This is a genomic window from Curtobacterium sp. APC 4022, assembly GCF_030407555.1.
Classification (GTDB): Bacteria; Actinomycetota; Actinomycetes; order Actinomycetales; family Microbacteriaceae; genus Curtobacterium.
In genome coordinates this window covers 57,672-102,349 of record NZ_JASDDD010000008.1, presented here as the reverse complement: position 1 = coordinate 102,349, position 44,678 = coordinate 57,672, and the positions used below count along the sequence as shown (strand labels likewise).

The 44,678-nt window shown below is 70.5% G+C and carries 39 protein-coding genes (1 of these 39 only partly in view); 17 read left to right on the top strand and 22 right to left on the bottom strand.

All coding sequences use genetic code 11. The annotated features are described in order from the left end of the window. Window positions 1-486: 486 nt before the first annotated feature. Genes QL987_RS04725 through QL987_RS04710 form a run of 4 tightly spaced genes read left to right on the top strand, consistent with a single transcriptional unit; the run spans window position 487 to window position 5,620 of the window. The gene (locus QL987_RS04725; RefSeq protein ID WP_290156478.1) at window positions 487-930 is read left to right on the top strand and encodes a hypothetical protein; all 444 of its coding nucleotides are present in this window, start codon (window positions 487-489) and stop codon (window positions 928-930) included. 3 nt (window positions 931-933) lie between these two features. Beyond that, window positions 934-2,100: an HpcH/HpaI aldolase/citrate lyase family protein gene (locus QL987_RS04720; protein ID WP_221849507.1), complete on the top strand. Its 1,167-nt coding sequence runs from the start codon at window positions 934-936 to the stop codon at window positions 2,098-2,100. Next, entirely contained in the window at window positions 2,097-4,802 is a 2,706-nt protein-coding gene (locus tag QL987_RS04715; RefSeq protein WP_290156477.1) for a phosphoribosyltransferase domain-containing protein, read from the top strand. Before QL987_RS04720 ends, QL987_RS04715 begins: the two co-directional genes overlap by 4 nt. Further along, window positions 4,799-5,620 (top strand): HAD family hydrolase, encoded by an 822-nt coding sequence (locus QL987_RS04710; protein WP_290156476.1) that lies wholly within the window; start codon window positions 4,799-4,801, stop codon window positions 5,618-5,620. The genes QL987_RS04715 and QL987_RS04710 overlap by 4 nt, the downstream gene beginning before the upstream one ends. A gap of 70 nt (window positions 5,621-5,690) precedes the next feature. Here QL987_RS04710 and QL987_RS04705 read toward each other — a convergent pair whose 3' ends face one another. From QL987_RS04705 to glgA, 3 genes are all read right to left on the bottom strand, one after another. Next, entirely contained in the window at window positions 5,691-5,939 is a 249-nt protein-coding gene (locus tag QL987_RS04705) for a type B 50S ribosomal protein L31 (RefSeq protein ID WP_071275272.1), read from the bottom strand. A 118-nt stretch (window positions 5,940-6,057) separates the two neighbouring features. Next, the gene (locus QL987_RS04700) at window positions 6,058-6,840 is read right to left on the bottom strand and encodes an ABC transporter ATP-binding protein (RefSeq protein WP_290156475.1); all 783 of its coding nucleotides are present in this window, start codon (window positions 6,838-6,840) and stop codon (window positions 6,058-6,060) included. A 138-nt stretch (window positions 6,841-6,978) separates the two neighbouring features. Further along, the gene (gene glgA / locus QL987_RS04695) at window positions 6,979-8,175 is read right to left on the bottom strand and encodes a glycogen synthase (protein WP_290156474.1); all 1,197 of its coding nucleotides are present in this window, start codon (window positions 8,173-8,175) and stop codon (window positions 6,979-6,981) included. 47 nt (window positions 8,176-8,222) lie between these two features. Between glgA and glgC the strand changes: the two genes are divergently transcribed. Both glgC and serB read left to right on the top strand, forming a co-directional pair. Continuing rightward, window positions 8,223-9,464, top strand: coding sequence for a glucose-1-phosphate adenylyltransferase (gene glgC, locus QL987_RS04690; protein ID WP_253463186.1), 1,242 nt, complete (start codon window positions 8,223-8,225; stop codon window positions 9,462-9,464). Between the two features lie 79 nt (window positions 9,465-9,543). Then, window positions 9,544-10,182 (top strand): phosphoserine phosphatase SerB, encoded by a 639-nt coding sequence (gene serB / locus QL987_RS04685; protein ID WP_290156473.1) that lies wholly within the window; start codon window positions 9,544-9,546, stop codon window positions 10,180-10,182. Between the two features lie 162 nt (window positions 10,183-10,344). Here serB and fabG read toward each other — a convergent pair whose 3' ends face one another. Continuing rightward, on the bottom strand, window positions 10,345-11,058 hold the full coding sequence (gene fabG / locus QL987_RS04680) for a 3-oxoacyl-ACP reductase FabG (protein WP_253463190.1): 714 nt from the start codon (window positions 11,056-11,058) through the stop codon (window positions 10,345-10,347). A gap of 165 nt (window positions 11,059-11,223) precedes the next feature. On the opposite strand from fabG, the gene QL987_RS04675 reads away from it, so the two are divergent. The 3 genes from QL987_RS04675 to QL987_RS04665 are packed head-to-tail and all read left to right on the top strand — an operon-like array spanning window position 11,224 to window position 12,994. Beyond that, window positions 11,224-11,739 carry a DUF3099 domain-containing protein gene (locus tag QL987_RS04675; protein ID WP_290156472.1) on the top strand — a complete coding sequence of 172 codons (516 nt, stop codon included), beginning with the start codon at window positions 11,224-11,226 and terminating at the stop codon, window positions 11,737-11,739. Next, window positions 11,739-12,014 carry a hypothetical protein gene (locus QL987_RS04670; RefSeq protein ID WP_111073524.1) on the top strand — a complete coding sequence of 92 codons (276 nt, stop codon included), beginning with the start codon at window positions 11,739-11,741 and terminating at the stop codon, window positions 12,012-12,014. The genes QL987_RS04675 and QL987_RS04670 overlap by 1 nt, the downstream gene beginning before the upstream one ends. Further along, a complete protein-coding gene (locus tag QL987_RS04665; protein ID WP_290156471.1) occupies window positions 12,011-12,994 on the top strand; it encodes an SURF1 family protein in 984 nt (327 codons plus the stop codon). Before QL987_RS04670 ends, QL987_RS04665 begins: the two co-directional genes overlap by 4 nt. A gap of 90 nt (window positions 12,995-13,084) precedes the next feature. Here the strand turns inward: QL987_RS04665 and QL987_RS04660 are convergent, their stop codons facing one another. Further along, window positions 13,085-14,683, bottom strand: a complete 1,599-nt coding sequence (locus QL987_RS04660) for an ABC-F family ATP-binding cassette domain-containing protein (protein ID WP_290156470.1) — start codon at window positions 14,681-14,683, stop codon at window positions 13,085-13,087. Between the two features lie 116 nt (window positions 14,684-14,799). On the opposite strand from QL987_RS04660, the gene QL987_RS04655 reads away from it, so the two are divergent. Next, on the top strand, window positions 14,800-15,399 hold the full coding sequence (locus tag QL987_RS04655; protein ID WP_290156469.1) for a biotin transporter BioY: 600 nt from the start codon (window positions 14,800-14,802) through the stop codon (window positions 15,397-15,399). 404 nt (window positions 15,400-15,803) lie between these two features. Here QL987_RS04655 and QL987_RS04650 read toward each other — a convergent pair whose 3' ends face one another. The 5 genes from QL987_RS04650 to sufB all read right to left on the bottom strand — a co-directional run bounded on the left by QL987_RS04650 (window position 15,804) and on the right by sufB (window position 20,014). After that, a complete protein-coding gene (locus tag QL987_RS04650) occupies window positions 15,804-16,133 on the bottom strand; it encodes a metal-sulfur cluster assembly factor (RefSeq protein ID WP_111073528.1) in 330 nt (109 codons plus the stop codon). 2 nt (window positions 16,134-16,135) lie between these two features. Further along, complete coding sequence (sufC, locus tag QL987_RS04645; RefSeq protein ID WP_111073529.1) at window positions 16,136-16,909, bottom strand: Fe-S cluster assembly ATPase SufC; 774 nt, start codon at window positions 16,907-16,909, stop codon at window positions 16,136-16,138. A gap of 61 nt (window positions 16,910-16,970) precedes the next feature. After that, entirely contained in the window at window positions 16,971-17,300 is a 330-nt protein-coding gene (locus QL987_RS04640) for a non-heme iron oxygenase ferredoxin subunit (RefSeq protein ID WP_290156481.1), read from the bottom strand. Then, window positions 17,297-18,595, bottom strand: a complete 1,299-nt coding sequence (sufD, locus tag QL987_RS04635; RefSeq protein WP_290156468.1) for a Fe-S cluster assembly protein SufD — start codon at window positions 18,593-18,595, stop codon at window positions 17,297-17,299. The genes QL987_RS04640 and sufD overlap by 4 nt, the downstream gene beginning before the upstream one ends. Further along, window positions 18,596-20,014, bottom strand: a complete 1,419-nt coding sequence (gene sufB, locus QL987_RS04630) for a Fe-S cluster assembly protein SufB (protein ID WP_110902235.1) — start codon at window positions 20,012-20,014, stop codon at window positions 18,596-18,598. A 250-nt stretch (window positions 20,015-20,264) separates the two neighbouring features. On the opposite strand from sufB, the gene QL987_RS04625 reads away from it, so the two are divergent. Further along, window positions 20,265-21,230, top strand: coding sequence for a COX15/CtaA family protein (locus tag QL987_RS04625; RefSeq protein WP_111073532.1), 966 nt, complete (start codon window positions 20,265-20,267; stop codon window positions 21,228-21,230). Between the two features lie 361 nt (window positions 21,231-21,591). Here the strand turns inward: QL987_RS04625 and QL987_RS04620 are convergent, their stop codons facing one another. Continuing rightward, window positions 21,592-22,536, bottom strand: coding sequence for a heme o synthase (locus QL987_RS04620; protein ID WP_221849498.1), 945 nt, complete (start codon window positions 22,534-22,536; stop codon window positions 21,592-21,594). A 399-nt stretch (window positions 22,537-22,935) separates the two neighbouring features. On the opposite strand from QL987_RS04620, the gene tkt reads away from it, so the two are divergent. The 6 genes from tkt (at window position 22,936) to pgl (ending at window position 31,293) form a co-directional block, all read left to right on the top strand. Continuing rightward, a complete protein-coding gene (gene tkt, locus QL987_RS04615) occupies window positions 22,936-25,035 on the top strand; it encodes a transketolase (protein ID WP_221849497.1) in 2,100 nt (699 codons plus the stop codon). Window positions 25,036-25,191: 156 nt separating this feature from the next. Next, on the top strand, window positions 25,192-26,304 hold the full coding sequence (gene tal / locus QL987_RS04610; protein WP_253463198.1) for a transaldolase: 1,113 nt from the start codon (window positions 25,192-25,194) through the stop codon (window positions 26,302-26,304). Between the two features lie 2 nt (window positions 26,305-26,306). Further along, a complete protein-coding gene (locus QL987_RS04605) occupies window positions 26,307-27,911 on the top strand; it encodes a glucose-6-phosphate isomerase (protein WP_290156467.1) in 1,605 nt (534 codons plus the stop codon). 19 nt (window positions 27,912-27,930) lie between these two features. After that, on the top strand, window positions 27,931-29,469 hold the full coding sequence (gene zwf / locus QL987_RS04600) for a glucose-6-phosphate dehydrogenase (RefSeq protein ID WP_290156466.1): 1,539 nt from the start codon (window positions 27,931-27,933) through the stop codon (window positions 29,467-29,469). After that, window positions 29,466-30,410, top strand: coding sequence for a glucose-6-phosphate dehydrogenase assembly protein OpcA (locus QL987_RS04595; protein WP_221849493.1), 945 nt, complete (start codon window positions 29,466-29,468; stop codon window positions 30,408-30,410). Before zwf ends, QL987_RS04595 begins: the two co-directional genes overlap by 4 nt. A 112-nt stretch (window positions 30,411-30,522) precedes the next feature. Then, window positions 30,523-31,293 (top strand): 6-phosphogluconolactonase, encoded by a 771-nt coding sequence (gene pgl / locus QL987_RS04590; protein ID WP_111073539.1) that lies wholly within the window; start codon window positions 30,523-30,525, stop codon window positions 31,291-31,293. A gap of 183 nt (window positions 31,294-31,476) precedes the next feature. Here pgl and QL987_RS04585 read toward each other — a convergent pair whose 3' ends face one another. The 11 genes from QL987_RS04585 to uvrB form a co-directional block, all read right to left on the bottom strand. Then, entirely contained in the window at window positions 31,477-31,839 is a 363-nt protein-coding gene (locus QL987_RS04585) for an RNA polymerase-binding protein RbpA (RefSeq protein ID WP_111073540.1), read from the bottom strand. Window position 31,840: 1 nt separating this feature from the next. Next, window positions 31,841-32,092, bottom strand: coding sequence for a preprotein translocase subunit SecG (secG, locus tag QL987_RS04580; protein WP_110825023.1), 252 nt, complete (start codon window positions 32,090-32,092; stop codon window positions 31,841-31,843). 142 nt (window positions 32,093-32,234) lie between these two features. Next, a complete protein-coding gene (gene tpiA, locus QL987_RS04575; RefSeq protein ID WP_290156464.1) occupies window positions 32,235-33,023 on the bottom strand; it encodes a triose-phosphate isomerase in 789 nt (262 codons plus the stop codon). After that, entirely contained in the window at window positions 33,011-34,228 is a 1,218-nt protein-coding gene (locus QL987_RS04570; protein ID WP_290156461.1) for a phosphoglycerate kinase, read from the bottom strand. The genes tpiA and QL987_RS04570 overlap by 13 nt, the downstream gene beginning before the upstream one ends. Before the next feature lie 4 nt (window positions 34,229-34,232). Next, a complete protein-coding gene (gap, locus tag QL987_RS04565) occupies window positions 34,233-35,237 on the bottom strand; it encodes a type I glyceraldehyde-3-phosphate dehydrogenase (RefSeq protein ID WP_111073543.1) in 1,005 nt (334 codons plus the stop codon). A gap of 268 nt (window positions 35,238-35,505) precedes the next feature. Next, a complete protein-coding gene (gene whiA, locus QL987_RS04560) occupies window positions 35,506-36,486 on the bottom strand; it encodes a DNA-binding protein WhiA (protein ID WP_110902223.1) in 981 nt (326 codons plus the stop codon). Window positions 36,487-36,564: 78 nt separating this feature from the next. Next, window positions 36,565-37,452, bottom strand: a complete 888-nt coding sequence (rapZ, locus tag QL987_RS04555) for an RNase adapter RapZ (protein WP_111073544.1) — start codon at window positions 37,450-37,452, stop codon at window positions 36,565-36,567. Between the two features lie 151 nt (window positions 37,453-37,603). Next, window positions 37,604-39,733, bottom strand: coding sequence for an excinuclease ABC subunit UvrC (gene uvrC / locus QL987_RS04550; RefSeq protein WP_221849895.1), 2,130 nt, complete (start codon window positions 39,731-39,733; stop codon window positions 37,604-37,606). Beyond that, entirely contained in the window at window positions 39,734-42,742 is a 3,009-nt protein-coding gene (uvrA, locus tag QL987_RS04545) for an excinuclease ABC subunit UvrA (protein WP_253463200.1), read from the bottom strand. A gap of 48 nt (window positions 42,743-42,790) precedes the next feature. Continuing rightward, window positions 42,791-43,741, bottom strand: coding sequence for an SDR family NAD(P)-dependent oxidoreductase (locus QL987_RS04540; protein WP_290156459.1), 951 nt, complete (start codon window positions 43,739-43,741; stop codon window positions 42,791-42,793). Next, a protein-coding gene (gene uvrB, locus QL987_RS04535) for an excinuclease ABC subunit UvrB (RefSeq protein WP_111073547.1) crosses the window boundary here: on the bottom strand, window positions 43,731-44,678 show its final stretch. The gene runs 1,143 nt beyond the window's last position; only the last 948 of its 2,091 coding nucleotides appear in the window; the start codon falls outside the window, past its right edge; it ends in the stop codon at window positions 43,731-43,733. Before uvrB ends, QL987_RS04540 begins: the two co-directional genes overlap by 11 nt.

Below are 44,678 nucleotides of genomic sequence, written 5' to 3'. Positions count from 1 at the left end.
CGTCACCGGAGCGCTTGGCGCCGGCGACGGACGACTGCGACCGCTCGAGCATCCGCGACGAGAACCCGCCCGACCGCCGCCTCGTCAGGCACCACCGCCTCGTCCGGTCTCTCGATCGACCGCTCCGCTGCCCCCGTTGCGCCGCCCGCGGCATCGGCGCCCACAGCATCGGCGCCCGCAGCGTCGGCCCCGGCCGCGTCGCCACCGTCGAGTTCCGGTGGTGGACTGAGCCTGTCCTTCGGCCGCGCGCCGGCACAGCCGGCACAGCCGGCACCGCAAGCGCAGCCGACCCAGCAGACGTCACCGCCCCGATCCGCCGCGACGCCCCCGAGCGGGGCAGCCCGCCCAGCCGGTCCCGGGTCCACCGCGTCCACCCAGCCACGTCCCGACCGCATCGCACGTCGGCTGGCGGAACGGGCCTCCCGGATCCGCCCCTTCCCGGCACCCGATCCGCGCGACGTCCGCGTCCTCGGCCCCGAGGACCCGGTGGTCCGCATCGACCGCCGCCGCTCCGCCGTCGGCGCCCTGCGGGTCACCGGCTCGACCAGTGCCGCGTGGGAGTCCGTCGACCACGTGGTCGGCGCGGCGACCGCTGACGGTGCGACCGCCGGGCGCTCCGCGACGACCCGCGGCAACCGGCCCCTGGTCGGCTACGACGGTGCCGACGTCCTGGTGGCCCTGCGGCACGTCCGGCAGCTCCGCCGGGCGCTCGTGATGGGCCGCGGGTCGGACCGGCTCGTCATCGGGCTGCACGACGGCACCACCCTGGCGGTCGACGCCGGCGACGCCGACACGACCACGATCCTGGCGCTCTCCGTCATCGACGGCGAACTCGAGCTCCGCGCCGAGCCGTTCCCCAGGGCGACCCACGACGGCGACGTGTTCGCCGCGTTCGGGTTCGTCCTGTCCGCCCCGACCGTCGGAGTCTGATCCGTGCGCCACTTCGCCAACATCGCCGACCAGGAACCCCTGTTCCTCCGACCGCCCGAGGACGTGACGCGGGACAGCCCGCAGGACCTCCGCGCGGTGGCCCTCGGTGCCACCCTGTACACACCGGGCATCCGGCCGGACCTGGTGCGGGACGTCCGCCGCCAGACCGAACTCGGCGCCGGCTCGATCGTGCTGTGCCTGGAGGACTCCGTCGCCGACGACGACCTCCCCACGGCCGAGGCGAACGTCGAGACCGCGCTCCGCACCCTGACCGAGGAACTCGACCCGGCGACGCTGCCGCAGCTGTTCCTGCGCGTCCGGACGCCCGAGCACTTCGCCCGGCTGCTCGACCGCTTCGGCAGCCGCGCCCTCGACGTCCTGGCCGGCATCGTCCTGCCGAAGTTCGAGAACCCGGACGGTGCCGGGGCGCAGTGGTTCGAGGTGCTCGACGCCGCGAACGCAGGCCGTGCCGCCGGCGCCCGGCTGCTCGTGATGCCCATCCTCGAGTCCCCCGCGATCATGCACCGCGAGTCGCGCACCGAGGCCCTCGCCGACGTCCACGACCTGCTGCTGGAACGGCGGGACGACGTCCTGGCGGTCCGGATCGGGGCGACCGACCTGTCGAGCGTCTACGGCCTCCGGCGTCCCTCGCACCTGACCGTGTACGACGTGCAGGTGCTGGCGTCCGTGATCGGCGACGTCGTGAACGTCCTCGGCCGCGCCCGGGACGGCTTCGTCGTCGCCGGGCCGGTGTGGGAGCACTACCCGGACTCCGACCGGGTGTTCCGCACGCAGCTGCGCACCACGCCGTTCCAGGAGGCCGGGGACCTCCAGCTCCGCCGGCAGCTGCTCCTGGAGGGCTTCGACGGGCTGCTCCGCGAGGTCACCCTCGACCGCGCGAACGGGCTCACCGGCAAGACGGTCATCCACCCGCGCCACGTGCCGCTCGTGCACGCGATGTCGGTCGTCAGCGACGAGGAGTTCTCGGACGCCTCCGACGTGCTCGCGAACGCGACGGGTGGGGTCGCCGCTTCCCGGTACGGCAACAAGATGAACGAGATGAAACCGCACCACGCGTGGGCGGAGCGAACCATGCTCCGGGCCCGGGCGTTCGGTGTGGCCACCCCGGACGTGACCTACGTCGACCTGCTCGAGCGGAGCCAGCCGTGACCACGACCACCCCCACCGCAGGCCCGTCGGGGTCCGTCCTGCCGACGCCCGACGAGCTCGGCGTGGTGCTGACGGACGAGTCCACCGCCGGCGACGGGTCCACCGCTCCGGGTGTCCCGCTGGCGTCGCTCGTCCGGCTCGCACTCCGCCGGAACCCCCGCCGCGCGCACCTGCTCGTGTCCACCGTCCTCGCGAAGCACGTGCCGACCGTGCCCGCCGTCGCGCTCCTCGCCGGCGAGGCGCTGGGTGCCCGGGTCGCGGACGTCCTCGACGGCGGAGCGCGCCTCGACGCCGAGGCCGCCACGCGCCTCCGGGCGGTCCTCGACCTGCAGCAGGCCGACACGGCGACCGACTCGGGCAACGTCTCCGACGCCCTGCACCGGGCTGCCACGACGCTCCGCACCGACCTGGCCGCGGTCCGGCCGACCCTGCCGGACGTGCTCGTCCTCGGGTTCGCCGAGACCGCCACCGCCCTCGGTGCGACCGTCGCCGAGGCCCTCGGCGCCGGGTACCTGCACTCGACCCGCCACGACCCGCCCGGGGCGACGTCGGCCGCCGGCTTCGACGAGGCGCACTCGCACGCGACCGCACACCGCCTGCTCCCCGCCGAGGACGACTGGCTGCCGGCCGACGGCACGGTCGTCCTGGTCGACGACGAACTGAGCACCGGGGCCACGGCCCGCGCCACGATCCGCGCCCTGCACGCCGTCGCACCGCAGCGGCAGTGGGTCGTCGCCGCCCTCGTCGACCTCCGCTCCGACGAGGACGTCGCCGCGACCGAGGCCCTGGCCACCGAACTCGGCGCGCCCGTCGCGGTCGTCGCCCTCGGACGCGGTCGCGTCTCGCTGCCCGACGGCCTCACCGACACCGCAGCCGAACTCGTCGCCGCGGTCGCCGCGCCGCTCACCACGGCGCCCTCGGACGCGATGGCACCGGACCGCGAGCCGACGTCGGACGGGAGGCCCGTGCCGGCCCCGCCCCGTGCCTCCCGTCCCGGGACGGTCACCGTGGTCGCCGCACCGCCCACCGCCGTCGACCGCACCGGCACCCCGGCTGCGCGTGTCCGCACCCCGCGGACCGACGTCGAGGGCATCGCCGCCGACCTCGCCCGGGTCCTGACGAGCGAGGCGGGCGTCGTGCCGGACCGCGTCCTGGTGCTCGGCACCGAGGAGCACATGGCGACACCGCTCGCGATCGCGGACGCACTCCGCCGCCGGAGCACCGCGGACGTCCGCTCGTCGACGAGCACCCGCTCGCCCGTCGCCGCCTTCGACGACCCGGCGTGGCCGATCCGCTCCGGCATCCGGCACCGCTCCCACGACGCCACGGTGGACGGCCCGGGTGAGCGGTACGCGTACAACGTGCACGGCTTCGATGCGATCGTCGTCGTCCCCGAGCCGGGCACCGAGCAGGCCGCCCTCGAGGGGCCCGACGGTCTGCTCGACGTGCTCGCCGCCGTCACGCCGCGCGTGGTCCTCGTGGACAGCGAACTCGAAGCCGCCGGAGCGCCGGAGTCCGCCCCGCGCCCGCTGACGGGTCCGTCGTTCGGGTCGTACGAGCCGGACGAGGTGACCTGGCTCCTGCAGGACCTGGCCGATGCGGCTCTGGAAGCCGACACCGCCGACCGCGAGCGTGCGATCCAGCTCGAGGGCGCGAACTACGCCGAGTCGCTGCCCGTCGAGTACGTGCCGTCGGAGTCCTACGAGGAGCTGTACCGGGACGCCCTCGGACGCTCGGCGGACCGGATCGCCGAGGCGGTCGGCATCGTCACGGACCTGGTCCTCCGCGACCGGCCGAACGCGGTGCTCGTCTCCCTCGCCCGTGCCGGGACGCCCGTCGGGATCCTGATGCGTCGGTGGGCCGAGCAGCAGCGCGGTGTCCGCCTGCAGCACTACACCGCGAGCATCGTCCGCGGGGTGGGCATCGACGAGACCGCGCTCCGCTGGCTCGCGGCGCACCACGACGCGTCCCAGGTCGTCTTCGTCGACGGGTGGACGGGCAAGGGCGCCATCACGCGCGAGCTGACGGACGCACTCGACCGGTTCGCGGCCTCGGACGGGGTGCGCTTCGGCGACGAACTCGCGGTCCTCGCCGACCCGGCCGGGTGCACTCCGCTGCACGGCACCCGCGACGACTACCTCGTGCCGTCGGCCTGCCTCAACTCCACCGTGTCCGGGCTCGTGTCCCGCACGGTGTTCAACCGTGCGTGGACCCCGGAGGGCACGCTGCACGGGGCGAAGCAGTACCGCGAGCTCGGTCCCCGCGACCACTCGCGCTCGTTCGTCGCCACCATCTCCGAGCGGTTCGCCGCCGTCCGCCCCCGGGTCGACGCGGCCCTGGCGGCCGACGGTGGTCCGGAGTCACGTGCGGTCGACTGGCGCGGCATGCGGACGGTCGAGGCGATCGGCGCCGAGTACGGCATCACCGACCTGCACCTGGTGAAGCCCGGCGTCGGCGAGACCACCCGTGTGCTGCTGCGCCGTGTCCCGTGGCAGGTGCTGGTCCGGGACCCGGAAGACGTCGACATCGCGCACGTGGTCGCCCTGGCGCGCGAGCGTGGTGTGCCCGTCGTGACCCGACCCGACCTGTCCTACAGCTGCGTCGGGCTCATCCACCCGCTCGGCAGCCGGGTGTCGGACACGGGTACCGACCCGGCCGCGGACTCCGGCGACACCGCTGCGACGACCGGCGCGGGCGCATGAGCGCCCTCGTCGGGTTCGACCTCGACCGCACCGTCGTCTACTCTGCCGCCGCACTCATGCTCGAGGGTCCGGACGAGGCCGCACCCTCGCTCGTCGTCACCGAGGTGTACCAGGGCCTGCCGCTGTCCTTCATGACACGGACCGCCGAACGTGCACTGGCCGCACTGGCGGAGACGTCCGTCGTGGTCCCGGTGACCACCCGCACGGTCGCCCAGTTCCAGCGCATCCGGCTGCCGCTGCCGACGACCGGATGGGCCGTGACGACGAACGGCGCGGTCGTGCTGCACGACGGCGAGCCGGACGAGGCCTGGACCGCCACCCTCCGCGACGAGATGGCGGCGACGTCCGCTCCCCTGCCCGAGGTCGAGCACCGCCTGGCCGCCGCGCTGCCCGAGGGCTCGGTCCTCCGCACCCGCCGTGCCGAGGACCTCTTCGTCTACGCCATCGTCGAGCGGTCCGAGCTGCCGGACAGTGCCGTCGAGGCCTTCGCCGCCGAACTCGCCGAGCTCGGCTGGCGCGTGTCCGTGCAGGGCCGGAAGCTCTACGCCGTGCCCGTGCCGATCCGGAAGGAACGAGCCCTTGCGGCCGTCGCCGAGCGGGTCGGCGCCACCCGGACGATCGCCGCCGGGGACTCACTGCTCGACCGGGAGATGCTGGCCTGGGCGGACGTGGCGATCCGCCCGGCGCACGGCGAGCTGCACGCCGTCGGGTGGACAGCGGCGAACCTCGTCGTCACGCAGGCGAAGGGTGTCCTGGCGGGCGAGGAGCTCGTGCAGCTCGCCGCCGCCGCTGCCGCCGAGGTGCCGTCCCGGGCCTGATCGCAACACAGAACGGGCGGCCCTCCCGCAGGAGGACCGCCCGTTCGAACTCCCGGAGGAGCAGAGCTGCTTACTTGCTGAAGCCCTTGAAGCGCTGGTTGAACTTCTCGACGCGGCCGGCCGAGTCGAGGATGCGCTGCTTGCCCGTGTAGAACGGGTGCGAAGCGGACGAGATCTCGACGTCGATGACCGGGTAGGTCGCACCGTCGAGCTCGATGGTCTTGTCGCTGTTCGCGGTCGAACGCGTCAGGAACGTCTCACCGGAAGCCAGGTCGCGGAAGACGATGGCGCGGTACTCGGGGTGGGTTTCGGTCTTCATGGGGATTCCTCGGTGGATCGCGATGACGGAAGATGGGAAGTCGTGTGGCCTACGCCAGCGGACCACGTTACCAGACCACGGCCCGGATCGGGAGCGTCCGGAGCTGTGTCGCGGTGGATCAGACGGCGCGTGCGGTCCAGCGGCCGGCGTCCTGGGACACCGTGAGCTCGACGCCGAACGCGGCGGAGAGCGTCTCGGCGGTCAGGACCTCCGCGATCGGGCCGGCGGACTGCACGTGGCCGTCGGCGAGGACGAGCGCGTGCGTGAAGCCCGCGGGGATCTCCTCGACGTGGTGGGTGACGATGACGATCGCCGGCGAGTCCGAGCTCTGCGCGTAGCCGCCGAGGGTGCGCACCAGGCTCTCGCGGGCGCCGAGGTCCAGCGACGCGGCCGGCTCGTCCAGGAACAGCACCTCGGGGTCGGTCATCACCGCGCGGGCGATCTGGACCCGCTTCTGCTCGCCGTCGCTCAGCTCGCCGAAGCTGCGCTCGGTGAAGGCGCCGAGGCCCCACTCCTCGAGCACACGCTGGGCACGGCGGACGTCGAGTTCCTCGTACTCCTCGTTCCAGCGGCCGGTGACGGAGTACGCGGCGGTGAGGACGACGTCGATGACCTTCTCGGTCATCGGGATCCGACGGGCCAGGGCGGTCGACGCGAAGCCGATCCGGGGACGGAGCTCGAACAGGTCGGCACCGCCGAGTTCGGTCCCGAGGACCTCGACGTCACCGGACGTCGGGAACGTCTGCGCGCCCGCGACCTGGAGCAGCGTGGTCTTGCCGGCACCGTTCGCGCCGAGCACCACCCAGCGCTCGTCGTCCTGCACCTCCCACGAGATCCCGTCGAGGATGGTGGACCCGTCACGGACCACGGAGACGTCTGACAAGCGCACGACCGAGGGCATGTCGCCAGCCTACGCGAGCGCGGTCCGCTCCCCCGTCAGCGCCGCGCGTGCGGTGGACGACGGGTGACGGACGGGAGGCCCGGTGCCGGTCTCGGGGACCGGCACCGGGCCTCCAGGCCGTCGGCTCGCGGGACGCGGTCAGCGACCGGCGAGCACCTCGTCGTACACGGCGCGCGTCTTCGTGGCGATGGCGCCCCAGGTGAACTCGCTCTCGACGCGCAGGCGACCGGCGCGCCCCATCAGCTTGGCGAGCCCGAGGTCGGCGAGCACCTCGTTGAGGGTCGCGGCGAGGTCGGCGACGTAGCGGTCGGGATCGGTCGGCGTACCGGTGCCGTCGGTCGCCTGGTCGATCGGCACGATGCGGCCGGTCAGGCCGTCGGCGACGACCTCGGGGATGCCGCCGGTCTTCGTACCGACGACGGGGATGCCGCAGGCCATGGCCTCGAGGTTCACGATGCCGAGCGGCTCGTAGATCGACGGGCAGACGAACACGGTTGCGCTCGAGAGGACGTTGACGATCTCGCGGTGCTCGAGCATCCGGTCGATCCAGACGACGCCGTTGCGGCGGGTCCGCAGGTCCTCGACCAGCCCGGTGACCTCGGCGAGGATCTCGGGTGTGTCGGGGGCGCCGGCGCAGAGCACGACCTGGACGTCCTCGGGCAGGGACGCCACCGCGCGGAGCAGGTAAGGCAGCCCCTTCTGACGGGTGATGCGACCGACGAAGACCACGCTGGGGCGGTCCGGGTCGATGCCGAGCGCGCGGACGGCGTCGTCGTCGCGCTCGGGCTTCCAGTCGTCGATGTCGATGCCGTTGTAGACGACCTTCACGCGGGACGGGTCGATCGACGGGTACGAGCGGAGGATGTCCGCACGCATCGCCTTCGACACCGCGACGACGCCGTCGGCGTTGGTGAACGCCTCGCGCTCCATCCAGCTGGACAGGCGGTACCCGCCGCCGAGCTGCTCGGCCTTCCAGGGGCGGAGCGGCTCGAGGCTGTGGGCGGTGACGACGTGCGGGATGCCGTGGGTGAGCTGCGCCAGACGCCCGGCGGAGTTCGCGTACCAGGTGTGCGAGTGCACGAGGTCGGCACCCGCGACGTCGGCCGCGATCTGCACGTCGGTGCCGAGGGCCTGCAGCGCACCGTTCGCCTGCTCGAGGCCCGCGGGCGTGCGGTAGGCCCAGACACCCTGTTCGTCGCGGAAGCCACCGAAGGCCCGGACACGGACGTCGGTGTCCGTCCCGGACCGCAGCGCCGCGGTCAGCTGGGCAACGTGGACACCGGCTCCGCCGTAGACCTCCGGCGGATACTCCCTGGTCAGTAGATCGACTCGCACGCGTTCAAACTAACGGGTTCCCAGTGCTGACGCCTACTGTGAGCGGCATGGCAACGAAGAAGGTGTTCGGCATCGTGCTCGCTGGCGGCGAGGGCAAACGGCTCATGCCACTGACGGCGGACCGTGCGAAGCCCGCTGTGCCGTTCGGTGGGAACTTCCGCCTCGTGGACTTCGCGCTGTCGAACCTGGTCAACTCCGGGCTGCAGCGCATCGTCGTCCTGACGCAGTACAAGTCGCACTCACTGGACCGGCACGTCTCCCTGACCTGGCGCATGGAGGGGCTGCTCGGCTCCTACGTGGCCTCCGTCCCCGCTCAGCAGCGGCTCGGCAAGCGCTGGTTCGCCGGCTCGGCCGACGCGATCCTGCAGTCCCTGAACCTGATGCGTGACGAGCGGCCCGACATCGTCGTCGTGGTCGGTGCGGACCACGTGTACCGGATGGACTTCTCCCAGATGGTGGAGGCGCACATCGCCTCGGGCCGCAGCGCCACCGTGGCGGCCATCCGCCAGCCGATCGAGCTCGCGGACCAGTTCGGCGTCATCAAGGTCGACGACGCGGACCCCACCCGGATCGAGGCGTTCCTCGAGAAGCCGAAGGACGCCACCGGCCTGCCGGACTCCCCGCACGAGGTCCTGGCGTCGATGGGCAACTACGTGTTCGACGCCGACGCCCTGGTGGACGCGGTCCTCCGCGACGGCCAGATCGAGTCGTCGGACCACGACATGGGCGGCGACATCATCCCGGACTTCGTCGCACGCGGCGACGCCGGCGTCTACGACTTGCAGCGCAACGAGGTCCCCGGCTCGAACGACCGCGACAAGTACTACTGGCGCGACGTGGGCACGATCGACTCGTTCTTCGACGCCCACATGGACCTCATCGCGCCGGTCCCGGTCTTCAACCTGTACAACCAGGACTGGCCGATCTTCAACCAGCAGACCAACCTGCCGCCGGCGAAGTTCGTGCGCGACGCCAACGGCAACACCGGCGCCACCGTGGACTCCATCGTGTCGCTCGGCTGCCTGCTCTCCGGAGCCCAGGTCGAGCGCAGCGTCATCGGTCCGTGGGCGACGATCGACTCGCAGGCGAAGGTGCTCGACTCGATCGTGTTCGAGCGCGCGACCATCGGTGCCGGCGCGATCGTGAACCGGGCGATCCTGGACAAGGACGTCGTCCTCGCACCGGGCGCCCACGTCGGTGTCGACCGCGAGGCTGACGAGGCCCGCGGGTTCACCGTCACCGACTCCGGCATCACCGTCGTCGGCAAGGGCGTCCGCGTCGAAGCCTGACCCCGTCCCCTCCCACGTCGTGACCGCATGACGTGACCCCGCGACGTCACGGGGCACCCGACCCCGCTACCGTGGTCGGGTGCCCCGTTTCCTCGTCGTCCTCGATGCCGATTCGACCCTGCTCGAGGACGAGGTCATCGAGCTCCTCGCCGACGCGGCGGGGACCCGGCCACAGGTCCAGTCGGTGACGGAGCGCGCCATGCGCGGCGAGATCGACTTCGCCGAGAGCCTCCGGGAGCGGGTCGCGACGTTGGCGGGCCTCCCGGTCGACACCTTCGCCCGCGCGCAGCAGGCCGTCCGCGTCACCCGCGGTGCCGACGAGCTGGTGCGCGGGGTGCACGCCGCCGGCGGGACGGTCGCCGTCGTGTCGGGTGGCTTCCACGAGGTGCTCGACCCGTTCGCCGCCGGGCTCGGAATCGATCACTGCCGGGCGAACCGGCTGGAGACGCAGGACGGCGTGCTCACCGGGCGTGTCGCGGGCGCGGTCGTTGACGCGCAGGCGAAGGCGGACGCGCTCCGGGCCTGGGCCGCTGCGGACGGGGTGCCGCTCGAGCGCACGGTGGCCGTGGGCGACGGTGCCAACGACCTGGCGATGATGGCGGTGGCGGGGCTGGCCGTCGCGTTCGACGCCAAGCCGCGAGTGCGGGCGGAGGCGGACGTCGCCGTCGTCGACCGCGACCTGTCCGTCGTCCTCGCCACGCTCGGCCTGCGCGGCTGACGCGCCGTCGGCCGGCTGCGCCGCGCGCGGCTGCGCCGTGCAGCGGCGGGCCGCGGCGAGGCCGAGCCTCGGCCCTGCGGACAGTTCGCGCCTCTGAACCGCCGCGAAGTGTCCGCCCAGCCGAGGCTCGGCCCGCGCTCAGTCGGTCAGTCGCTCAGTCGGTCAGTGCCCCATGCCCAGGCCACCGTCGACCGGGATGACCGCGCCGGAGATGTAGCCCGCCCCGTCGCCCGCCAGGAAGAGCGTGGCGTCCGCGACGTCGTCCACGCTGCCGTAGCGCGCCGCCGGGATCGCCTTCTTGAACTCGGCCTGCAGCTCGTCCGACAGGGCAGCGGTCATGTCGGTCTGGATGAACCCCGGCGCGACGACGTTGGCCGTGATGCCGCGGGAGCCGAGCTCGCGCGTGATGGACCGGGCCATGCCGACCAGCGCGGCCTTGGACGAGGCGTAGTTGACCTGCCCGATCTGCCCGTACGCCCCGACGACGCTCGACATCAGGACGATCCGGCCGAACTTCGCCTTCATCATCCCCTTCGTCGCGCGCTTGACCACGCGGAAGGTGCCGGTCAGGTTCGTGTCGACGACGCTGGTGAAGTCCTCTTCCGACATCCGGAGCAGCAGCTGGTCGTTCGTGATGCCGGCGTTCGCGACCAGGACCTCGATCGGCCCGAGCGCTGCCTCGACCTCGGTGAAGGCGCGGTCGACCGACGCGGTGTCGGTGATGTCGGCCTGCACGGTGAGCGCACCCTCGGGGCCGCCCTGCCCGCTCCGCGAGGTGACGGCGACCCGGTGCCCGGCGGCGACGAAGCGGGCTGCCAGCGCGTGGCCGATGCCGCGGTTGCCGCCGGTGATGAGGACGGTACGGGGGGTGGTCATGGTCGCTCCGTTCGCTGGTGGTCGCTGGCCTGCCGGCGCCTCGCGGATCCGGACACAGCGCCAACGAGCCTAGCGGTGCACTCCGCGACGGCCGGTCTCCGCACGACCGTCCGGATGTCGTCCCCCGGGCGTAAACTGGAGGCCGGCAGACGGAGACCCCACCGCATGAACCGCAAGAACCCGCAGGACCCGAGCGGCCCGCGCATCCAGCTCCAGCGATCGGTGCCGGAACACGTGACCGCAGAGCCGATGGCGTCGCAGAACATCACGACGCTCCCGGACAACCCGGAGATCGACCGCGCGCACCGGCTCTCCCGCTACGTGTGGCAGATGGCCTTCCGTGTCGTCTGTTTCGTCGGGGCCGTGCTGATCTGGAGCGCCTGGCACTCCTGGATCGCCGTGCTGCCGATCGTCGCCGCCGCCGTCGTCCCCTGGGTCGCGGTCGTGCTGGCGAACGCCGGCAACCGCACCGGCGGCGACGTCGTCCGACCGGGTGGTGCGGTCGAGCTGTACGACGCGGTCGACCCGCGCCTCCGCGACGAGCAGGAAGACGCACGCGCCCAGGCCTACCGGGCCGAGCAGGAGCGCCTGCGCGACCAGGCCCAGCGTGCGCAGGAGGACTGGCAGCGCAACGGTGACCGGTCGCGCGTCTGGACCGCACGGAACGGCGGCCGCCGCTGATGGGAGCGACCTTCGACCTGTTCACCGAACCCGGCGCGACGCCGGTGTGTTCGCGGGCCGGTTGTTCGTCGACGGCCGCGTGGCGGGTGAACTGGCGGAACCCCCGGATCCACGCCGAGGACCGCGTGAAGATCTGGGCGGCCTGCGACGACCACTGCGACTTCCTCGCCGACTACCTGCGGTCGCGCTCGTTCCCGGTCCGCGTGACCGGCATCGACGACGACGTGGAGCACCTCGACGACACCACCGCGCGCGTCGCGGGTGACGGGCGATGACCGAGGGCTTCGACCCCGGTTCCCGGTACGGCCGGCGCCACGCGGCACGGATCCGCCAGGCGCAGGACGGTGCACCGGCGTCGGCTGACAGCGCGACCACGTCCGTCCGAGGCGGCACCGCCGAGCCCTTCGTCGGCTGGCACTTCGTCCGCAGCCGTCGCTGGCTCGGCTACTTCGCCATCGCCGTCGCGTTCGCGATCATCTGCACGCTGTTCGGCATGTGGCAGTGGGACCGCCGGAACGAAGCCGTCCGCCAGAACGACCAGATCGCGGCGAACTACGACCATGCCCCGGTCCCGGTCGACCAGGTGCTCCCCCGCGCCGGCACCTGGAGCAACAACCTGACCTGGCTGCGTGCGAGCGTCACCGGCCGGTACGACACCGACCACCAGCTACTCGTCCGCAACCGTGTGCACAACGGCCAGCCCGGCTTCGAGGTCCTCGTCCCCCTGGTCACCGCCGACGGTCGCGCCTTCGTCGTCGACCGCGGGTGGGTCCCCACGGGCAACAAGCAGGACGCGCCGGACAGCATCCCGGCTCCGCCGACCGGTACCGTCACCGTCGTCGTGCGTCTGCAGCAGTCCGAGCCCCGTATCCCGGGCCGCACCGACCCGGCCAACACCGACCAGGTGCAGTCCGTCACGCTGCCGGACGTCGCGGACAAGGCCGGCCACCCGATCTGGACCGGCGCGTACGGCCAACTCGACAGTGAGACGCCGGCACCGTCGGAGCGTGCGCCCCTCGGCTGGGACCGCCCCAGTGCGGACACCGGCCTGCACCTCAGCTACTTCATCCAGTGGTTCCTGTTCGCCGTCGGGGGCTTCGGGTTCCTGGCGTACGTGATGGTGCAGGAGTACCGGAACCTCAACCAGGACGACCCGGAGGAGCGCGAGCGCGCCCTCGACCGGCAGCGCCGCAAGGACGCGAAGCCGAAGTCGGACGCCGAGATCGAGGACGAACTGCTCACGTCCCGTCGCTGACGGACCGACGGCACGAGCACAGACAGAACGGGAGGCCCGTGGCGGTGTCGCCACGGGCCTCCCGTTCCGTCTGTCGTGCCGGTCCGCGCGTCAAGCGAGCTCGATGAGCTCCGCGTAGTCCTTGTTCCAGTGGTCCTCGGTGCCGTCCGGGAGCAGCAGCACGCGCTCGGGGTTGAGCGCCTCGACCGCACCCGCGTCGTGGGACACGAGGACGACGGCGCCCTCGAAGCCGGCCAAGGCATTGAGGATCTCTTCGCGCGACGCCGGGTCCAGGTTGTTCGTGGGCTCGTCCAGCAGCAGCACGTTCGCTCCCGAGACGACGATCATCGCGAGCGACAGACGCGTCTTCTCGCCACCGGACAGGACACCGGCCTTCTTGTAGCCGTCGTCACCGGTGAACAGGAACGACCCGAGCACCCGGCGGGCCTCGGTCTCGTTGAGGTCGGTGGACGCCGAGACCATGTTCTCGATCACCGTGCGGTTGACGTCGATGTTCTCGTGCTCCTGCGCGTAGTACCCGATGCGCAGGCCGTGGCCGGGCTGGACCTCACCGGTGTCCGGCACGTCGGCACCCGCCAGGATGCGGAGCAACGTCGTCTTGCCGGCACCGTTGAACCCCAGGATGACGACACGTGAACCGCGGTCGATCGCCAGGTCGACGCCCGCGAAGATCTCGAGCGAGCCGTAGGACTTCGACAGCCCCTCGGCCATCAGCGGCGTCCGACCGCACGGAGCCGGAGTGGGGAAGCGGATCTTCGCGACGCGGTCGGCGACGCGCTCGTCCTCGAGGCCCGCGAGCAGCTTGTCGGCACGGGCGACCATCTGGTGCGCCGCAGCTGCCTTCGACGCCTTCGCACCGAAGCGCGCGGCCTGGTCCTTGAGCGTCGCGGCCTTCTTCTCGGCACCGGCGCGCTCCTTGCGACGACGCTCCTCGTCGGCGACGCGCTGCCGCTGGTAGAGCTTCCAACCCATGTTGTAGATGTCGATGGTCTGTCGGTTCGCGTCGAGGTAGAAGACGCGGTTCACGACCTCGTCCACCAGCTCCACGTCGTGGGAGATGACGATCACACCGCCCGCGTAGGTCTTGAGGTGCTCGCGGAGCCACACGACCGAGTCGGCGTCGAGGTGGTTCGTCGGCTCGTCGAGGATCATCGTGTCGGCGTCAGAGAACAGGATGCGCGCGAGCTCGATACGACGACGCTGACCACCGGAGAGCGTCTTGAGCTGCTGGTCGAGGATGCGGTCCGGCAGCTTGAGGTTCGACGCGATCGACGCCGCCTCGGCCTCGGCCGCGTAGCCACCCAGCGCATTGAACTCGTCGTCCAGACGGGAGTACCGCTTCATCGCCTTCTCGGCGACGGCCGGGTCCGTGCTGGCCATGTCGAGCGTGGCCTTGCGGATGCCGTCGACGAGCTCACCGAGGCCACGGGCGTCGAGGATGCGCTTGCGGGCGGTGTCCTCGGGGTTCCCGGACCGTGGGTCCTGCGGCAGGTAGCCGATCTCACCGGACCGCTGGATCGTGCCGTCGGTCGGGGCGGCCTCACCCGCCAGGGCCTTGGTCATGGTGGTCTTCCCCGCGCCGTTCCGGCCGACGAGGCCGATCTTGTCACCCCGCTCGACGCGGAAGGACACGTTCTCCATCAGGAGGCGAGCCCCGACGCGGATCTCGAGTTCGTGCACGGCAAGCACAGTGGACGTCCAATCAGTTGGTGGGTTTGCACAACGGTGTGTGCGGGAGGTGCACCGCTACGCTGACGGGAACCGATGGTCCAGAACAGGACCAGCAGTCCATTCTAGGAGAATCCATGACGAACGCCACCGGGTTCGCTCCCCGCGCAGTCCTCGCCGACCGTCTGCGCACGCACGGTCTGGCCACCGACGCCGCGCTGATCGCCGGCGGCGCGCTCTTCACCGCCGCGCTCGCACAGATCGAGGTGCCGATGTGGCCGGTCCCCGTGACCGGTCAGACGCTGGCAGTCGTGCTCGTCGGTGCGACGCTCGGTGCCCGCCGCGGTGTCCTCTCGATGCTCGTCTACGCGATCGTCGGGCTCGCCGGCGCGCCGTTCTTCGCCGACGCCCAGGGCGGCCTGCACGCGCTGACCCTGCCGAGCTTCGGGTACGTCATCGGCTTCATCCCGGCCGCCGGCCTCATCGGTTGGCTCGCGCGCCGCAACTGGGACCGCAAGGTCGGGCGGGCCGCGGTCGCGATGCTGCTCGCGAGTGCGATCCCCTTCGTCACCGGCCTGCCGTACCTCGCGGTCGCCCTCGGTGCGCTCGGCGCCCCGAACGACCTGCAGTCCGTCCTGGCGGCGGGTCTCTACCCGTTCGTCATCGGCGGCATCGCCAAGGCCCTCATCGCCGCGGGCGTGCTGCCCCTGGCCTGGAAGGCGCTCGGCCGCCGCTGAGCGCGCTCCGCACCTGATGGCGGACGGGAGGCCCGGTACCAGCTGGTACCGGGCCTCCCGTCCGTTCTGGGGACGCGACACGGGGTCGGGTGCCGTTCCGACGCCCGCGAGCGGCCACGACACGCCGCCTGCCGTCCGCCGAGCGGTCACGATTCGTCGGTCCGGAGGGCCGAGAACGACGTTTCCTGACCGCTCGGCGGAGATGCCCGGCGCGTCGGAGGACGGGTCCTTCGGATGTCAGACACCCCGTTCGTGGACGCCGAGCGGTCACAGGTCGTCGGTCCGCGGGCGCGAGAACGACGTTCGGTGACCGTTCGGCGAGGCGCGCCGGCGGGACACGACGACGGACGGGAGGCCCGGTACCAGCTGGTACCGGGCCTCCCGTCCGTTCTGTGGTCGCGTGGCTAGATCGAGAAGCCGAGCGCGCGCATCATCTCGCGGCCGTCATCGGTGATCCGCTCCGGACCCCACGGCGGCATCCAGACCCAGTTGATGCGGAACGCGTCGACGATGCCGTCCAGCGCGTTCGCGGTGTCGTTCTCGATGACGTCCGTCAGCGGGCACCCGGCACTCGTCAGCGTCATGCTGATGATGAGCGCCGTGGCCTCGTCGTCCCAGGCAAGGTCGTAGATCAGGCCGAGGTCGACGATGTTGACGCCGAGCTCCGGGTCCTGGACCTCTTTCAGCCCCTCGACGACCTCGTCGAACTTCTCGGGTGCGAGTGTGGTGATCATCGTCACTCCGCCGGTGCGACGGCTGCGGCCTGCACGTAGCGGTCGTAGCCCTCGTTCTCGAGACGCTCGGCCAGCTCCGGGCCACCCTGCTCGGCGATCTTGCCCGCGACGAACACGTGGACGAAGTCCGGCGTGATGTAGCGGAGGATGCGCGTGTAGTGGGTGATGAGCAGCACACCGAGGCCGGTCGCGGCCTTGGCACGGTTGACGCCCTCGGACACGATCTTCAGCGCGTCGACGTCGAGGCCGGAGTCGGTCTCGTCGAGGACGGCGAACTTCGGCTTGAGGAGCTCGAGCTGCATGATCTCGTGGCGCTTCTTCTCGCCACCGGAGAAGCCCTCGTTGACGTTGCGCTCGGCGAAGGCCGGGTCCATCTTGAGGTCGGCCATCGAGGTGCGCAGGTCCTTGATCCAGCCGCGGAGGGCCGGTGCCTCGCCGTCGATGGCGGTCTTCGCGGTGCGGAGGAAGTTCGACACCGTCACGCCGGGGATCTCGACCGGGTACTGCATGGCGAGGAACATGCCGGCACGGGCGCGCTCGTCGACGCTCATCGCCAGGACGTCCTGGCCGTCGAGGGTGATCGAACCACCGGTGACGTGGTAGCGCGGGTGCCCGGCGATCGTGTAGGCCAGGGTCGACTTGCCGGAGCCGTTCGGGCCCATGATCGCGTGGATCTCGCCCTCGTTGATCGTCAGGTCGACGCCCTTGAGGATCTCCTTGACACCCTGGTCGGTGTCGATGGCGACCTGCAGGTCACGGATTTCGAGAGTGGACATTGCGTTCCTTCGGTTGCAGCTGTGGTGCGGCGTCAGCCGCGGGAAGAGTGTGGGTTCGCGCTCAGGCGACCGGGACCGGGTCGTGCACGTCGACGTAGACGTCGCCGTCACGGACCTCGACCCGGAAGACCGGCACCGGCTCGTACGCCGGGAAGTTCTTCGGCTTGCCGGTCGTCAACGAGAACTGCGAGCCGTGCGCCCAGCACTCCAGCGAGTCACCCTCGACGAAGCCCTCGGACAGCGAGATGTCGCCGTGCGTGCAGGTGTCACCGATGGCGTGCACGGTGCCGGCCGAGTCCTTGACGATCGCGATGGCGGTGCCCTCGACGACCGCGCGCATCGGGCTGTCCACCGCGATGTCGCTCTCGGCGCAGACCTTCTCGGCCATCAGGCGTCGACCCCGGCGGGAGCGGACCCGGCGGCAGCGGCCTCGGCGACCGGCGCAGCGAGGACCGTCCGGCCCTCCATGAGCTCCTGCTCGACGGCGGCGATGAGGCGCTCCTCGAGCTCGGGCGCACCGATCTTCTGGATGACCTCGACCAGGAAGCCCAGGACGACGAGACGACGGGCCTCTTCCTCCGGGATCCCGCGGGCCTGCAGGTAGAAGAGCTGCTCGTCGTCGAAGCGACCGGTGGCGCTGGCGTGGCCGGCTCCGGTGATGTCGCCGGTCTCGATCTCGAGGTTCGGGATGCTGTCGGCGCGCGTGCCCTCGGTCAGGACCAGGTTGCGGTTCTGCTCGTACGAGTCGGTGCCCGGAGCGGAGCGACCGATCAGGACGTCGCCGATCCAGACCGTGTGCGCACCCTGACCCTGCAGCGCGCCCTTGTAGTTGACACGGCTGCGGGTGTTCGGGGCGTCGTGGTCGACGTAGACCTGCTGCTCGATGTGCTGGCCGGCATCCGCGAAGTAGACACCGTACATCTCGACGTCGCCGCCCTGCGCACCGAGGTGCGTGGACGGGTTGACGCGGATGACGTCGCCGCCGAGCGAGACCACGACGTGCTTGAGGAAGGCGTCGCGGCCGACCTCGGCGAAGTGCGTCGAGACGTGCACCGCGTCGTCGTCCCAATCCTGGACCGTGACGACGGTGAGGCGCGCGCCGTCGCGGACGACGACCTCGACGTTCTCGCTGAGGAGCGCCGACCCGCGGTTGTCGATCACGACGATGCCCTGCGCGTGCGGCTCCGCGGTGATGACCGTGTGCGCCGCCCGCGGCTGCGTGCCGAAGTCGGAGCGGGTCACCGTGATGAACTCGTGCTCGTCGGTGCCCCGCACGGTGATCGCCAGGACGGCGTCACGTGCGCTCCAGGCAGCGGCAGCCGCCCGGTCCTCCGGCAGTCCGGCGCCGCCGACGCGGGGGTCGTCGCTGCGACCCCACTCGACGTCGGCGCCCGCGGACTGGGTCGCGAGGAAGGGGTACGCCGAGCCGTCCAGCGTGCTGTCGAGCAGCGGCTGGATCTTGGCGAGCGGCGCGAACTTCCAGTTGACCTCTCGGCCGGTGACGGCCGGGAAGGCGCTGACGTCACCCGAGCGGAACCGCTGGGAACGCGTCTGCACCGGCACCTTGGTGTCCCAGCCGCCGTCGGAGTGCGCCCGGGCGCCGTGCTGGTCCGTACCGCCCGACGAGAGCGTGCTCGCGGGCTCCGTCGGCTGGTCGATGTGGGGAGGAGGGGTGGTGCTGGACATCTAGCCGACGGATCCTTCCATGCTCATCTCGATGAGCTTGTTGAGTTCGAGTGCGTACTCCATCGGGAGTTCGCGGGCGATGGGCTCGATGAATCCGCGCACGATCATCGCCATGGCCTCGTCCTCGGCCATGCCGCGGGACATGAGGTAGAACAGCTGCTCCTCGCTGACGCGGGAGACCGTCGCTTCGTGACCGAGCTGCACGTCGTCGACACGGATGTCGATCGCCGGGTAGGTGTCGCTCCGCGAGACGGTGTCGACGAGCAGCGCATCACAGCGGACCGTGTTGGCCGAGTGGTGCGCGCCCGGGTCGACCCGGACCTCGCCGCGGTACCCGGCACGACCGCCACCACGGGCGATCGACTTCGAGACGATCGACGACGTCGTGTACGGCGCCATGTGGATCATCTTCGCGCCGGCGTCCTGGTGCTGGCCGGGGCCGGCGAAGGCGACGGACAGGGTCTCGCCCTTGGCGTGCTCACCGGCGAGGTAGATGGACGGGTACTTCATCGTGACCTTGGACCCGATGTTGCCGTCGATCCACTCCATGGTCGCGCCCTCGTGGGCGATCGCACGCTTGGTGACGAGGTTGTAGACGTTGTTCGACCAGTTCTGGATCGTCGTGTACCGAACGCGGGCGTTCTTCTTCACGATGATCTCGACGACGGCCGAGTGCAGGGAGTCCGACTTGTAGATCGGGGCGGTGCAGCCCTCGATGTAGTGGATGTAGGAGTCCTCGTCCGCGATGATCAGCGTCCGCTCGAACTGGCCCATGTTCTCCGTGTTGATGCGGAAGTAGGCCTGGAGCGGGATCTCGACGTGGACGCCCTTCGGGACGTAGACGAACGAGCCGCCGGACCACACGGCCGTGTTCAGGGCAGCGAACTTGTTGTCGCCGGCCGGGATCACGGTGCCGAAGTACTCCTCGAACAGCTCCGGGTGCTCGCGCAGCGCCGTGTCGGTGTCCATGAAGATGACGCCCTGCTGCTCCAGGTCCTCGCGGATCTGGTGGTAGACGACCTCGGACTCGTACTGCGCGGCGACGCCGGCGACGAGGCGCTGACGCTCGGCCTCCGGGATGCCCAGGCGTTCGTACGTGGTGCGGATGTCCTCGGGGAGGTCCTCCCACGACTCAGCCTGCTTCTCCGTCGACTTCACGAAGTACTTGATGTTGTCGAAGTCGATGTCCGACAGGTCGGCGCCCCACGAGGGCATCGGCTTGCGGTCGAAGAGCTTCAGCGCCTTCAGCCGGTTCGCACGCATCCACTCGGGTTCGCCCTTGCGGCCGGAGATGTCGGTGACGACCTCTTCCGACAGGCCACGGCGCGCAGAGGCGCCGGCCGCGTCGGAGTCGGCCCAGCCGAATTCGTACTGGCCGAGCCCTTCGAGTTCTGGACGGTCGATGAGCACGTCGGACATGGTCTCCTCGTTTCCTTCTCGCAACAGCGTCTCCGGTACAACCCGGTGGTGTCGGACACCATTCCACCGCAAGCCGCCGACACGGCGTCCCATGGTGTTGCTGCCTCGCAACGTCGATGTTCCCACGCAGTCGCGGGACCGATCGGCGATCACGGCCCATTCGGAGCCGGCGCCTGCCTAGACTTGACTGCTGCTGAACCCTCGAATCCTACAGGTCCAGGGCCCGGAACAACAGGAAGGCACCACCCTCGTGACTCGCGTCGGACCAACCGTCGAGCAGGACGTCCGGACCCCGACCCCCTGGTGGTCGCTCCCCCGCACCGTCGACCCGCGCGTCGTGGTCCTCGCCTGGGCGTCGTTCGTGGTCGAGGTCGTGCTCATCGGCACCGGCGGCCTGGTGCGCCTGACCGCCTCCGGACTCGGCTGCCCCACCTGGCCGAAGTGCACCACCGACTCGCTCGTGTCGACGCCCGAGATGGGCATCCACGGGATCATCGAGTTCGGCAACCGTCTGCTGACCTTCGTGCTGGTCGTCGTCGCGATCGCGATGTTCCTGGCGGTCGTCCGGATGCGCAAGACGCGTCCCGAGCTGTTCTGGCTGGCGTTCGCCCAGGGCGCGGCGATCCCCGTCCAGGCGGTCATCGGCGGCGTGTCGGTCATCTCCGGCCTCAACCCGTTCGTCGTCGGGCTGCACTTCGTCGTGTCCGCCGTGCTCACGAGCATCACCGCCGCCCTGGTCTACCGCTCGGTGAACGGCCCCCGCGTCCGCGACCGGATCGTGCCGCGCTGGTACTTCGACGTCGTCCGCGGCACCGTGGTCGCCGTCGCCCTCACCGTCCTCATCGGCATCCTCACCACCGGCAGCGGCCCCCACGCCGGTGCCAGTGAGCGTGTCGACGGCGGCGCGGTCCACCGGACGGGCTTCGACACACAGCTCATGGAGCACCTGCACGCCATCCCCGCCTACGCGACCTTCGCGCTGACCCTGGTGCTCGTGATCGGTGCGGTCCGCCTCGGCATCTCGAGCCGGAGCGTCCTGCTGCTGCTCGTCGTCGAGTTCGTCCAGATCGCGGTCGGGCTCACCCAGGCGCGCACCGGTCTGCCGGTCGGCCTGGTCGGCACCCACATGGTGCTCGCCGGGCTGCTCGTCGCCGCGATGACCGCGGTCGTGCTCTCCACCCGGTCCAGTGCCGGTCGGGACGCCGTCCGGGCCTGATCCGGCTCGACCGTCCGCGGCCGTGGGGCCGACCACGTCGTCGCCGCGCCGGTCTGCGCGGGGTGGTCCGTGCCTCCCGGACAGCGACCCGTCCGGACCGCGGACGCACCAGCGCAAGGCGCACCCCTCACCGTCCCGTCCACGGGTGTGTCGGCCCTGCTGCGCCGGTCGGGAGGCACGCCCCACCGCGCGACGCGACCCGCGTACCCGACACGGCCGGCTCCCCGACACGGCCGGCTCCCCAGCTCGTGCCGCGCGAGTCCACCCGGTCCCCCGCCGGCCCCGCGAACGACGACGGGCGCTGCGAACGACGACGGGCCCGGCCTCCGAGGAGGCCGGGCCCGTCGTCACACCGTGCGGATCAGATCGTGAAGGTGAACACCTGCGGCAGCAGCGGGTCGATGCCCACCGCGATGAACAGCAGCGTCAGGTAGGTGATCGAGCTGCGGAACACGCGCATCGGGTGCACCTGCTCCATGTGCTGGATCGCCCGGTTGTAGAGCAGGTGCGACTCGACGACGAACCAGATGCCCGCGGCCAGGGCGACCACCGTGTACAGCGGCCCCATGTTCGCCACCGGGATGAGCAGCAGCGAGCAGACCAGCGTCGCCCAGGCGTAGAGCACGACCTGCAGTCCGACGACGGTCCGGCCACGCACGACGGCGAGCATCGGGACGTCGGCGGCGTCGTAGTCGTCGCGGTACTTCATCGACAGCGGCCAGTAGTGCGGCGGCGTCCAGAGGAAGATCACCATGAAGAGGATGACGGGGGCCCACGTCAGCGAGCCGGTGACGGCCGCCCAGCCGATCAGGACCGGCATGCAGCCGGCCGAGCCGCCCCAGACGATGTTCTGCGGGGTCCGGCGCTTGAGCCAGAGCGTGTAGAGGAAGACGTAGATCAGGATCGCGGCGACACTCAGGGCGGCGGCGAGCCAGTTCACGAAGACGACGAGCACGACGGTCGACACGATGCCCAGCACCCACGAGAACACGAGTGCTTCGCGGTCGGACAGCTCGCCCGTGACCAGCGGACGGGTGCTCGTGCGCTTCATCAGGCGGTCGATGTCGCGGTCGATGTAACAGTTGAACGCGGACGCCGAGCCCGCCGACATCGCGCCGCCGAGCATCGTCCAGAACACGAGCCACAGGTCGGGCACGCCCCGCTGGGCCAGGAACATCGTCGGCGCGGTGGTGACGAGCAGGAGCTCCATCACGCGCGGCTTGGTGAGCGAGACGTACGCCCGGACCTTGCGGGACAGCATCGACCGACGAACGGTGTCTGGCCTGGTCACGGTGGCAGTCGGCAAGGGAACCTCAGTCTGTTTCGCTGCAGCTCGCACGCTCGGGTGGACGTCACCGTCGGCGTCTGGGCGTGCGTGTCCGCGGAATGGTCGCGGATCACGATCAGTTTACGCGATGGACGGCGCCACGACGATGTCCCGCCGCTCCCCAGCGGCTCCGGGACACGCCCGGACGACGACCGGTCACCGACCGGTCATCGAGGCCCGCCGGTCACCTGGGCACCTTCTGAGTGCCGGTTCACTATGCTGGAGAGGCCCTCCCGCAGCGTGCCCCGAAGACGTCGGCCGCGATCGAGCCGGTCGGCCGCCGGCAACGGCGCCGCGACGGAGCCCCGGGTGGGCACCATGTCCGTGCGATGGCACGAGCCCTCGCACATGTCGCATCAATGAAGGGTCAACATCCAAGTGGCTGAATTCACCTGGGACGCCATCGACCGGAAGGCCGTCGACACGGCCCGCGTCCTCGCCGCCGACTCTGTCGAGGCGGCCGGCAACGGTCACCCCGGCACCGCGATGAGCCTCGCGCCGCTGGCTCACCTCCTCTTCCAGAAGGTGATGCGTCGCGACCCGAGCGACTCCACGTGGATCGGTCGCGACCGCTTCATCCTGTCGGCGGGTCACGCATCGATCCTGCAGTACGTGCAGTTCTACCTGCACGGCTACGGTCTCGAGCTCGACGACCTCCAGCACCTCCGCAAGTGGGGCTCCAAGACGCCGGGTCACCCGGAGTACGGCCACACCGACGGTGTCGAGATCACCACCGGCCCGCTCGGCCAGGGCCTCGCCTCCGCCGTCGGCTTCGCCTACGCGCAGCGCTTCGAGCGCGGCCTGTTCGACCCGGAGACCCCGGCCGGTCAGTCGCCGTTCGACCACTACACCTACGTGATCGCCGGCGACGGTGACATGCAGGAAGGCGTCACGAACGAGGCCGGTTCGCTCGCGGGTCGCCAGCAGCTCGGCAACCTCATCGCGTTCTACGACTCGAACCAGATCTCGATCGAGGACGACACCGACATCGCGTTCTCCGAGGACGTCCACGCCCGCTACGAGGCGCTCGGCTGGCACGTCCAGGTCGTCGACTGGAAGAAGACCGGCGAGTACCACGAGGACGCCGAAGCACTCTTCGCCGCCGTCGAGGCCGCCAAGCAGGTCCACGACAAGCCGTCGCTCATCGTCATCAAGACGATCATCGGCTGGCCGTCGCCGACCAAGCAGAACTCCGGCAAGATCCACGGCTCCGCGCTCGGCGCCGACGAGCTCAAGGGCCTGAAGGAGGTCCTCGGCTTCGACACCGAGAAGACCTTCGACGTCTCCCCCGAGGTCCTCGACTACACCCGTGGCGCGATCGCCAAGGGTCAGGCCGAGCACGCCGAGTGGCAGAAGAGCTTCGACGCGTGGGCCGCGGCCAACGCCGACAAGAAGGCACTGTTCGACCGCGTCCAGGCCAAGCAGCTGCCCGAGGGCCTCGAAGCCGCCCTGCCGGTGTTCAGCACCGAGAAGGCCGTCTCGACCCGTGCCGCCTCCGGCAAGGTCATCAACGCCATCGCGCCGCTGATGCCCGAGTTCTGGGGTGGCTCCGCCGACCTGGCCGAGTCGAACCTCACCACGATCGAGGACGGCAAGTCCTTCGGTCCGGCCGAGGCCTCGACGAAGACCTGGACGACCGACCCGTTCGGCCGCGTGCTGCACTTCGGCATCCGCGAGCACGCGATGGGCTCGATCCTCAACGGCATCGTCCTGCACGGCAACACGCGCCCCTTCGGTGGCACGTTCCTGATCTTCAGCGACTACATGCGTCCGGCAGTCCGTCTCGCCGCGCTCATGAAGGCGCCGGCGATCTACGTCTGGACCCACGACTCCATCGCCCTCGGCGAGGACGGCCCGACGCACCAGCCGATCGAGCAGATCACCGCGCTCCGAGCGATCCCGGGTCTCGACGTCGTCCGCCCCGCGGACGCCAACGAGGTCGCGTACGCCTGGCTCGAGATGCTCAAGCACCAGGACCGCCCGGCCGGCATCGCGCTGAGCCGCCAGAACCTGCCCGTCTTCGAGCGTGGCGACGGCGACGCGTCCGGCGAGGTCTTCGCCTCGGCGAAGAACGTCGGCAAGGGCGCGTACGTCCTGGCCGAGGCGCCGAACGGCACCCCGGACGTCATCCTCATCGGCACCGGTTCCGAGGTCCAGATCGCGGTCGACGCCCGTGAGCAGCTCAAGGCCGAGGGCATCAACGCCCGGGTCGTGTCCGCTCCGTCGCTCGAGTGGTTCCACGAGCAGGACGAGGCGTACCGCGAGTCGGTCCTGCCGAAGTCCGTCAAGGCCCGCGTCTCGGTCGAGGCCGGGATCGCGATGAGCTGGCGCGACATCGTCGGAGACGCCGGCCGCAGCGTGTCGATCGAGCACTTCGGTGCCTCGGCCGACTACCAGAAGCTGTTCGAGGAGTTCGGGTTCACCACCGAGCACGTCATCTCGGCGGCCAAGGAATCGATCGCAGCAGCAGCATCCTGACCCGAACGGGCCGGGTCCGGAACGTCGGACCCGGCCCGTCGGCACGGGAGGCCCGTGGCGGCCCCGCCACGCGCCTCCCGTCCCGGGGGCACGACCCCCGCACACAGACCACGGCTCCCCGGAGTCGACGAACGAAACGAAGCAGAGAAGAAGCGAATGACTGACACCACCCCCACCGAAGACCTCTCCGCCGTCGGCGTGAGCATCTGGCTCGACGACCTGTCCCGCGAGCTCCTCGAGACCGGCCGTCTCGAGAACCTCATCGCCGACCGCAACGTCGTCGGGGTCACCACCAACCCGACGATCTTCGCGTCGGCCCTCGCCAAGGGCGAGCGCTACGACGACCAGGTCAAGGAGCTCGCCGCCGCGGGCACCGACGTCACCAACGCGATCTTCGAGATCACGACCCGCGACGTCTCCGACGCGTGCGACATCTTCACGCCGCTCTACAGCTCCACCAAGGGCTTCGACGGCCGCGTCTCCATCGAGGTCGAGCCGGGTCTCGCCCACGAGACCGCCAAGACCATCGAGCAGGCGAAGTTCCTGTTCGACAAGGTCGGCAAGGAGAACGTCCTCATCAAGATCCCGGCGACGCTCGAGGGCCTCGAGGCGATCACCGAGGTCATCGGTGCCGGCATCTCGGTCAACGTCACCCTGATCTTCTCGCTCGAGCGCTACCGCGCCGTCATCGACGCCTACCTCGGCGGTCTCGAGAAGGCCAAGGCCGCGGGCCACGACCTCTCCAAGATCCACTCGGTCGCGTCGTTCTTCGTCTCGCGCGTCGACTCCGAGATCGACAAGCGCCTCGACGCCGTCGGTTCGGACGAAGCCACCGCCCTCAAGTCGAAGGCCGGCATCGCCAACGCGCAGCTCGCCTACCAGGTCTGGACCGAGGCGTTCGCCACCGAGCGTGCCCTCGGCCTGCTCGAGTCCGGTGCGAACACGCAGCGTCCGCTCTGGGCGTCGACCGGTGTCAAGGACCCGTCGCTGCCCGACACGCTCTACGTGACCGAGCTCGCCGCCCCGAACACCGTCAACACGATGCCGGGCAAGACCCTCGAGGCCACGTTCGACCACGGTGAGGTCCACGGCGACGCCATCGCCGGCACGTTCGACGACGCGAACCAGGTCATGGACCAGCTCGCGGCCGTCGGCGTCGACTACGACGACGTCGTCGCGCTCCTCGAGAAGGAGGGCGTGGACAAGTTCAACGTCTCCTGGGGTGAGCTCGTCGACACCGTCAAGACGGCCCTCGAGAACGCCAAGTAAGAGTGACCGTCTCCATCGCCGCCAGCGGTGACGCGGCGCGGGCCATCGACACGGTGGTCCCGCGCCTCGTCACCGACCTGGTGGCGTCCGGGATCACGGCCCAGGATGCCGCTCTCTGGGGTCCGGCGGCCGAGGCCGAGGCGTCGAACCGGCTCGGCTGGGTCGAGGCGGTCTCGGTCTCGCGTCCGCTCGTCGCCGAGGTCGTGGCGCTCCGCGACCAGCTGCACAAGCAGGGCGTCGACCGGGTCGTCCTCGCGGGAATGGGCGGCTCGTCGCTCGCGCCCGAGGTCATCACCCGGACCTCCGGCGTCCCGCTGGTCGTCCTCGACTCGACCGATCCCGCGCAGGTCCGCTCGGCACTGACCGACCTCGAGCGCACCGTGCTCGTCGTGTCGTCGAAGTCGGGTTCCACCGTCGAGACCGACTCGCAGCGTCGGGTGTTCGAGCAGGCGTTCCAGGACGCCGGCATCGACCCCGCCGGGCGCATCGTCGTCGTGACGGACCCGGGCTCCGCGCTCGAGACCACCGCGCAGCAGGCCGGGTACCGCGTCTTCACGGCCGACCCGACCGTGGGCGGCCGCTACTCCGCCCTGACCGCCTTCGGGCTGGTCCCGGCCGGGCTCGCGGGTGCGGACATCGCCGAGCTCCTCGACGAGGCCGACGCGATCAGCGTGCTGCTGGCCGTCGACACCGACGAGAACCCGGGCCTCGTCCTCGGCGCCGTGCTCGGTGGCACCGCTCCCCTGCGGGACAAGATCGGCATCGTCGCGGACGGCACGCACATCCTCGGCTTCGGTGACTGGGTCGAACAGCTCATCGCCGAGTCGACGGGCAAGGACGGCCGCGGTCTCCTGCCGGTCGTGCTCGACGTCGACGCCCCCGAACTGCAGGCCGGGCTGACCGACCTGCAGGTCGTCCGACTGGTCGGGTCCCGCGAGGACGAGCGGCACGTCGCCGACGGCGAACTCGAGATCACCGGCACGCTCGGCGGTCAGTTCCTGGTCTGGGAGTACGCGGTCGCGGTCGCCGGGCGTCTGCTCGGCATCAACCCGTTCGACCAGCCCGACGTGGAGGCCGCCAAGGTCGCCGCCCGTGCGCTGCTCGACGCCCCCGCGTCCGACGAGGTCGCCTCCGCTGCCGCCTTCGAGGAGCACGGCATCGCCGTGTCCGCGACGGGTGGACTCGACGCCGGGACGACACTCGCGCAGGCCGTGTCGGGCCTCCTGGCCGGTCTCGGTCCGGACGGCTACGTCGCGCTCCACGTCTACGCGGACCGCACCGCCGGTGCCGACCTCGGGTCGCTCCGCGACCTGCTGGCAGCACGCACCGGCCGACCCGTCACCTCCGGGTACGGGCCCCGGTTCCTGCACTCCACCGGCCAGTACCACAAGGGCGGCCCCGCGAACGGCGTGTTCCTGCAGATCGTCTCCGACGAGCAGGACGACCTCGCCGTCCCCGGCCGCCCGTTCACGTTCGGCCGGCTCATCCGAGCCCAGGCCGCCGGCGACGCGAGTGTCCTCGCGGAGCACGGCCGCCCGGTGCTGACCCTGTCGACGCGGGACGTCCCCGCGGCGGTGGCGGTCATCGCGGCTGCACTCACCACCTGATTCAAAGGAGTTCACCGACATGTCACCGGTGGCGATCACCCCGGAGCACAACCCGCTCCGGCTGCCCACGGACCGTCGACTGAACCGGATCGCGGGTCCCAGCACCCTCATCATCTTCGGGGTGACGGGAGACCTCTCCCGCAAGAAGCTGATGCCCGCGGTCTACGACCTCGCGAACCGAGGGCTCCTGCCCCCGGGGTTCGCGCTGGTCGGGTTCGCTCGACGTGACTGGGAGGACCAGGACTTCTCCCAGCTCGTCCACGATGCCGTCAAGGAGCACTCGCGGACCCCGTTCGACGAGGACGTCTGGCGTCAGCTCGAACAGGGCATCCGTTTCGTCCAGGGCTCGTTCGACGACCCCGAGGCGTTCCGGCTGCTCAAGGAGACGGTCGACACGCTGGACGCCGAGCGTGGAACGCTCGGCAACCACGCCTTCTACCTCTCCATCCCGCCGAAGATGTTCCCCGTGGTCACGGAGCAGCTCAAGGTCTCCGGCCTCACCGAGAAGCGCGACGGCTCGTGGAGCCGCGTGGTGGTCGAGAAGCCGTTCGGCTCCGACCTCCGTACCGCGCGCGAGCTGAACGCCATCGTCGAGAGCGTCTTCGCTCCCGACGACGTGTTCCGCATCGACCACTACCTCGGCAAGGAGACCGTCCAGAACCTCCTGACGCTCCGGTTCGCGAACCAGATGTACGAACCCATCTGGAACTCGAACTACGTCGACCACGTGCAGATCACGATGGCCGAGGACATCGGCGTCGCCGGACGTGCCGCGTACTACGACGGCATCGGTGCGGCGCGCGACGTCATCCAGAACCACCTGCTGCAGCTCCTCGCGCTCACCGCGATGGAGGAGCCCGTCTCGTTCAAGGCCGGACACCTCCGCGCCGAGAAGGAGAAGGTGCTCTCCGCCGTCCGGCTGCCCGAGGACCTGTCCACGGCGACCAGCCGCGGGCAGTACGCCGGTGGCTGGCAGGGCGGCGAGAAGGTGCTCGGGTTCCTCGAGGAAGCGGGCATGAACCCCGAGTCCACGACCGAGACCTTCGCGGCGATCCGGCTCGACATCGCGACCCGACGGTGGCAGGGCGTGCCGTTCTACCTGCGAGCCGGCAAGCGGCTCGGACGTCGGGTGACCGAGATCGCGATCGTCTTCAAGCGCGTACCGGAGGACGTGTTCGGCATCGAGCAGTCCCCGCTCGGGCAGAACGCCCTGGTCATCCGCGTGCAGCCGGACGAGGGCGTCACGCTCCGATTCGGCTCGAAGGTCCCCGGCGTAGGGACACAGGTCCGCGACGTCACGATGGACTTCGGCTACGGCCACGCGTTCACCGAGGCCTCTCCGGAGGCCTACGAACGGCTCATCCTCGACGTGCTCCTCGGTGACCCGCCGCTGTTCCCGCGGCACCAGGAGGTCGAGCTGTCCTGGAAGATCCTCGACCCGATCGAGGAGTTCTGGCGGACACAGGGCCAGCCCGAACAGTACCGTCCCGGCACCTGGGGCCCGGCTTCGGCCGACGAGCTCCTGGCCCGCGACGGACGCACCTGGAGGCGTCCATGAAGATCGACCTGCCGAACACCACGGTCTCGAAGATCCAGAAGACCCTGGTGCACATCCGCGAGGAGGGCGGCGCCGTCGCCCTCGGCCGCGTCCTGACCCTCATCGTCTCGACCGCCCTCGGTCGTGAGGAAGAAGCGATCGAGGCGGCGAACCAGGCGTCCCGCGAACACCCGATGCGCGTCGTCATCGTGTCGAAGAACGAAGGGGACGTCGCGTCCCCGGGCCGTCTCGACGCACAGATCCGCGTCGGCAGCGACGCGGGTGCCAGCGAGGTCATCGTCCTCCGTGCGTACGGCGAGACCGCGGCGGACGAGGAGAGCCTGGTCACCGGGCTGCTCCTGCCCGATGCGCCCGTCGTCGCGTGGTGGCCGGAAGCCGCGCCGGAGAAGCCGTCGGCGTCCCCGCTCGGCCGGATCGCGCAGCGTCGCATCACGGACGCTGCAGCCCAGAAGGACCCGAACGCGGCCATCATGGCGCTGGCGGACTCCTACGCCCCGGGCGACACCGACTTCGCCTGGACCCGCCTGACCCTCTGGCGGAACCAGCTCGCCGCGGCGCTCGACCAGCCGCCGTTCGAGCCGATCACCGCGGTGGAGGTCTCCGGCGCGTTCGACAGCCCGTCGACCGTGCTGCTCGCCGCCTGGCTCGGTCTGCAGCTCAAGGTCCCCGTCGAGGTCACCACCTCACCCCGTGCCACCGGCTCGTCCGGCATCCACGGCGTGAAGCTGGTCCGCGAGTCCGGGACGATCGAGCTCGAGCGCTCCCTGGTCGACGTGGCGACGCTGTCGATGCCCGGGCAGCCGACCCACGACCTGTCGCTGCCGCGCCGGAACCTGCGCGACTGCCTGGCCGAGGAACTCCGTAGACTCGACCCGGACGTCCTCTTCGGAGACGTCGTCAAGCACGGGGTGGCCAAGCTCCGCGAACGCATCGCGGGCTGAACCCCCACGGTCCGGCCGTCCGTCCTCCCCCGTTGCCGTCCGCGGCGGGATGGCCGGACGGCCGGCCGGACCGACCCGGTCGCACCGGCCGCACCACGAACACAGGAGTCACGTGACCAACGAACGGCGGGTGCTCGTGCACCCCGACAAGCAGGCCCTCGGCGCCTCCGTCGCCGCACGCTTCCTCACGAAGCTCATCGACGTCCTCGACGAGCAGGGACGGGCCGACATCGCGATCAGCGGTGGCTCCGTCTCCACCCTCGTCCTGGCCGCGATCGGGCAGTCGCAGGCGAAGCAGAGCGTCGACTGGTCGAAGGTCCACGTCTGGTGGGTCGACGAGCGCTGGGTGCCGGAAGGCGACGCAGACCGCAACATCACCGGGACGCAGACCGACTTCCTGGACCACGTGAGCATCCCCACGGAGAACATCCACCCGATGGCGCCGTCGGACGCGGGCATCAGCATCGACGAGGCCGCCACGCAGTACGAGCGCGAACTGCTCGCCGCAGCGCCGGACTCCGCCGAGACGCCCCGGTTCGACATCACGCTGCTCGGCGTCGGACCGGACGGCCACACCGCGTCGCTGTTCCCCGAGTTCCCGCAGCTGCGCATCACCGACCGCAAGGTCGTCCCCGTCGACGACTCCCCCAAGCCGCCGGCGCAACGCCTGACGCTGACCTACCCGGTGATCAACGCCTCGCAGCGCGTCTGGGTGATCCTGTCCGGTGCCGAGAAGGCGTCCGTCCTCGGGCTCGCCCTGGCCGGCGCGGCCGTGGACGAGGTCCCCGTGGGCGGGGTGCAGGGCCGGAAGCGCACGGTCTTCTTCGTCGACCAGGACGCCGCACGCGACGTCCCGGAGAACCTCATCGCGTCGACGTACTGACGCACGGGGCGCGCGACGCGCCTGCAGACGGACGGGAGGCCCGGTACCAGCTGGTACCGGGCCTCCCGTCCGTCGTCTGGTCGCCCGCCACCGCTGCTCGACGCCGAACGGCCGCGAACGGCAGAGGCCCCCACACCATCCGGTGTGGGGGCCTCCGCCGTGTTCTCAGTCTGGTGCCGCGGCTTACTTGGCCGCGGTGCCGCGTCGCTGACGCAGCTGCTGGAGCGCGTCCTCGAGCAGCTGTGCTGCCTCTTCCTCGGTCCGCCGTTCCTTCACGTAGGCGAGGTGCGTCTTGTAGGGCTCGGTCTTCGCGACCTGCGGCGGGTTCTCCTTGTCGCGACCGGCCGGCAGACCCGTGGACGGCGAATCGACCGTCTCGGGGATCTCTTCGTCGGGCAGGCTCGCGGCGAAGTACCGCACGACCTCGTTGCCCATCGCGTCCCAGTAGGAGATCGCGACGCGCTCGGCCTGGACCCCGCGGTCCTGTTCGCCCATCGGGCCCGCGCCGACGCGCGAACCGCGGATAGCGCTTCCTCCGGATGCCATGTCAGCTCCCTGCCGTGAACTTGTTGATGAGACCGAGCACGATGATGCTGGAGATCCAGAGGAGCCCGAGGATCACCGTGATGCGGTTCAGGTTGCGCTCGGCGACGCCGGATGCCCCGAGGTTGCTCGTCACACCACCGCCGAACATGTCGGAGAGGCCGCCACCGCGGCCCTTGTGCAGGAGGATGAGGAGCGTGAGCAGGAGGCTCGTGATCGCGAGCAGGACCTGCAGCACGACGGAGAGTATCGCCACGACGTACCTTTCGTGTCAGTCAGCCATCCGAGTATACCGGTCGCGCGGAGCGCGCTCGGGACCCGGGCTGGTTGGGCGGTGCGGGAGTTACACGGCACGAGGCGCGACGGGCGGTGCCCGTCGCGCCTCGGCGGTGCGTGGTCTAGAGACCGACGTGCTGCTGGAACCGCGCGATGGCGGCGAACTCCTGCACGTCGAGGGACGCGCCGCCGACGAGCGCGCCGTCGACGTCGGGCTCGCGGAGGAAGCCGGCGATGTTGCCCGACTTCACCGAACCGCCGTACAGGATGCGCGTGTCGACGGCCGCCTGGTCACCCCAGGCAGCGGCGATCCCGCGACGCAACGCGGCACACTCGTCCTGCGCCTGCTCGGCCGTGGCGGCCTGGCCGGAGCCGATCGCCCAGACCGGTTCGTACGCGACGACGATCTCGGACGGCTGCACCGCCCCGAGGACGACCTGCAGCTGCTCGACCGGCACGACGCCGGCTCCGCGCTGCTCGCGCTGTTCGCCGGTCTCGCCGACGCACACGACCGGGACCAGACCGTGCTTCACGGCAGCAGCGGTCTTCGCGGCGACGATCTCGTCGGTCTCACCGTGCATGGTGCGACGCTCGGAGTGTCCGACGATGACGTACTTCGCGTCGAGTGCGGCGAGGAAGGCCCCCGAGATGTCCCCGGTGTAGGCACCGGAGTCGTACTGCGACAGGTCCTGGGCGCCGAACGCCAGCGACAGCTTGTCCGCCGAGATCAGCGTCTGCACGCTGCGCAGGTCGGTGAAGGGCGGGAAGACGGCGACCTCGACGTCGGCGTGGTCGTGCCGGGCGTCCTTGAGGGTCCACGCGAGCTTCTGGACCGTGGCGATGGCCTGGAGGTGGTCCAGGTTCATCTTCCAATTACCAGCGATGAGCGGCGTGCGGGTCATGCGGACCATCCGAGGGCTTCGAGGCCGGGAAGCGACTTGCCCTCGAGGAACTCGAGGCTCGCCCCACCACCGGTGGAGATGTGGCCGAACTGGTCGTCGGTGAAGCCGAGCGACCGGACCGCGGCGGCGGAGTCGCCACCACCGACCACGCCGAGGCCGTCGACCTCGGTCAGTGCCTGGGCGACGGTCTTCGTGCCGGCGGCGAAGGCCGGGAACTCGAACACGCCCATCGGCCCGTTCCAGAACACCGTCTTCGAGGCGGCGACCGCACGGGCGAACCGCTCGGCCGTCTCGGGCCCGATGTCCAGGCCGATGCCGTCCGTGCCGAACGCGGAGGACTCGATGGCGTCCGCGGCGACCGTCTCGTGCTCGGCGTCCGCGGCGAACCCGGAGGCCACCACGACGTCGGTCGGCAGGTCGATCGTCACGCCGAGCTCGGTCGCCCGCGACAGGTACTCGCGCACGGTGTCGAGCTGGTCCTGCTCGAGCAGCGACTTCGCCACCCCGTGGCCCTGGGCCGCGAGGAAGGTGAAGAGCATGCCGCCACCGATGCAGATCGTGTCGACCCGCGGCAGGAGGTGGTCGATGACGCCGAGCTTGTCGCTGACCTTCGACCCGCCGAGGACGACCGTGTACGGCCGCTCCGGGTCCTTGGTCAGGCGCTCGAGCACGGTCAGTTCCTGCTCGATGAGCTGACCGGCGGCGCTCGGGAGCGCCGATGCCAGCTCGTACACGGAGGCCTGCTTGCGGTGCACGACGCCGAAGCCGTCGGAGACGAAGGCGTCCCCGAGCGCGGCGATGCGCTCCGCGAAGGCCGTGCGCTCGGCGGCGTCCTTCGAGGTCTCCTCCGGGTTGAAGCGGAGGTTCTCGAGCAGCAGGACGTCACCGTCCTCGAGGGCCTCGGCAGCCGCGGTCGCTTCGTCGCCGACGGTCTCGTCGACGAAGGTGACCGGCTTGCCGAGCAGCTCGGACAGCCGCTGGGCGACGGGCGCGAGCGAGTACTCGGGCTTCCGTTCGCCGTCGGGCCGGCCGAGGTGGGACACCACGACCACGCGCGCGCCAGCGGTGATCAGGGTGTTCAGGGTGGTGAGCGACGCCCGCACGCGGCCGTCGTCCGTGATCGTGCCGTCCTTGAGCGGGACGTTCAGGTCACAGCGGACGATGACACGCTTGCCGGCGAGGTCGCCGAGGTCCTCGAGGGTGCGGAGAGCCATCAGGTCAGAGCTTCTCGCCCACGAACTCGGTCAGGTCGACCAGGCGGTTCGAGTAGCCCCACTCGTTGTCGTACCACGAGGTGATCTTGACGAGGTTGCCCATGACCTTGGTCAGCCCGGAGTCGTAGATCGAGGAGTGCGGGTCCGTCGTGATGTCGGTCGACACCAGCGGGTCCTCGCTGTAGAGCAGGATGCCCTTCATCGGGCCCTCGGCGGCGGCCTTGTAGGCGGCGTTGATCTCGTCGACGGTGACGTCCGACTTCGTCTCGAGGGTGAGGTCGGTGATCGAACCGGTCGGGACCGGGACGCGCAGCGCGAAGCCGTCGAGCTTGCCGGCGAGCTCCGGCATCACCAGGCCGATGGCCTTGGCGGCACCGGTCGAGGTCGGGACGATGTTCAGCGCGGCCGCACGGGCACGACGCGGGTCCTTGTGCGGGCCGTCCTGGAGGTTCTGGTCGGCGGTGTAGGCGTGGACCGTGGTCATGAGACCGCGCTCGATGCCGAACGCGTCGTGGAACACCTTGGCGAGCGGCGCGAGGCTGTTCGTGGTGCACGAGGCGTTCGAGATGATGTGGTGGTTCGCGGCGTCGTAGGTGTCCTCGTTCACGCCGAGCACGATGGTGACGTCGTCACCGGTGGCCGGGGCGGAGATGATGACCTTCTTGGCGCCGGCGTCGATGTGCTTCTGCGCATCGGCGGCCTTGGTGAAGAAGCCGGTGGACTCGATGACGATGTCGACGCCCAGCTCGCCCCAGGGCAGGTTGGCGGGGTCGCGCTCCGCGAGGACCTTGATGGGCTTGCCGTCGACGACGATGTTGTCGCCGTCGAGCTCGACCGAGACGCCGAGGCGACCCGTGATCGAGTCGAACTTGAGCAGGTTCGCGAGTGCGGCGTTGTCGGTGAGGTCGTTCACCGCCACGATCTCGAGGTCGCTGCCCTTGGCCAGAGCGGCGCGGAAGAAGTTACGGCCGATCCGGCCGAAGCCGTTGATGCCGATCTTGACGGTCAATGGATCTCCTGTTGGGTGTGGAGCGCCTCGGGAGACGCTGCTTTTTCGGAGTGTGGAGGCGTCGTCATCGACGACGGCCGACCCACGCACGTGGACGATACGCCCCGTGACGTCGCCGTACCGACCCTAGCAGCCGGACCCCCGCGGACCGCCTGCATGACGCCGTCACGGGGACGGGTCGGGTGCGGCGACCACGGGGGTCCGGCGGCCGGTCAGCGAGCTGCCCGGCGGAGGGTGAGACCGGCGCAGGGTGCGACCGCCGCTGTGCTCAGGCGCCCTCAAGCTCTTCCGGCACGCTGGCCTCGGTCCCGGGGATGCCGAGGTCGCTGGCGCGCTTGTCGGCCATCGCGAGCAGGCGGCGGATGCGCCCGGCGATCGCGTCCTTCGTCATGGGCGGGTCGGCGTGCTGGCCGAGCTCGTCGAGCGAGGCGTCGCGGTGCTCGAGGCGCAGGGCTCCGGCGTACTGCAGGTGGTCGGGGACCTCGTCGCCGAGGATCTCCAGGGCACGTTCGACCCGGGCGCACGCCGCGACGGCGGCCTGCGCGGAACGACGGAGGTTCGCGTCGTCGAAGTTCACCAGGCGGTTGGCCGTGGCACGGACCTCGCGGCGCTGGCGCATCTCCTCCCAGTCGGCGGTCGTGCGGGCGGCGCCCATCGCGGTGAGCATCTGACCGATCGCCTCGCCGTCGCGGATCACGACGCGGTGCACGCCGCGGACCTCGCGGCCCTTCGCGGCGATGCCGAGGCGCGACGCTGCTCCGACGAGGGCCATCGCGGCCTCGTTGCCGGGGCACGTGACCTCGAGTGCCGCGGCACGGCCCGGGTCGGTCAGGGTGCCGGACGCCAGGAACGCACCGCGCCAGATGGCTGCGAGGTCCTCGCGGTTGCCGGTGGTCAGGCGGTTGGGGAGGCCCCGCACCGGTCGGCGTCGGGCGTCCATCAGGCCGGTCTGGCGGGCGAGCGTCTCGCCGGCCTCGAGCACACGCACGAGGTAGCGGGTCCCGCGACGCGAGGACGCGGTGGACCCGACGGAGGCCTCGCTGCGGACGCCGTAGAGCTCGGCGAGGTCCTTGCGGACGCGGTGCACGATGATCCGGGTGTCGAGCTCGACCTCGACCGCGATGCGGCCGGAGATGACGTGCAGGCCCCCGGCGAAGCGCAGGACGGTCGCGAGTTCGGCGGCGCGGACCGTGTTCCGGTTGACGACGACCCTGGCCAGCTCGTCCTTCACCTCGGCAGTCAACGGCACGGCATCATTCCTTACGTTCTTCGGGGTGGGGCTCTGCGGTCCCGGGGCGCACACGTGTGGAGGCGGCCGGTGGGACGGTCACTCCCGGCCGAGATCTCGGTTCTTCACACGCACGGCGACGTTGGGCATCCCGCGGAGCAGGTTCGCCAACTCGGCGACGATGGCGACCGAACGGTGCTTGCCGCCGGTACAGCCGATGGCGATCGTAGCGTGTCTTTTGTTCTCGCGCTGGTACCCCTCGAAGACCGGCTCCAGGACGGAGGCGTAGCGGTCGACGAACGGACGGGCCCCGGACTGCTCCATGACGTAGTCCGAGACGGGCTTGTCGAGGCCCGTGTGCGCCCGGAGTTCCGGCACCCAGTAGGGGTTCGGGATGAACCGCACGTCGGCCACCATGTCGGCGTCGGTGGGCAGTCCGTACTTGAACCCGAAGCTCATCAGCGTCACCTGGACCCCGACGAACCGGTCCTCGGCGAACCGCTCGGTGACGGCGTTCGCGAGCTGGTGGATGTTCAGGTCGGAGGTGTCGATGATCAGGTCGGACGCCTCGCGCAGCCCGAGCAACCGGGTGCGTTCCCGGGCGATGCCGTCGAGCAGCGTGTCCTCGCCCTGCAGCGGGTGTGGGCGACGGACCTGCTCGAACCGCCGCACCAGGACCTGGTCGGTGGCCTCGAGGAACAGCACCCGGACCCGGGCGCTCGTGCTCTCGCGCAGGGACTGCACGGCGCGCTCCGGGTCGGTGAAGAACCGCCCACCGCGGACGTCGACGACCGTCGCGATCTTCGGGATCGACTCCCCCGCGCGGTCCGCCAGGTCGGTGAGCGGCCCGAGCATCTGGGTCGGCAGGTTGTCGACGACGTACCAGCCGAGGTCCTCGAGCGCCTTGCCGACCGTCGACCGCCCCGCACCGGACATGCCCGTCACGATCAGGACGTCGTGCTGTTGCTGCGAGGTGGTGTCGGTCATCTGCGAAGGGGCTCCATCGTGGTGTGGCCGGGCGGGTCGCCCGTCGGAGCCGGGCGCGGCGCGCTCGGCATGGGTGGGCCCGCGGACCCTCGGGCTGTCCGCCCTGGGTCCGCGTCCAGGCTACCGTCCGACCGGGAGGCCCGTGCCGGGGTCACGCAGGCCGGTGCGGACCGTCCGGGGTCGTCTCGGGGACGCGCACCGGGCCTCCCGGCTGTGGCGCGCTGGACGGTGCCGACGCGCTGGCCGGTTCCGGAACACTGGCCGGTTCGGGAGCACTGGCCGGTTCGGGTGCGCTGGCCGACTCGGGGGCACTGACGGGCACGGTCGTGAGCTTCCGGACCACCGCGGCCGCGGTCGCCGGTCCGACGCCGGGGACCTCGGCGACCTCCTCCGCCGTCGCCTGCCGGAGCCGGGCGACGGAACCGAAGTGCTTGAGCAGCGCCGAGACCCGGTTCGGCCCGAGTCCGGGGATCTCGGACAGCTGCGAGCGGACGTCGCGCTTCCGCCGGGTGCGCTGGTGCGTGATCGCGAACCGGTGTGCCTCGTCGCGGAGGCGTTGGATGAGGAACAGCGCCTCGGAGTTGCGCGGCAGGATCACCGGGAAGTCGTCGTCCGGAAGCCACAGCTCTTCCAGCCGCTTCGCGATGCCGACCAGGGCGATGTCGCGGACCCCGGCTTCGTCGAGGGCCCGCTTCGCCGCCGCGACCTGCGGTTGCCCACCGTCGACGACGAGCAGCTGCGGGCGGTACGCGAACCGCTTCGAGGGCTTCGTGCCCTCGACCACGCCGTCGGCCGTGACGTCCGGGACGTCCGGCACGGCCGCGTCCTCGTCGAGCCGGGCCAGGCGGCGCGTGAGCACCTGGTACATGCTGTCGGTGTCGTCGGTGGTCTCGGCGATCGTGTAGCGGCGGTACTGGTCCTTGCGCGGCAGGCCGTCCTCGAACACGACCATCGACGCGACGACGTTCGTGCCCTGCAGATGCGAGATGTCGTAGCACTCCATCCGCAGCGGAGCCTCGGACATGCCCAGTGCCTCCTGGATGTCCGCCAACGCCGCCGCACGTGTCGTGTAGTCGGCCGACCGCTTGGTCTTGTAGAGCATCAGCGCCTGCTGGGCGTTCTGCGACGCGGTCCGGGCCAGGCCCGCGCGGTCACCCCGCTGCGCGGTGCTGAGCTTCGTGCCACGGCCACCACGGCGGTCGCTGAGCCACTGCTGGAGGGCGTCGGCGTCGTCCGGCAGCACCGGCACCACGACCTCTCGCGGCGGTCCGTCGTTCGCCACACCCGGAGTCGGGTCGGCGCTCGCCTGCATGAGCAGTGCGCCGTCGGCACCGGTCGACAGCCCGTCGTCGGCGTAGACACCCTGCACGATCTGCTCGACGAGGTCGCCCGTGCTGATGTCGAGCTCCTTGTCGACGACCCAGCCGCGGACACCACGGATGCGCCCGCCCCGGACCGAGAACAGCTGCACGGCCGCGGCGAGCTCGTCCTCGGCGATGCCGAACAGGTCGAGGTCGACCGAGTCCTTGAGCACCACGGCGGACTTCTCGAGGACCGCTTCGAGCGCCTCGACCTGGTCACGGAAGCGCGCGGCCTGCTCGTACTGCATGGCGTCCGCCGACGCTGCCATCCGCTGCCGGAGCTGGGTGATGACGCGGCGGTCGTAGCTGCCCATGAAGCGGACGAACTCCTCGACGAGCGCGCGGTGCTCCTCGATGGTCACGCGCTGCGAGCAGGGACCGCCGCACTTGCCGATCTGCCCGGGGAAGCAGGGCTTACCGGTCTGCATGGCCCGCTTGTACGAGGACTCCGAGCAGGTGCGGATCGGGAAGACCTTGATCATCAGGTCGATCGTGTCGTGCACCGCCCAGATCTTCGGGTACGGGCCGAAGTACTTGGCGCCCTTGATCTTCCGGTTCCGGGTCACCATCACGCGGGGTGCCTCGTCCGCCATCGTGATCGCCATGTACGGGTAGGACTTGTCGTCCCGGAACTTGACGTTGAACGGCGGATCGAACTCCTTGATCCACGTGTACTCGAGCTGCAGCGCTTCGATCTCGGACCCGACGGTGGTCCACTCGACGCTCTTCGCCGTCAGGACCATCCGCCGGGTGCGTTCGTGCAGGGTCGGCAGCGGTGCGAAGTAGTTGCTCAGGCGGGCGCGGAGGTTCTTCGCCTTGCCGACGTAGAGCACCCGACCGTTGCCGTCACGCCATCGGTAGACGCCCGGGTCGGTCGGGATCTCCCCCGCCTTCGGCCGCCAGGAGACGGTGTCGGCCACCTAGCGAGCCCCTGCCTTCTCTGCACCTGCTCGCCGTGCGCCGACCGACCGCTGCTTGCCCACGCGGGCGTCCTGCGCCTCGAGGATCTCGCGGAGGAAGACACCGGTGTGGCTCTCCGGGACGTCGGCGACGTGCTCCGGCGTGCCCGTCGCGAGCACCGTGCCACCACCGGAACCACCCTCGGGACCCATGTCGATGACCCAGTCGGCCGACTTGATGACGTCGAGGTTGTGCTCGATCGTGATGACGGTGTTGCCCTTGTCGACCAGCGACTGCAGCACGAGGAGGAGCTTCCGGACGTCCTCGAAGTGCAGACCCGTGGTCGGCTCGTCGAGCACGTACACGGTGCGGCCGTTCGAGCGACGCTGCAGCTCGGTCGCGAGCTTGACGCGCTGCGCCTCGCCACCTGACAGGGTCGTCGCGCTCTGCCCGAGTCGGACGTAGCCCAGGCCGACGTCGACCAGGGTCGCCATGTACCGGTGGATCGCGGAGATCGGCTCGAAGAACTCGGCCGCCTCGCTGATCGGCATGTCCAGGACCTCGGAGATGCTCTTGCCCTTGTAGTGGACCTGCAGCGTCTCGCGGTTGTACCGGGCACCACCGCAGACCTCGCACGCGACGTAGACGTCGGGCAGGAAGTTCATCTCGATCTTGATCGTGCCGTCACCGGAGCAGTTCTCGCATCGCCCGCCCTTGACGTTGAAGCTGAAGCGACCGGGCTGGTAGCCGCGGGTCTTCGCCTCTTGCGTCTCGGCGAAGAGCTGCCGGATGCGGTCGAATACGCCGGTGTAGGTCGCCGGGTTCGAGCGCGGGGTGCGGCCGATCGGTGCCTGGTCGACGTGCACGACCTTGTCGAGCTGGTCCAGGCCCTTCACCCGCGTGTGCTTGCCGGCGATGTGCCGGGCACCGTTGAGCTGGTTGGCGAGCACCTTGTAGAGGATGTCGTTGACCAGGGTGGACTTGCCGGAACCGCTGACTCCGGTGACCGCCGTGAACACGCCGAGCGGGAAGTCGACGTCCACGTCCTTGAGGTTGTTCGCCCGGGCACCCTGCACGGTGATGACTCGCTTGCGGTTCACCTTGCGGCGCTCGGACGGCATCTCGATCGAGCGGCGACCAGCCAGGTAGTCGCCCGTGATCGACTCGCGGTTCTCGATCATGTCGGCGTACGAACCGGAGTGCACGACCTTGCCGCCGTTGACGCCGGCACCGGGTCCGATGTCGACGACCCAGTCGGCGGTGCGGATGGTGTCCTCGTCGTGCTCGACGACGATGAGCGTGTTGCCGAGTTCCTTGAGCTTGACCAGGGTGTCGATCAGACGGCGGTTGTCGCGCTGGTGCAGACCGATGCTCGGTTCGTCGAGGACGTAGAGCACACCGGTCAGGCCGGAGCCGATCTGCGTCGCCAGACGGATGCGCTGCGCTTCACCGCCGGAGAGCCCACCGGCGCCACGCGCCAGGGTCAGGTAGTTGAGGCCGACCTCGAGCAGGAACTCGAGACGCGCCCGGATCTCGCGCAGGACCGCCGCGGCGATGTGCGCCTCGCGCTTGGTCAGGGCGATGTCCGCCATGAACGCGTAGGCCTCGTCGAGGGCCATGCTCGTGACGTCAGCGATGCTGCGACCGTCGACGGTCACGCCGAGCACCTCGGGCTTGAGGCGGGTGCCGTCGCAGACCGGGCAGGGGACCTCGCGCAGGTAGCCCTGGAAGCGCTGGCGCTGCGAGTCGGTCTCGGCCTCGGCGAACTTGCGCTCGATGTAGGGCATGACACCCTCGAACCCGCTCGTGTACCGCATCTCGCGGCCGAAGCGGTTCCGCCAGGACACCGAGACCTCGAAGTCCTTGCCGGTCAGGATCGCGGCCTGCACCGACGCGGGCAGCTGGCTCCACGGGGTGTCCATCCGGAAGCCGAGCTCCTTGCCGAGACCGGCGAGCAGCTTCTCGAAGTACGAGTACAGGCCGCTGGTACCGGTCCAGGGCAGCAGCACGCCGTCCTTCAGCGAGGCCTCGGGGTCACCGAGCACCAGGTCCGGGTCGACCGACATCCGGGTACCGAGACCGGAGCACTCCGGGCAGGCGCCGAACGGGGCGTTGAACGAGAACGTCCGCGGCTCGATCTCGGTCAGGGCCAGCGGGTGGTTGTTCGGGCAGGACAGGTTCTCGGAGTACGTCCGGACCGCGCCGGGCCCCTCGTGGTCCACGAGGTCGATCGCCACGGTGCCGTCCGTCAGGCGCAGGGCCGTCTCGAGCGAATCGGTCAGGCGTCCCAGGATGTCGTCGCTGGCGACCAGGCGGTCGACGATGACGGAGATGTCGTGCTTGACCTGCTTCTTCAGCGTCGGCGGGCTGCTCAGCTGGATCCGCTCGCCGTCGACGATGGCGCGCGAGTAGCCGGAGGCCGCGAGCTCCTGGAAGAGGTCGACGAACTCGCCCTTCTTCTTCGACACGATCGGCGCGAGCACCTGGAAGCGGGTGCCGCTCTCCTGCGTCATCAGCTGGTCGGCGATCTGCTGCACGCTCTGCTTGCTGATCACTTCACCGCAGACGGGGCAGTGCGGGATGCCGATGCGCGCCCAGAGCAGACGCATGTAGTCGTAGACCTCGGTGATGGTGCCCACCGTGGACCGCGGGTTGCGGTTCGTCGACTTCTGGTCGATCGACACCGCCGGCGACAGGCCCTCGATGAAGTCGACGTCGGGGCGGTCGACCTGGCCGAGGAACTGCCGGGCGTACGCCGACAGGGACTCGACGTAGCGCCGCTGGCCCTCGGCGAAGATCGTGTCGAACGCCAGCGAGGACTTGCCCGAGCCGGACAGCCCGGTGAACACGACGAGCGAGTCACGTGGGATCTCGAGGTCGACGTCCCGGAGGTTGTGGACGCGCGCGCCACGGACGCTGAGCGTCGACGTGTCGTGCGGGGCCGTCCCGCCGGGCAGGTGCAGGTCCGACGGCTCGTCGAAGTCGTCCGGGCCGGACGTGGCGGTTCCGCGGTCAGAGGTGATGGTCATCGCAGACGATTCTACGAAGCCGGTCCGACAAACGCCCGCCGAGTCGGCTCAGTCGAGTGCGTCCAGAGCGAACGTGACGCCGGAGGCACGCTCGCTGGCGGTCCAGAGCCGCGCCGCCTCGAGCCGGTCGTGCGCCCGCGGTTCCGCCGGCACCACCATTGCGCGTCCGCGGAGCTGGAACCAGCCGTCCGGCCCCCAGTACTCGCCGGAGCGGACGTCGTCGGCGACCGAGGCGTGCACGAGCGGGACCGCGCCGGCGTCCTTCCCCTGCGCGACCAACCGCTGACCGGGCCCGATCCACGACGGGTCGGATCGTGACGACTCCGTTCGCGACGACCCGACACGCGACTGCGCTCCCGCCGCCTGGGTCAGCGACTCGAGCGCGAGCCCCGGGTGTGCGACGACGCTCGACACCGCGGACCCGGCGTCCGCCAGACGCTGGGCGAGCTCGAACCCGAACAGCATCACCGCGAGCTTGCTCCGGGCGTACTGCCGGTAGCCGTTGTAGTACCCCGCGCCGAGCGGGTCGTTGCGGTCGAGGGTCGCCCAGCGGTGCGAGATCGAGCCGAGGTGGACGACCCGCCCACCGGTGGCCTGCAGCATCGGCAGCACCAGGCCGGTCCAGGCGAAGTGGCCGAGGTGGTTCGTGCCGATCTGCAGCTCGTGGCCCTGCGCGGTGGACTGCCGCTCGCGCGACCCGACCACTCCGGCGTTGTTGAGGACGGCGTGCACGGGCCCCATCGTGGCCAGGGTGTCGGCCGCCGCACGGACCGAGTCGAGGTCGGCCAGGTCGAGGTGGACGTGCTCGAGCACCGCGTCGAGGACCACGGAGCGGATGCGGCGCTCGGCTGCCACGGCCTTCTCGGGGTTGCGGGTCGCCAGGACCACCCGGTGCCCGGCTGCGGCGAGCTGCTGGGCGGCCTGGTACCCGAGACCGGCGCTGGCGCCCGTGACGACGACGGTCCGCCGACCGGCACCAGTGCCGGGGTCAGACGACATGGCCGGCCGACTCCATCTGCCGCAGTGCCTTCTTCAGGTCCTGCACCTCGTCACGCAGTCGGGCCGCCAACTCGAACTTCAGTTCGGCCGCCGCCTGCAGCATCTGGTCGTTGAGGTCGGCGATCGTGGCCTCGAGCTGCGTCGCGCCCTCACCGGCGATCCCCTCGCGGCGCAGCGACGGCGTCGGAGCGCGGCGGCCGTCACGGACACCACCCCCGCGGCGCTCGAGGAGTTCGCGGGTGTCGTCGCTCTCGCGGTTGAGGACCTCGGTGATGTCGGCGATCTTCTTGCGCAGCGGCTGCGGGTCGATGCCGTGCTCGAGGTTGTACGCCACCTGCTTCTCGCGGCGGCGATCGGTCTCCTCGATGGCCTGCTTCATGGAGTCGGTCATCTTGTCGGCGTACATCAAGACCTGACCCGACACGTTGCGCGCGGCACGACCGATCGTCTGGATGAGCGAGGTCGACGACCGGAGGAAGCCTTCCTTGTCGGCGTCGAGGATCGCGACGAGCGAGACCTCGGGTAGGTCGAGGCCCTCACGCAGCAGGTTGATGCCGATGAGCACGTCGTAGACGCCCTGGCGCAGCTCGGTGAGCAGCTCCACGCGCTTCAGGGTGTCGACGTCCGAGTGCAGGTAGCGCACCCGGACCCCGGCGTTGCCGAGGAAGTCGGTGAGCTCTTCGGCCATGCGCTTGGTCAGTGTGGTGACGAGCACGCGCTCGTTCTTCTCCGAGCGCTGCTTGATCTCCTCGAGCAGGTCGTCGATCTGGCCGTCGCTCGGCTTGATGATGATCTCGGGGTCGATGAGGCCCGTCGGGCGGATGATCTGCTCGACGACGCTGTCCGTGATGCCGAGCTCGTACTTGCCGGGCGTCGCCGACAGGAAGACCTTCTGCCCGACGCGGTCGAGGAACTCCTCCCACTTCAGCGGGCGGTT

Excerpts from the sequence above, each read along its gene's own strand:
- QL987_RS04710 (WP_290156476.1), top strand. The coding sequence starts at position 4,799 with ATGAGCGCCCTCGTCGGGTTCGACCTCGACCGCACCGTCGTCTACTCT.
- QL987_RS04705 (WP_071275272.1), bottom strand. The coding sequence starts at position 5,939 with ATGAAGACCGAAACCCACCCCGAGTACCGCGCCATCGTCTTCCGCGAC.
- QL987_RS04700 (WP_290156475.1), bottom strand. The coding sequence starts at position 6,840 with ATGCCCTCGGTCGTGCGCTTGTCAGACGTCTCCGTGGTCCGTGACGGG.
- glgC (WP_253463186.1), top strand. The coding sequence starts at position 8,223 with ATGGCAACGAAGAAGGTGTTCGGCATCGTGCTCGCTGGCGGCGAGGGC.
- fabG (WP_253463190.1), bottom strand. The coding sequence starts at position 11,058 with ATGACCACCCCCCGTACCGTCCTCATCACCGGCGGCAACCGCGGCATC.
- QL987_RS04675 (WP_290156472.1), top strand. The coding sequence starts at position 11,224 with ATGAACCGCAAGAACCCGCAGGACCCGAGCGGCCCGCGCATCCAGCTC.
- QL987_RS04670 (WP_111073524.1), top strand. The coding sequence starts at position 11,739 with ATGGGAGCGACCTTCGACCTGTTCACCGAACCCGGCGCGACGCCGGTG.
- QL987_RS04665 (WP_290156471.1), top strand. The coding sequence starts at position 12,011 with ATGACCGAGGGCTTCGACCCCGGTTCCCGGTACGGCCGGCGCCACGCG.
- QL987_RS04655 (WP_290156469.1), top strand. The coding sequence starts at position 14,800 with ATGACGAACGCCACCGGGTTCGCTCCCCGCGCAGTCCTCGCCGACCGT.
- QL987_RS04650 (WP_111073528.1), bottom strand. The coding sequence starts at position 16,133 with ATGATCACCACACTCGCACCCGAGAAGTTCGACGAGGTCGTCGAGGGG.
- sufC (WP_111073529.1), bottom strand. The coding sequence starts at position 16,909 with ATGTCCACTCTCGAAATCCGTGACCTGCAGGTCGCCATCGACACCGAC.
- sufD (WP_290156468.1), bottom strand. The coding sequence starts at position 18,595 with ATGTCCAGCACCACCCCTCCTCCCCACATCGACCAGCCGACGGAGCCC.
- sufB (WP_110902235.1), bottom strand. The coding sequence starts at position 20,014 with ATGTCCGACGTGCTCATCGACCGTCCAGAACTCGAAGGGCTCGGCCAG.
- tal (WP_253463198.1), top strand. The coding sequence starts at position 25,192 with ATGACTGACACCACCCCCACCGAAGACCTCTCCGCCGTCGGCGTGAGC.
- zwf (WP_290156466.1), top strand. The coding sequence starts at position 27,931 with ATGTCACCGGTGGCGATCACCCCGGAGCACAACCCGCTCCGGCTGCCC.
- QL987_RS04595 (WP_221849493.1), top strand. The coding sequence starts at position 29,466 with ATGAAGATCGACCTGCCGAACACCACGGTCTCGAAGATCCAGAAGACC.
- QL987_RS04585 (WP_111073540.1), bottom strand. The coding sequence starts at position 31,839 with ATGGCATCCGGAGGAAGCGCTATCCGCGGTTCGCGCGTCGGCGCGGGC.
- tpiA (WP_290156464.1), bottom strand. The coding sequence starts at position 33,023 with ATGGTCCGCATGACCCGCACGCCGCTCATCGCTGGTAATTGGAAGATG.
- QL987_RS04570 (WP_290156461.1), bottom strand. The coding sequence starts at position 34,228 with ATGGCTCTCCGCACCCTCGAGGACCTCGGCGACCTCGCCGGCAAGCGT.
- rapZ (WP_111073544.1), bottom strand. The coding sequence starts at position 37,452 with ATGACCGACACCACCTCGCAGCAACAGCACGACGTCCTGATCGTGACG.
- uvrA (WP_253463200.1), bottom strand. The coding sequence starts at position 42,742 with ATGACCATCACCTCTGACCGCGGAACCGCCACGTCCGGCCCGGACGAC.
- QL987_RS04540 (WP_290156459.1), bottom strand. The coding sequence starts at position 43,741 with ATGTCGTCTGACCCCGGCACTGGTGCCGGTCGGCGGACCGTCGTCGTC.